This window comes from Candidatus Chloroploca asiatica (assembly GCF_002532075.1).
GTDB classification, from domain to species: domain Bacteria; phylum Chloroflexota; class Chloroflexia; order Chloroflexales; family Chloroflexaceae; genus Chloroploca; species Chloroploca asiatica.
This window is the reverse complement of sequence record NZ_LYXE01000009.1, coordinates 1-57,671: the sequence shown is the minus strand read 5'-3', so window position 1 is coordinate 57,671 and position 57,671 is coordinate 1. Positions and strand designations below refer to the sequence as shown.

Annotated in this window: 40 protein-coding genes (1 of these 40 running past the window's edge); 14 read left to right on the top strand and 26 right to left on the bottom strand. The window is 58.8% G+C overall.

Going from position 1 to position 57,671, the window contains the following annotated elements; all coding sequences use genetic code 11:
- A protein-coding gene (locus tag A9Q02_RS00570) for an ATP-binding protein (protein WP_097650396.1) crosses the window boundary here: on the bottom strand, positions 1-3,256 show its 5' portion. It extends 395 nt beyond the left edge of the window; only the first 3,256 of its 3,651 coding nucleotides appear in the window; it begins with the start codon at positions 3,254-3,256; its stop codon lies beyond the left edge, outside the window.
- 187 nt (positions 3,257-3,443) lie between these two features.
- Between A9Q02_RS00570 and A9Q02_RS00565 the strand changes: the two genes are divergently transcribed.
- Positions 3,444-6,623: a hypothetical protein gene (locus tag A9Q02_RS00565; RefSeq protein WP_097650395.1), complete on the top strand. Its 3,180-nt coding sequence runs from the start codon at positions 3,444-3,446 to the stop codon at positions 6,621-6,623.
- A 58-nt stretch (positions 6,624-6,681) separates the two neighbouring features.
- Here the strand turns inward: A9Q02_RS00565 and A9Q02_RS00560 are convergent, their stop codons facing one another.
- From A9Q02_RS00560 to A9Q02_RS00550, 3 genes are all read right to left on the bottom strand, one after another.
- Positions 6,682-7,341 carry a response regulator gene (locus A9Q02_RS00560; protein ID WP_097650394.1) on the bottom strand — a complete coding sequence of 220 codons (660 nt, stop codon included), beginning with the start codon at positions 7,339-7,341 and terminating at the stop codon, positions 6,682-6,684.
- A gap of 120 nt (positions 7,342-7,461) precedes the next feature.
- Positions 7,462-8,121 (bottom strand): hypothetical protein, encoded by a 660-nt coding sequence (locus A9Q02_RS00555; protein WP_097650393.1) that lies wholly within the window; start codon positions 8,119-8,121, stop codon positions 7,462-7,464.
- A 321-nt stretch (positions 8,122-8,442) separates the two neighbouring features.
- Positions 8,443-9,069 carry a xanthine phosphoribosyltransferase gene (locus tag A9Q02_RS00550; protein ID WP_245860155.1) on the bottom strand — a complete coding sequence of 209 codons (627 nt, stop codon included), beginning with the start codon at positions 9,067-9,069 and terminating at the stop codon, positions 8,443-8,445.
- 117 nt (positions 9,070-9,186) lie between these two features.
- Here A9Q02_RS00550 and A9Q02_RS00545 point away from each other — a divergent pair, with 117 nt between their 5' ends.
- From A9Q02_RS00545 to A9Q02_RS00535, 3 genes are read left to right on the top strand one after another with little or no spacing between them, the layout of a single operon-like run.
- Positions 9,187-10,614 (top strand): malic enzyme-like NAD(P)-binding protein, encoded by a 1,428-nt coding sequence (locus A9Q02_RS00545; RefSeq protein WP_097650392.1) that lies wholly within the window; start codon positions 9,187-9,189, stop codon positions 10,612-10,614.
- Positions 10,615-10,628: 14 nt separating this feature from the next.
- The gene (locus A9Q02_RS00540) at positions 10,629-11,843 is read left to right on the top strand and encodes an MFS transporter (RefSeq protein ID WP_216361420.1); all 1,215 of its coding nucleotides are present in this window, start codon (positions 10,629-10,631) and stop codon (positions 11,841-11,843) included.
- Positions 11,840-12,043 (top strand): hypothetical protein, encoded by a 204-nt coding sequence (locus tag A9Q02_RS00535; RefSeq protein WP_097650391.1) that lies wholly within the window; start codon positions 11,840-11,842, stop codon positions 12,041-12,043. Before A9Q02_RS00540 ends, A9Q02_RS00535 begins: the two co-directional genes overlap by 4 nt.
- On the opposite strand, the gene A9Q02_RS00530 is transcribed toward A9Q02_RS00535, so the two are convergent.
- Together A9Q02_RS00530 and A9Q02_RS00525 are read right to left on the bottom strand one after the other, a co-directional pair.
- Complete coding sequence (locus A9Q02_RS00530) at positions 12,040-13,839, bottom strand: ABC transporter ATP-binding protein (protein WP_097650390.1); 1,800 nt, start codon at positions 13,837-13,839, stop codon at positions 12,040-12,042. The genes A9Q02_RS00535 and A9Q02_RS00530 overlap by 4 nt on opposite strands.
- Before the next feature lie 22 nt (positions 13,840-13,861).
- Positions 13,862-15,655, bottom strand: a complete 1,794-nt coding sequence (locus A9Q02_RS00525) for an ABC transporter ATP-binding protein (RefSeq protein ID WP_097650389.1) — start codon at positions 15,653-15,655, stop codon at positions 13,862-13,864.
- Between the two features lie 404 nt (positions 15,656-16,059).
- On the opposite strand from A9Q02_RS00525, the gene pufB reads away from it, so the two are divergent.
- The 7 genes from pufB to A9Q02_RS00490 all read left to right on the top strand — a co-directional run bounded on the left by pufB (position 16,060) and on the right by A9Q02_RS00490 (position 22,417).
- Positions 16,060-16,230 carry a light-harvesting antenna LH1, beta subunit gene (gene pufB / locus A9Q02_RS00520; RefSeq protein WP_097650388.1) on the top strand — a complete coding sequence of 57 codons (171 nt, stop codon included), beginning with the start codon at positions 16,060-16,062 and terminating at the stop codon, positions 16,228-16,230.
- 93 nt (positions 16,231-16,323) lie between these two features.
- Positions 16,324-16,509, top strand: coding sequence for a light-harvesting protein (locus tag A9Q02_RS23510; RefSeq protein ID WP_141508630.1), 186 nt, complete (start codon positions 16,324-16,326; stop codon positions 16,507-16,509).
- Between the two features lie 320 nt (positions 16,510-16,829).
- On the top strand, positions 16,830-18,074 hold the full coding sequence (gene puf2C, locus A9Q02_RS00510; protein ID WP_097650387.1) for a cytochrome c-554 Puf2C: 1,245 nt from the start codon (positions 16,830-16,832) through the stop codon (positions 18,072-18,074).
- Positions 18,075-18,221: 147 nt separating this feature from the next.
- Positions 18,222-19,172 (top strand): chlorophyll synthase ChlG, encoded by a 951-nt coding sequence (gene chlG / locus A9Q02_RS00505; RefSeq protein WP_097650386.1) that lies wholly within the window; start codon positions 18,222-18,224, stop codon positions 19,170-19,172.
- 24 nt (positions 19,173-19,196) lie between these two features.
- A complete protein-coding gene (locus A9Q02_RS00500) occupies positions 19,197-20,432 on the top strand; it encodes a geranylgeranyl diphosphate reductase (RefSeq protein WP_097650385.1) in 1,236 nt (411 codons plus the stop codon).
- Between the two features lie 343 nt (positions 20,433-20,775).
- A complete protein-coding gene (locus A9Q02_RS00495; RefSeq protein ID WP_097650384.1) occupies positions 20,776-21,465 on the top strand; it encodes a FadR/GntR family transcriptional regulator in 690 nt (229 codons plus the stop codon).
- 190 nt (positions 21,466-21,655) lie between these two features.
- Positions 21,656-22,417 carry a sulfite exporter TauE/SafE family protein gene (locus A9Q02_RS00490; RefSeq protein WP_097650383.1) on the top strand — a complete coding sequence of 254 codons (762 nt, stop codon included), beginning with the start codon at positions 21,656-21,658 and terminating at the stop codon, positions 22,415-22,417.
- Between the two features lie 73 nt (positions 22,418-22,490).
- On the opposite strand, the gene A9Q02_RS00485 is transcribed toward A9Q02_RS00490, so the two are convergent.
- From A9Q02_RS00485 to infC, 10 genes are all read right to left on the bottom strand, one after another.
- The gene (locus A9Q02_RS00485) at positions 22,491-23,318 is read right to left on the bottom strand and encodes a plastocyanin/azurin family copper-binding protein (RefSeq protein WP_097650382.1); all 828 of its coding nucleotides are present in this window, start codon (positions 23,316-23,318) and stop codon (positions 22,491-22,493) included.
- A 172-nt stretch (positions 23,319-23,490) separates the two neighbouring features.
- The gene (gene dnaB / locus A9Q02_RS23505; protein ID WP_141508626.1) at positions 23,491-25,488 is read right to left on the bottom strand and encodes a replicative DNA helicase; all 1,998 of its coding nucleotides are present in this window, start codon (positions 25,486-25,488) and stop codon (positions 23,491-23,493) included.
- A gap of 163 nt (positions 25,489-25,651) precedes the next feature.
- Positions 25,652-26,134: a 50S ribosomal protein L9 gene (rplI, locus tag A9Q02_RS00475; protein ID WP_097650381.1), complete on the bottom strand. Its 483-nt coding sequence runs from the start codon at positions 26,132-26,134 to the stop codon at positions 25,652-25,654.
- 259 nt (positions 26,135-26,393) lie between these two features.
- Positions 26,394-27,125 carry a class I SAM-dependent methyltransferase gene (locus tag A9Q02_RS00470; RefSeq protein ID WP_097650380.1) on the bottom strand — a complete coding sequence of 244 codons (732 nt, stop codon included), beginning with the start codon at positions 27,123-27,125 and terminating at the stop codon, positions 26,394-26,396.
- A 15-nt stretch (positions 27,126-27,140) separates the two neighbouring features.
- The gene (locus A9Q02_RS00465) at positions 27,141-28,979 is read right to left on the bottom strand and encodes a hypothetical protein (RefSeq protein WP_172450454.1); all 1,839 of its coding nucleotides are present in this window, start codon (positions 28,977-28,979) and stop codon (positions 27,141-27,143) included.
- Positions 28,924-29,970 (bottom strand): phenylalanine--tRNA ligase subunit alpha, encoded by a 1,047-nt coding sequence (gene pheS / locus A9Q02_RS00460; protein WP_172450452.1) that lies wholly within the window; start codon positions 29,968-29,970, stop codon positions 28,924-28,926. The genes A9Q02_RS00465 and pheS overlap by 56 nt, the downstream gene beginning before the upstream one ends.
- 59 nt (positions 29,971-30,029) lie before the next feature.
- Positions 30,030-30,803: a TrmH family RNA methyltransferase gene (locus tag A9Q02_RS00455; protein WP_097650378.1), complete on the bottom strand. Its 774-nt coding sequence runs from the start codon at positions 30,801-30,803 to the stop codon at positions 30,030-30,032.
- A complete protein-coding gene (gene rplT, locus A9Q02_RS00450; protein WP_097650377.1) occupies positions 30,800-31,174 on the bottom strand; it encodes a 50S ribosomal protein L20 in 375 nt (124 codons plus the stop codon). Before rplT ends, A9Q02_RS00455 begins: the two co-directional genes overlap by 4 nt.
- Positions 31,175-31,249: 75 nt before the next feature.
- Positions 31,250-31,450 carry a large ribosomal subunit protein bL35 gene (locus A9Q02_RS00445; RefSeq protein ID WP_097650376.1) on the bottom strand — a complete coding sequence of 67 codons (201 nt, stop codon included), beginning with the start codon at positions 31,448-31,450 and terminating at the stop codon, positions 31,250-31,252.
- Between the two features lie 15 nt (positions 31,451-31,465).
- Entirely contained in the window at positions 31,466-32,203 is a 738-nt protein-coding gene (infC, locus tag A9Q02_RS25115) for a translation initiation factor IF-3 (protein ID WP_425430786.1), read from the bottom strand.
- A gap of 447 nt (positions 32,204-32,650) precedes the next feature.
- Between infC and A9Q02_RS00435 the strand changes: the two genes are divergently transcribed.
- Positions 32,651-33,871 carry a WD40 repeat domain-containing protein gene (locus tag A9Q02_RS00435; protein ID WP_141508624.1) on the top strand — a complete coding sequence of 407 codons (1,221 nt, stop codon included), beginning with the start codon at positions 32,651-32,653 and terminating at the stop codon, positions 33,869-33,871.
- Positions 33,872-34,025: 154 nt separating this feature from the next.
- Here A9Q02_RS00435 and rpoD read toward each other — a convergent pair whose 3' ends face one another.
- From rpoD to A9Q02_RS00405, 6 genes are all read right to left on the bottom strand, one after another.
- Positions 34,026-35,219, bottom strand: a complete 1,194-nt coding sequence (gene rpoD, locus A9Q02_RS00430; RefSeq protein WP_097650373.1) for an RNA polymerase sigma factor RpoD — start codon at positions 35,217-35,219, stop codon at positions 34,026-34,028.
- 184 nt (positions 35,220-35,403) lie between these two features.
- On the bottom strand, positions 35,404-37,128 hold the full coding sequence (gene ptsP, locus A9Q02_RS00425; protein ID WP_097650372.1) for a phosphoenolpyruvate--protein phosphotransferase: 1,725 nt from the start codon (positions 37,126-37,128) through the stop codon (positions 35,404-35,406).
- 108 nt (positions 37,129-37,236) lie between these two features.
- Complete coding sequence (gene dhaL, locus A9Q02_RS00420; RefSeq protein WP_245860138.1) at positions 37,237-37,866, bottom strand: dihydroxyacetone kinase subunit DhaL; 630 nt, start codon at positions 37,864-37,866, stop codon at positions 37,237-37,239.
- Positions 37,867-37,886: 20 nt separating this feature from the next.
- Positions 37,887-39,032 (bottom strand): acyl-CoA dehydrogenase, encoded by a 1,146-nt coding sequence (locus A9Q02_RS00415; protein ID WP_097650371.1) that lies wholly within the window; start codon positions 39,030-39,032, stop codon positions 37,887-37,889.
- 96 nt (positions 39,033-39,128) lie between these two features.
- Positions 39,129-40,274: a carboxylate-amine ligase gene (locus tag A9Q02_RS00410; RefSeq protein WP_097650370.1), complete on the bottom strand. Its 1,146-nt coding sequence runs from the start codon at positions 40,272-40,274 to the stop codon at positions 39,129-39,131.
- Positions 40,275-40,354: 80 nt separating this feature from the next.
- Positions 40,355-42,262: a vWA domain-containing protein gene (locus tag A9Q02_RS00405; protein ID WP_097650369.1), complete on the bottom strand. Its 1,908-nt coding sequence runs from the start codon at positions 42,260-42,262 to the stop codon at positions 40,355-40,357.
- Between the two features lie 189 nt (positions 42,263-42,451).
- Here A9Q02_RS00405 and hflX point away from each other — a divergent pair, with 189 nt between their 5' ends.
- Positions 42,452-43,798, top strand: a complete 1,347-nt coding sequence (gene hflX, locus A9Q02_RS00400; protein WP_097650368.1) for a GTPase HflX — start codon at positions 42,452-42,454, stop codon at positions 43,796-43,798.
- A gap of 87 nt (positions 43,799-43,885) precedes the next feature.
- Here hflX and A9Q02_RS00395 read toward each other — a convergent pair whose 3' ends face one another.
- Together A9Q02_RS00395 and A9Q02_RS00390 are read right to left on the bottom strand one after the other, a co-directional pair.
- Entirely contained in the window at positions 43,886-44,818 is a 933-nt protein-coding gene (locus A9Q02_RS00395) for a polysaccharide deacetylase family protein (RefSeq protein ID WP_097650367.1), read from the bottom strand.
- 28 nt (positions 44,819-44,846) lie between these two features.
- Entirely contained in the window at positions 44,847-46,157 is a 1,311-nt protein-coding gene (locus tag A9Q02_RS00390; RefSeq protein WP_097650366.1) for a bifunctional folylpolyglutamate synthase/dihydrofolate synthase, read from the bottom strand.
- A 266-nt stretch (positions 46,158-46,423) separates the two neighbouring features.
- On the opposite strand from A9Q02_RS00390, the gene A9Q02_RS00385 reads away from it, so the two are divergent.
- Positions 46,424-48,388 carry a hypothetical protein gene (locus A9Q02_RS00385; protein WP_097650365.1) on the top strand — a complete coding sequence of 655 codons (1,965 nt, stop codon included), beginning with the start codon at positions 46,424-46,426 and terminating at the stop codon, positions 48,386-48,388.
- 59 nt (positions 48,389-48,447) lie between these two features.
- Here the strand turns inward: A9Q02_RS00385 and A9Q02_RS00380 are convergent, their stop codons facing one another.
- Complete coding sequence (locus A9Q02_RS00380) at positions 48,448-51,246, bottom strand: delta-60 repeat domain-containing protein (RefSeq protein WP_141508622.1); 2,799 nt, start codon at positions 51,244-51,246, stop codon at positions 48,448-48,450.
- Between the two features lie 86 nt (positions 51,247-51,332).
- On the bottom strand, positions 51,333-57,656 hold the full coding sequence (locus A9Q02_RS00375) for an RHS repeat-associated core domain-containing protein (protein WP_216361419.1): 6,324 nt from the start codon (positions 57,654-57,656) through the stop codon (positions 51,333-51,335).
- Positions 57,657-57,671: the final 15 nt, after the last annotated feature.

Here is a 57,671-nt window from a genome sequence, read left to right as displayed (position 1 = left end):
AGAGTTGTTCCCAGGCTGTCTGGTAGAAGCGGGCGGCTTCACCGGTCTCGCCAAGCAATTCGGCGGTCAGCCCCAGGTAATAGCGTGGATCGACCAGGGTCTGCACGCGCGCCTCAAGTGCTGCTGTGCTTGCGGCCAGGTGAGCGTGCGCCTGGGCAAAATGCCCCTGGCGGGCAGCCGCGAGCGCGGCGATGGCGGTGATTAGGGCCTGATAGAAGCGTACTCCCATGTGCCTATAGATACGTTCGGCATGGGCCACTGAAGCCTCAGCCAGGGCAAAATCGCCGACTTCCAGGCCGATCAAGGCTTGCCAGAGCTCGATTTCGCCGGCGACACGACGATCATCGCCGGTACGATTGCTTGCGCGGGCGATCGCTAGATGATCACGGGCACAGGCAAACTCCTGAGTTGCCAGCGCAAGCATAGCCTGGCGGCAATGGGTCAACGCCGCATTGCCCCCGCGCTCGTGCCAGAGGGCTATGGCCTGGCTCAGCAAGCTCTTGGCGCGGTCGAACGCCCCAACGAGGATCATCAATTCGGCTAGATTCTCGAGGTCAGGTGGGTCAACGGCAGCATTGCGGGCGCAACTAGCGATCACCTGTTCGTACCCACAAATGGCCTCGGCCAACTTGCCTTCAGCCTGATCCAGTGCGGCCAGGTTGGCACTCGCCACCAACCCGGGCATGACCAACCCGTGCGTGTCACAAAAGGCTTTGACCTGGTTGTAGCCGACGCGTGCAGTCCCAAAATCACCGGCGAAATGGTGATAGACAGCGAGATTGCCGAGAGCGGCAACTTCATCTTCGATTGAGCCGCACGCCGCAGCCAGATCACGTGCGATCTTCAGATGGGCGATGCCTTCGTGCAACATCTCGAGGCGCTGGGCCACTTTGCCATATTGAAAATGCAGCCGCACCAGTTGCTCTGGGGTGGCGTCGTTGCTCAACTGGTCAAGGGCTGTACGGATTTTTGTGAGAGCAGCCTGGTTCGCGCCAAGGGTGAGCAGATATTCTATCTCGGCAAGGGTCAATTGCAGCCGGAACGGCCCTCGTGCTGGCAGATAGCCGTTGAGGGTTGCGATCACCGCCGCTTGTTCTTCGGCCTGTTCAGGTGGATGCCAGTTCCAGACCTGGAGTTGTTCAAAGAGCAGTTCGATATGGTACTCGGTATGAAGGGCCGACGTCAGATTACTCTGCGCCAGTGCGTCGAGCGCGTGTTTGATCAGGCGGAGGGCGACACGATAATCGCCGCGTCGCCGCGCCTCTTTGCTGGCGGTGATGAGCAGCGGTAGTGCTGCTTCCCACGATTCTGCGGCAAGGGCGTGCAAGGCGCGGCGCAAGGGCGACGGACGAATATGTTTGTCGGGTAAGGCCAGCAGACGGTCATGATAGGTGCGTCGTGATGTTGCGTCGAGCCGCTCGCGGGCAGCCTGGGCGATCAGGGCATGCGCATATGTGTAGCCCGAGGGACACTGGCGGACGATATGGCGCTGAACCATGCGTTGGGCCTGTTCGATGATGCTTGGCGCAGACCAGTCGGTCAGTTGTACCAGCGCTTCAACGCTCAGCGGTTCATGCTGCAGGGCCATCAAGGTGAGCAAGGTGAGCTCGCGTTCAGTGAGGCTATCGAGCCTGAGGCCGACGGTATGGGCAAGATCCGGCACTGGCTCGAGCTCGAACAGGCCCCCGTCAAGCATCCAGCGCCCATCACGCTCACGGCGAAGCAACCCATCTTCGAGCAACCAAGTCACCACCTCGCGCAGAAAGAGCGGGTGGCCTCCGGTGAAAGATACGATCTGTTCTACGGCGGCATCTGTCCACGGTCCCAGGGTCTCTTCAAGCAGCATGCGACACGCTGCCCCATTCAGGGAGGCAAGCTCGAGGCAACGTCCTGTGGCAAGCGTACCGAGGCGTTGCAAGGCTGCCCAGCGCCCGCCTTCTTCGCGTGCTGATGGACGGTAACTCACGATCAGCATCAACGGGCACCTGGTCTGCATGGTGGCGAGCCGCGACAACAGGGCCAGATCCGCCTCGCTCGCCTCGTGCATGCCATCCAGGATGAGGAGGAGCGGTGTATGGCTGGTTAAACCTTCGAGCAGGCGCACGATGGTTGCGTAATATGACTCAGCGGAGAGTTCAGCGTGACGTGTGCTTTGGGAAGCGAGTCTGCACGCATCGTCAGGAGGAAAGAGCGCTATTACATGGTGATACCAGGCTGCTGGGAGGATGGCGGCCAGGTGTTCGTAGTGCAATGGGGTGAGTAATGATGCCAGGGCTTGTTCGAGGGTGCTACGGGTGGGATCGGTGGTTGCCCGTGCGACCTGCCAATTACGCCAGTGGGCATCACCAGCCACATAGTCAAGCAGGTAACTCTTGCCTATGCCGGCCATCCCTTCGAGCAAAATCAGCGTTGCGTGAGAACTGGCTTGGTCCATCCAATTCAAGATGTGCCGACGTTCATCGTCACGCCCCACAAGCGGTAACGTGGTCGGGAGCGTGGTTGGGGTTGGCCGTAGTGCTGGAGTGGTCTGGCGGATGAGGTACCGATAGGCCTGTTCGGTCTCGGGCCGTGGGGTAAAGCCAAATTCACGCTGGAGATGCTGGCACCATTGTTCATACTGCCTGATCGCCTCGCTGCGCGACCCGAGGGCTTCAAAGACATGCAGCAAACTGACCTCGGCGACCTCGCGCAGGGGATCGAGTTGCAGCAACCGTAAGAGCAGATCCCGTGCTGACGTGAGTTGGCCTGCCTGGAGATCAACGGAAGCACACTGCTCTAAGCGGTTGAGTAAGCGTAAATGCAGCGTTTCGCGGGCAGGCAAGACCCATTCGTGATCGAGTTCAGGACAGAAGATCGGTTCGGGGCAGGCGAGCAGCAAGGAGCGCTCGACTTGATCGACAGGTTGGCGTAACAGGTGCTCGAAAGCGAGAAGATCACAATCATCTTGTGGTGCAAGGGTTAGCGCAAGGGTTGTGGGGGTTGTTTGCAGCCGTGCCGCAGGCAACAGGCGGCGTAACAGGTAGATCGTATCAGAGAGGCGGCGTCGGGCCACAAGATCTGGCAAATCAGGATCAAGTTGCCCCACCAGATAGCTACGGTCAACCGCCCGACCGTGGTGCAGCAAGAGATAGGCGAGCAGGGCGTGGGCGCGTGAACGAGGTGGTAGGGCAAGCGTCGTTGCCCCGAGCATGACGCGAAATGGCCCAAGCATCCAGAGTGAGAGTGGGGATGAAGATGTGTCATCGTGTGGCTGCATGTGTCTTGCCCATGCATGTTATATATGTACATGCAAGCCTTATTATACCATGTTGCAGCCAGAACGAGAGCCATACGAGAGTGAAGTTCTATAATGAACCCGTACGCAATCTACTGTTCCCGGCAAGGAAGCTGTTTGCATCGCTGCCCTTCCCCTCCTTGCCATCTATGCTCGAGGGAGGTGCCTGATGTTACGCCCCCAACGCTTCCATGTGTTGATCGCTTGCGGTCTTATGGTGATGCTCGTCTTTGGTTTCTGGCCGCAGGTCCAACCCCCTGTGGCCCGGGCTCAGGCCTTTGCTACGACCATTACGGTAAATAGTACGACTGATCCTGATCTCAGTATGTCGGCGACCTGTGTAACGGCGAGTCCGTGTACGCTACGTCGGGCGATTGTCCAGGCACGGGCATCAGCCACGCCGCGTCCTGTTTTGATCAATTTCGATCTGCCCGCCAATGAGGCGAATACCGGCGATGCCGCTGGAACCTGGACGATTGTACTGAGCGAAGGTGTCGGTGCGAACCTGCGTGATCTCGCAGGTGGGCAAGTGACGATTGATGCATCGGAGCAACCAGGTGGGCGGGCGGTTGGCCCCAGGGTCTTTATTCGTGGCTCGACCCAGGCCGACCGTTTTGTGATCAACGGGAATGAGAACCGGTTGATTGGGCTGGGTTTTCAGTATTACAGCGTCATCTTCAACGGCAGTAATAATGGCGTCAGCGATGTCTGGAGTGGCCTGCGCGAGAATGGTCAGGAGATCTTCTTTGTGCGTGGTGATCCAACCGTTGATAGCCGGGCGAGTTTTGAGGATGCAACCGCTAGTACTGGTAACACCTACAATAACGTCATTGTGACGGGATCACGCACGGTCGCCATTGCGATGCGGGGCAGCAATGGCACGATCGAGGGGAGCCTTTTTGGTACCCGTGCCGATGGGACGGTGCCGACAATTGCTGCTGATCGCAAGTGCCGCCCCAATGCCCGGTACAACAACTGGTTTGGTGGCGCGGGCATTGCGTTGTTCGGCAGTGGTCATGTCGTCCGCGATAACCGGTTTGTCGGGTTGCTCTGGGCCAGCAACGATCCCCTGAACACGCCGCCAACGGCCATTGATATTGATAAAGGCGGCAATCTCATCGAGAATAACATTATCGGGATTGATGCTGCTGTCCAGAAATTTGGTACCTGTGGCGATGCCATCCGCCTGACCAACCAGGGTAATGTCATTCGCGGCAATACCATCTATGGCGCCGGTACTCGCAACGACGATGTCAACAAGATTACCGAAGGTGAACAGCCACAAACAGGCGCGATTGGCTTGAGTGGCAGCGGTGTCTCGCTTGGGCCCAATCTGATCCGCAGCAACGTAGTCGAAGACTCGATTGCCCCAGTCTTCTTCTTTCCGAGTGTGACGGTCAATTACAGCTACTTCAACTCTGCGAAAGTGACGTCCATCGTGGGCCGCACCGTCTCGGGCACGTCGGGTGATCCAGGCGTGCCGCCGCCGCCAGCGCAGCCGGTGGATAGCACCTGCCCGAATTGTGTGATCGAACTCTTCCTCGACAACCGCGACGGCAACATCGAGACCCTGGAATCGCTTGGTACGGTCGCAGCTGATGCTGAAGGGAACTGGTCGTTTCCTGAGATCCTGCCGCCTGGTGGTCTCGGCCCGAACCAGGGCCTGCGTACGCAGAGCACAACCACGCTTGAAGGCACGATCCAGGGCTTTGGGGCTGGCACAAGCACACGCGTCTCGCGCAACCTTTACGGCCCTGATGGGGTGATCGCAACCCCGCCGCCACCGGTGCGGCCCGACGCTGATGCGCCAACCGAGTTCACCCCGGTGCAACCACGAGCGGTGCCTCCGCTGCCTACGTATGCCTTTGCAACCACAATCACCGTCAACAGCACGGCTGATCCTGATACAAGCTCGTCAACGAAGTGTACCGCCAACCCCTGTACCTTGCGGCGGGCAATTGCTCAGGCGCGTGAACTGCCCGCGAACGAACGCCCGGTCTTGATCAACTTCGACATACCGACGACCGATCCGGGCTACAATGCTGCGCTGGAGGTGTGGCGCATTGATCTGAATAGCGCGGCCAGCAATGTTTTCCGGCGGTTGGAAGGGGGCCAAATCGTCATTGATGGCACGACGCAGCCCGGTGGGCGTGCGACTGGGCCAAAGATCTTTGTCAGGGGAACGAACACCCAGCAGATCCTGATTGTGGATAGTCGCGACAACATCATCCGTGGTCTGGGTTTGCAGGGCTTTGGTATTCAGGTCAATCTTGGTGGCAACTTTATCGAAGCGAACTGGCTCGGTCTCAACGAGGATGGCCAGAGCATCTATTACATCGGCGGCAACAATGCGATTGATAACAAAGCGACCATTCAGGATGCCGAAACGCCACCGGCCCAGGAAGGGGGCAATGTCTATCGCAACAATGTGGTGACCGGCTCACGGGCCAGTGGCATGACCATTCGTAGTGACGACAGTTGGGTGGTCGGCAATTATCTCGGCACCCGTCCCGACGGCACTATCCCTGCGCCACCAGAAGGCGAAACGATCTGTACCAACCCCAACTGGATCGCGGGGCAAGGCCTCAGCCTACTTGGTGGTCTGGGTACACAGGCTGGTGGCCCAACCGAAGCTGAACGTAACTACCTTGTTGGCCTAAGCATCCGCAGCACTGATCCGGCGTCAACCCAGCCCTTTGGTATCCAGATCGGCAGTGTCGGCAACTATCTTGTCCAGAACAACTACATCGGGCGCGACACGGCGGGCAACGATGTGGGCGTCTGTGGCGAAGGCATCCGCATGTCGGGCAACTTCAGCGTCCTCCGTGACAACTACATCGTCACCCCGCAGAACGCAGCGCTGAATCACCTGCCAAATGTTGTCGGGGCCAACGCCAATACCTACCAGGGCAACCTGATCGTCACCAGCCAACGGCCAATCGTCTTTGGCCCGATTGTGCCGAACGATCTCGCCTATTTCAATCCTGGCAAGATCACCAGCATTGAAGGAACAACGGTGCGTGGTACCTCAGGCGATCCGGGCATCCCGCCAGGGGGCGCACCGCCAGTTGATAGCAGCTGTCCCTTCTGCACCATCGAGATCTTTCTTGACAACACCGACAACCTGGTCGAGACGCTCGAGTCATTTGGCACAACGATGGCTGATGCCAATGGCAACTGGATCTTCACCCTGCCCCGTGCCCTGGAAGAAGGGGAGCGACTGCGTACGATGAGCACAACCAACAACTATGGTGTCATCAACCAGTACGAAGCAGGCACTAGCACCAAAGTCTCGGAACTTTACCCTCTCAACATCAACCGAGTCTTCCTACCCGTGACGCTACGGTAAACGTACGTATGGCCTGACCAAAGGCAGCAAAGCTGCCTTTGGTCAGGCCATATCTTGATCACCCCATCTGCGGTGGTGGAACCAAGCCCCGCTGCACCGCGACAATTGCCGCCTGGGTACGATTGCTCACCCCGAGTTTTTGAAAAATCTCGCTCAGGCGATTCCCCACGGTCTTTTCAGAGAGGCTGAGTTTCAAGGCGATCGCCCGGTTATCGTCGCCCTGGGCCACGAGGGCCAGGATATCACGTTCGCGCGGAGTCAACAGATCTGCGCCAGCGATGGCCGTTTCACCACGGCGCAGCAGATCGAGGACGCGTGCGGCGGCACTTCCAGCCAGCGAAGCCTCACCGCGGTGAACGAGGCGCACGGCCTCGATCAATTCATCGGAATCAGCGTCTTTCAGCAGATAGGCATTGGCCCCGGCGCGCAGCGCTTCGAGCACCGTGCGTTCATCGCGATGCATCGTGAGCACTATACTGCGGGTATGGGGGCTTACCTGGGTAATCTGGCGGGCTGCCTCGATCCCTGTCATCCCGGGCATCGAAATATCGAGTAGCGCAATATCGGGTCTTTGCTCACGCGCTGCTTCGACGGCCGCGATGCCGTCACTGACCTCAGCGACAACCTTGAAGCCCCCCTTGCGTTCAAGGAGCTCACGCAGGCCCTGGCGGAACATCGTATGATCATCAGCGATCAGGAGGGTGATCTTCTCTTGCATATCTCGGTGCCCTGGTATAGGTGTGAGCAACGCCGATCATAGTGTACACCAGTTTGTGTCTTTCAGGTGCAGGGCGTAGCCCTGCACCTGAAAGACACTAGCAGAGTTGCCTGTCAGTAGCTAGCGCTTGGCTTGCCATTCATTGAGCAGCATAGCTGCCTGTTCGCTCGTGAGCTCGGCTATGGTGACGTCAAAACGTCGCTGCAATTCTTCATCAAGCTTGAGTGATCGACTTGCGGCGACCTTCGCCAAGGCTTTCAGTTGGCGCTCGCTGGCAGGCTGGTCTGGATCTGAACTGCTGCTTGTAACGCCCCCGCTGACCATCCGAACGCGACTCTCGGCGATGTAGCGCCCACGTTCTTCCGCCAGTTTTTTCAGACCGTCAATAAAGAGTGAAGCCTGACCTTTTGTCATCGTCACCAGATCGACGGCTTGATCGGCTGCATGGGCTGCCAGTTGCTCGTTTGTCCAGGTCAGTTGGTCCTGCAACGTTGCAATATAATTGCGTTGTTTGTCACTGGCAGGAGCATCCGGATCGCGAACGGTCATTGGCCCTGGTAGCGTATGTGTTTCGCGCATCGTGGCGATCTGTTGTTCAAAGGACTCACGTTGGGCTTGATAGATGCGCCAGCCAAGCTCAACAGCCTGCTGCACATCACTGTCGGAAGCGTCAACCGGTAACGTGATTGACTCTTCGAGCGTCATAAAGTCTTCACCGAGCCGAATAGCTGCCCGATAGGTGCGGGTCACGGTGCGTGTGGGGTTCCCTGTACTTTCCATTGCTTGTCTCTTTGTTTTGCTTTGTGCTTACGTTGCCTTCGTTGCGGGCTAGGATCTATTATAGCACACTTGTTTTTATTTTGCAATGCTTTCGCGGCATAGCTCTAGGGCGATTGCATCATACGAAACCGGATAAAAAATACGCTCTCTGTGGCAGCATGTGCATGCAACCAGCGGCGCAAACGGCGGCACCCGGCAACAACGAGGCACCCGCAAGGGGTGCCCCTACAGGGCCGGGGGCCGGGCCCGGTGTACGGGCACCCCTTGCGGGTGCCCTGGTGGGGGTGCATGCACGGAAGATGCAATCGCCCTAGGCATAGCTCAGGTCATCGTAGCGACGCCGCGAACGATGACCTGCCCATGCTCGAGGCGTTCGACCTGCGCCAGGGCGGCCACAGGAATGCCGAGGGCCTCGATGCCTGCCCGTCCGTTCTGGAACAGTTTCTCGACCACAAAGCCTGCGGCTACCAGGCTTGCTCCGGCTTCACGAACCAACTCAGCCAGGGCCACTGCCGTTCGTCCATTCGCGAGAAAGTCATCGACCAGGGCAACCCTGGTGCCAATGGGCAGATAGCGCGCCGAAACGACGAGGCGGGTTGCGCCGCCTTTTGTTGGTGAAGGCACGATGCGTGAGAGGGCGGGAGCTTCAACCTCGGGTGAATATTTTTTCGCATAGACCAGCGGGCATCCCAGGGCCATCGCGGTCGCCAGCGCAGGGGCAATGCCACTCGCCTCGGCGGTCAAGATCAATTCAGGATGGAAGGGACGCAAACGCTCGGCCATTGCTTCGCCCATCGCCTGCATCAACTCGGGTTCGATCCGGTGATTCAAGAAGTGATCAATCTTCAGGATGCGGTCATTGACGACGGTTGCTTCAGCTATGATGCGCTCGACCAGTGGCAAGAAAGGCGCGACGAGCAGTTCTGATAGTGTTTCATCCTTATCAATCACACAATCCTCCGTTCTTCCCTGCGTTGCATACCAGTGCTATCTATGTTACCATAGCAGGAAGCGCCGTTGCCTGTCGCCAAGACAGGCTTTTTATATTCTCTTGCAGAGGTAGCTATGTCGGTGGGTGTTGCGTATACGTTGACGGTGCGTTGTCAAATTGACAATCGCCCTGGGATGCTCGGTCGGCTCACGACGCGCATTGGTGAAGTCGGTGGCGATATTGGCGCGATTGATATTGTTCGCGCCGAACGCAATGTGCTGGTGCGCGATATAACTGTACGGGTACAGGACGAGCAGCACGGTGAGACGTTGATCGAAGAGTTGAATGCGATTCCAGGCATTACCGTGCTTCAGGTAAGTGATCGCGTTTTTCTCGCCCACCTCGGCGGCAAGCTTGCGATGCAGAGCAAGGTGCCGCTCAAGAATCGCGATGATCTTTCCCTCGCTTATACTCCCGGTGTGGCCCGCGTCTGTCGGGCGATTGCCGATGATCCTGAAAAGGCGTTTTCACTCACCTGGAAGACGAATAGCGTCGCGGTGGTCAGTGATGGCAGTGCGATCCTCGGTCTGGGCAATCTTGGCCCCGAAGCCGCGATGCCGGTGATGGAAGGCAAAGCGATCCTGTTTAAGGAACTCGCCGATATTGATGCGGTTCCGATCTGCCTCCGTTCACAGCATCCCGAGTTGATTGTCCAGACGGTTGAACAGATTGCCGCGGGTTTTGGCGGGATTAACCTGGAAGATATTGCTGCTCCTAGTTGCTTTCTGGTGGAAGGTCGCCTCCACGAGAGCCTCAATATTCCGGTGATGCACGATGATCAGCACGGTACCGCCGTGGTGGTGCTCGCTGCACTGCGCAATGCCTTACGCCTTGTCGGCAAGGATCTGCGTGAGGTGCGGGCGGTGGTCAATGGTGTTGGTGCGGCTGGTACTGCGATTATTCGAGCGTTGCTCGAGGCTCATATCGGCGAGGTGACTGCCGTCGATCGCTATGGGATCCTCTGTGAAGGCGATGACCATGTGCAGACAACAATGCAGCGCATTATTGCGTCACAGACCAATCGCGAGCGTCGCCGTGGGACGCTTGTAGAGGCGATCCGTGGCGCTGATGTTTTTGTTGGGGTCTCGAAGGGCGGTGTGCTCACTCCTGAATTGGTGCGCAGCATGGCTCCCGATCCGATTGTCTTTGCTCTGGCGAATCCTGTGCCCGAAGGTGACCCCGAGATGCTCCGTGAATATGCACGGGTTGTCGCAACCGGTCGCTCGGATCAACCTAATCAGATCAATAATGTGCTCTCCTTTCCCGGAATTTTTCGCGGGGCACTCGATGTCAATGCTGCGAAGATGACCGTTGGCATGCGCCTCGCAGCGGCTGAGGCCCTTGCCAATGTAATTCCCGATGAAGAGATTAGCGAAGAATATATTGTCCCAAGTGTCTTTAATCGTGCGGTGGTGCCCACGATTGCAACCGCTGTTGCGCTCGCAGCAATCGAAGAAGGTGTGGCGCGGCGTGATCATTTGCCCTCGCGTGGCGGTGACTAACGCGGGAGGCGTGTGTGCCCAAACGATTGCCAAGCTGGGCGACCGCGACCCTTTACGGGACGTTGATTGTTGCTCTGAGTATGGGAGTTCGTCAGACCTTTGGTGTTTTTCTTATCCCGATAAGTGAAACGCTTGAAATCGGGCGTTCACAGGTTAGTTTTACCCTTGCTGTCCAGAATTTGATCTTTGGGCTCGGCCAGCCTTTTATCGGTGCTCTGGCTGATCGCCGTGGTGTGCGCCCGATCTTGATGCTCGGCGTGCTTCTCTATGCTCTTGGACTCTGGGGTGTTACCGTAGTCTCTAATGTCTGGGGGTTGTTATTTGCGCTCGGCTTGGTGGTTGGCCTCGCGCAGAGTATGACGACCTTTGTGGTGATCTTTAGTGCCCTTGGTGCGCTCGTGCCGACTCAGCGGCGTGGTCTGGCTTTTGGCCTCGTCACGGCTGGAGGTTCGCTGGGCATGTTCGCCTTTGTGCCTCTTGCGCAGATCCTGCTCAGCATGATGTCATGGCAGGGCGCTCTGGTGAGCCTTGCGCTGCTCATCCTGCTGATCCTGCTCTTTGCCCTCGCGTTTCGTCGTCCGACTTCAGCGTCGAGCCAAGCTGTAACGTTGCCTTCTTCTTCGCTCAAGCCCGTTCTCGCGACCGCCTTCCGCCATCCAGGATATCTGTTGCTCAATCTGGGGTTTTTTGTCTGCGGTTTCCATGTGGCCTTCATTGCGATCCACTTCCCGGCTTACCTCGCTGATTATGCCGTTGCCCCATTTGTCGCAGCCAGCGCCCTTGCGGTGATTGGCCTGGCGAATGTGGTTGGTTCGTACCTCTTTGGGTCGCTCAGCGATCGCTTTGTCAAAAAACGGGTGTTGAGTGGGCTCTACTTTGCGCGAGCGGTCGTCTTTGTGCTCTTCCTGCTCGTGCCGGTTACCGGTACGTCGGCGCTCGTCTTTGGCTTTGCGATTGGCTTGCTCTGGCTTGGTACCGTGCCCCTCACCAGCGGCCTCGTGGCCCAATTATTTGGGGTGCGGTATCTCGGGACACTCTATGGCATCGTTTTCTTGAGTCATCAGGTCGGGGCGTTTCTCGGGGCCTGGCTCGGTGGTGCGGTCTATGATGTGACGGGATCGTATTTGCCGGTGTGGTATACCGCCCTCGCCTTGAGCCTCGTTGCGGCGTTTATTCATGTGATCCTTGATGACCGCCCCGTGCGAGGTCTGCAGGAGCAACGCGTATGACTGATGGTTCCGCAGTGCTGGGGGAAACAGAACTGCCTGCGTTTGCGCAGGCAGTTGAGGGGGATGGTTTGCTCACCTGGATCGCAGTTGTGGCCCTGGTGCTGCTCGCTTTCGGCGGCGTGATCCTCTGGGTCGTCTGGTTTGCCATGGCCCCAAGCATCCAACTCACCGATCCAACCTGGTTTTTCCTCTGTAGCTAGTGTCCAGCAACCCCGAGGCCCTGTTCGGCAAATTGCAATCGGTAGAGCCGGTGGTAGTAGCCACGTTGGGCCAGCAACTCGTCGTGTGTGCCATCCTCGACGACGCGCCCCTGGTGCAAGACGATAATCCGGTCAACATGGCGAATCGTGCTCAGGCGATGGGCAATAATGATGCTCGTGCGGCCATGCAGCATCCGTTCAAGCGCATCCTGGATCAGGGCTTCCGTTGCCGTGTCAACACTGCTGGTCGCCTCGTCAAGGATCAAGAGCACCTCGGGGTTGAAGGCCAGCGCGCGCGCAAAAGCGAGCAACTGCCGTTGGCCAAGGGAGAGATTGGCCCCGCGTTCACGGACTTCGTGCTCGTACCCTCTTGGAAGGCGCTCGATAAAGGTCGCTGCATTCACCATTTCAGCAGCCCAGCGCACACGTGCATCGTCGATGGCCGTACTATGCAGGCGAATGTTGCTGGCAATTGTCCCCGAAAAGCAGACCGGATCTTGCGGCACGGCGGCAATATGCTGTCGTAACTCGTGCTGGCGCAGATCACGCAGATCGACCCCATCAAGCGTAATGCGTCCGCCCTGGACATCATAAAAACGGGCCAGCAAGCCAACGAGGCTGCTCTTGCCGGCCCCGGTTGCTCCGACAATCGCCACGGCCTGACCGGCTGGAATGTGCAGGCTAATCCCCTTGAGCACCGGCTCAGCAGGGTCATACCCGAAAACGACGTTTTCCAGGCGAATTTCACCGCGGACAGGCAGGGGCAGGGTCACAGGCTGTTCAGGGTCACGCACCTCTTCGGTTGTATCAAGCACCCCGACCACGCGCTCGGCAGAAGCCATTGCGGCCTGCAAGATGGTATACCGCTCGGCGAGGTTGCGGATGGGCTGAAAGGCTCGTTCGGTATAGAGCACAAACGCTGCCAGCATACCGATCGACGCCCAGCCACTCATCACGCCATAGCCACCACCCCAGAGAACAGCTGCGGTACCAATCGCGGCCATCAGTTGAACTGTGGGCATAAAAATGGCAAAGATCAGCAAGGATCGCACGTTGGCCTGAAGGTAGGCTTCACTCAACCCACTGAAATGGCGTTGACTGGTCGCCTCGCGGCCAAAGAGTTGGGTCACGAGGACGCCACTGATCTGCTCGTTGAGAAACGCATTGATCGTTGCCAAGCGCTCGCGCACCAGGCGATATGTCGCCCGCATCATCCGCTGATAGATGGCAACAATCACCATCAGGACGGGCAGCGTCGCGAGACTGATCAAGGCCAGTCGCCAGTTCAAGAAGAACATAATGCCAATAATGCTTAACAGCGTTACCAGATCAGCCAGGATGAGCACCAACCCCTGGGTCAAGAACTCATTGAGCGCATCAACATCGTTGGTAATGCGGGTCAAGAGCCGTCCGACTGGGTTACGATCGTGGAAGCTCAAACTGAGCCGCTGGAGGTGCTGAAAGAGTTGCTTGCGCAAATCCATTACGACCGACTGGCCTGCGCTATTGATGATATAGTTGTGCGTATACCGCAGCGCAAAGTTGCTTACCAGCACCAGCACATACAGGGCGAAAATCGGCCAGAGCCCCTCGAGGCGCCCCTCGCTAATAGGCCCGTCAATGGCCTGCAAGACGAGTAAGGGTGGCACGATCTCGGTCAGTGCTGCCCCAAAGAGGAGGGCCAGGGCCAGGGCCAGTTGTCGCCAGTAGGGGACGACAAAGACCGCCATTCGGCGCATCAGTCGCCCATCATAGGCTTTCCCAAGGATCACATCATCATCAAAGCCACGTGCCATCACATTATCCTCACAACTGGGCTTATGCCGATAATTCCGCTTCGAGCAACTCGCGCCGATACATCGCTGCATACTGCCCGCCGAGCTTTAGCAACGCACTATGGTTGCCTTGCTCGATAATCTGTCCATCGTGCAACACCACAATCTGGTCAACCTCGCGTACCGTTGCAATGCGTTGCGCAATGATGACCGTCGTTCGTCCACGCATCACCTCGCGCAGCCCGGCGAGGATTTGCGCCGCCGTCTGTGTATCAACGCTACTCAACGCATCGTCGAGGATCAGCACCGGTGGATTGCGGAGGATTGCCCGTGCAAGCGAGACCCGTTGCTTTTGCCCGCCCGACAGGGTCACGCCACGTTCACCAACCATCGTATCGAGGCCATCGGGAAACTGGGCCAGATCGTTGGCGAGGCGTGACACCGTCACGGCGTGCTCAATGCGTGCATCCAGAGCCGCATCGTGCGCTGCTTCCACCCCAAAGGCCACATTTTCGCGCAATGGCACACTAAAAAGAAAGGTCTCTTGGGGCACATACCCAATCGCACGCCGCAGATCGCCCAGATCCAGCGTTCGGACATCGATACCATCAAGGAGCACCTGACCCTCATCGGGATCACGGACGCGTGACAAGAGATTGACGAGCGTTGTTTTGCCCACCCCGGTTGCCCCTACGATCGCCAACGAATGTCCTGCCGGAACGTGGATCGACAGATCGCGCAGCATCCACTCAGCGCGTCGTTCGGGGAACAGCGCTGTCGTTGCGTGATCGGCAGGTTCTTCATAGCGCAGCCCGACATGCCGAAACTCCAACTCACCGCGAGGGGCAGGCAAAGGACGCGCATCGGGTGGATTGACCACCGCTGGCTGATAGCGCAGCACCTCCATCAAGCGCCCCATCGAGGCTGAGGCCTGCTGATAGAGGGAAACCATCCAGCCGAGCATAATCATTGGGAAGGTCAGCAAGCCTAGATATGCATTAAACTGCACCAATTCACCGATGGTCAACTCACCCGCGACCACCAGACGCCCACCAACGAGCAGCACCAACGCGGCAACGATGCCAAGGCAGAGGGTCATCGCAGGCCAGAGCGCCCCGCTGAGCAGCACATAGCGGAGATTCAGTTCGCGATAGCGCTCATTCTCAGCGGCAAAGACCACGAGCTCGGCATCTTCCTGGGCATAGGCCTTGATGGTCCGAATCCCAGAGAAATGCTCTTGGACACGGGTCGAAATGACACCGAATTGATCTTGCACGTGGGTAAAGGCCGTCCGCATCCGCTTACCGAGCAGGACAAACACCACGGTTGTCACCGGCATAAGGAGCATCACAATCAAGGCCAGGGTCACATTCATCATCAACATCAGGACAGCGGCGGCCAGAAAGGTCAACACCGCCGTTGCGGTGCCATTGAGCCCGGGGCCGAGCAATTGACGGACGGCGCTGAGGTCATTGGTGGCACGGGCCATCAAATCGCCGGTATGATTGTGGCTAAAAAAAGCCTGATCGAGCCGCATATAGTGGGCAAAGAGTTGGGTACGCAGATCGTACTCGATACGATAGGACACCCCGGCAAGCATCATGCGTTGAATGAAGCGAAAGACACCGTCAGCAAGGGCAACGATGATGAGCATCACCCCATACCCGAGGATGCTTGTGAGTACCAATTGGCCTGTTGCCAGTTCATCAACGGCAAGGCGCAAGATATAGGGTCCAAGCGCACTCACCGAGGCAGCAAAGGCGGCACAAATCAAGCCTGCCAGCAACGACCAGCGGTAGCGCCTGAGATAAGGGATCAGATAACGAAGGTTGGACATAGGGCACCATTGATGAATAGTTGCTACACATTAACTTTCCGAAGCGAGACACCTGTTCGAGAAGATAGAGTGAGTATAACATTGCTCTAGGGGGTTGTAGTCAGTCGTAAGGCTGATGGAAAGCGGTGCAAAAGACCATGAAACTGGTTGATTTTTCTTAAAAGCAACGGATTGACATTTTTTCTTGACTCCTATATAATTTAGCTCAATGAGCCAAGCAACATCCTACTCTTCCAGACGTACTGGCAAACCGACCTCAGCACGGCTGGGATCACATTGTAGGAGTGCTTTGCTCCCAACCCCGACAAAGGGTATGGAAGGTGCGACGACCGCCGCCAGGCGCGCAAGTCGTACCTGGTGTGTTCGGCCCTGGCGCTCGTAGTTGAAGTATCGGAGGTCCGCTCATGCGTGACGATGACGATCTGGTTCCCCCCAAATGGCGGTCGTTGTTCAACAATCAGGACTGGCTGGTTCATGACATCATGGTCAAATCCTTCTGGGCATTCGGTGTCATCGCCGTGATTGCTCACACCCTGGTCTGGGTGTGGCGTCCGTGGCTCAACGCCGGTATCTAGCTCGGTCGGGTACAGGTGTGCGTGACGATGGTGGGCAATCGGCCCTGATTCAGATGCAGCCTCTCCCAAAACCTGTTAAGGAGTTGACTTATGATGCCTCCACGCAGTGCAGTTCGCACCAACATCGTGATTTTTACGATCCTCGGCTTTGTCGTGGCTTTGCTCATCCACTTCATTGTACTCAGTTCGGTTCGGTACAACTGGCTTGACAACCTTGCACCAGATGGTTCAGTGGTGCCTATGACCATGCTGCTCCAACTGTTCGCTATGTTCGGCTAGGTGCCGCTGGCGCTGGCGCGTCGCCAACTTACCGTGCGACACAAACGAAGCAACAGCCGCCAGCACACCATGCTGGTGGCTGTTGTCTTGTAAGCAATGCAGTTGCACTTTTTTTGCACATATTCCAAAATTTGACCTTCCGAAGTATCAGGTGTATACTGGCGCTACATTCATATGGTGTACCAGAGACCCTGCCACGGCTCACCCTGATGGGTTGAGCAACGCAATCGTTTGCTGTCCCTCTTAAAGTGCTGCACGTCGGAGCCGGCCCCGGAGCCTCGGCACCGCCGAGCTGCTGATCCGGAGTTGAGGAGACCCCTATGCAATCGCCAACTCGTCCGACTGATCGACAGGCGGCGATCTTCATTTCGGTGGCCGTAGGCATTATTGTCGCGGTTGTAACTACGGCAACGTTCTGGTGGATCTACAGCCTGACGCTTGGCCCCGAACGGGCAGCAGCGGCGCTGAACGCCAATGCCCCGTGGAGTCCGAGTGAGGGTATTAGAGCCATCACCGATGTCGCACCCAATATTCCGCCTGAAGGGCGTGAGCCCTGGCTTGGTAATCAGGCGTGGACGGAGGGTGTTCAGGCTGGACAAGCCTGGGTAGACGCTAACCCCAATACCGTCAATGTCCAGGTGCTTTCAGGCATGACCTCAGCGCAGATATGGACGTATATGCAGCAGTATGTCTCAGGTGGCCTGGGCGTCGGCTGTCAGTACTGCCATAATCTGGAGAACTTTGCCAGTGACGAGTACGTCGAGAAGATCTCGGCGCGCAACATGCTCTATCTGGTATCTGATGTCAACACCGAATTTATTGTTGATCTGCCCAACTGGCGTGGCAACTATGTCCAGTGTGCGACGTGTCACTACAACGAGCCCAACAATCTTGAGGCCGTTGGTACCCAGTTTATCAAGAGTGTGCCCGATATCCCGGTCGTGGTTGATCCCCTCGACGAGAATGGGATGCCCATCCTCGATCCGGCCCTGAAACCCGAAGAGATTCGTGGTCAGGTTGGTCTTCAGGATGCAGTGCTCTTCTACATTTACAACTATCAGATCTGGCGGCCGTTTGATCCCGCTGACGATGAGAGTGGCCGTGGTTCACTTGCCTTAACGCTTGATGGTGGGCGCACCCAGGATCAGGTGACGATCAACCAGAATGTGATGAATTACAATTCCTGGTCGCTGGGCCAAGGGTGTACCTATTGTCATAACTCGCGGAACTTTATCGCCTATGAGTTGGACGCGGCAAGCAACATCACCAACCCGGAAGCTGGTTATAACAAGCTGAAGGCAGCGCGGATGATGCAGTTGACAACGTGGCTTGCGTTCAATTGGACGATCAATGGGGCGATGCCGTACGATGCGGTGCCGACAGCATTAGAAGGTGGAGCTAGTCAGTTTTCATATCGCAACATTGATGGTGAGATATTTAACGTGCCAGGGTGCTATACTTGTCACAGGGGTGTCAACATTCCAACCGGATCGATCAATCAGGCGCAAATTCCGGCTGGTGATGCAGGAGTGGTTGTTCTCCCGCCCGTCCTTCGTGGCAATTAGCCGATCGGTTGAGTAGTTCGTGTGCGGGCTTGCTCACAGTCACACACGATCTTGTGAAAGCCACGAAGGGCACAAAGAAGCGGCACACTCAGGTTTGCCCCTCAACTTTGTGGCCTTCGTGGCTTTCAAGCTAGAAATGAGCTGTTCATGAGCGATCTCCGCAAAGGTTCTAGTCTGGCCCCTCCGCCTTCTTCTTCACCTATTCAGCCGTCGCTTACCCCCCGTGTTGCTGGCTTTCGTGGTACCCTCGGACGCTCGATCACGCTGATGAAGCCGGTCACCTGGTTTGCTCCCGCGTGGGCGTTTCTCTGTGGGGCTATCGCGAGTGGTGCGCTCTCCTGGTCAGCTGAGCCAATGTTCCTCTTGGCGCTTGGTATATTGATGGCGGGGCCTATCCTTTGCGGCCTATCGCAAGTTATTAATGACTATTGTGATCGCGATGTTGATGCGATTAATGAACCCCATCGCCTGATTCCTTCCGGCCAGGTCTCGTTGCGTCACGTCTACATTTTGACCCTGATCCTGACCTGGATCGGGACGAGTGTGGCGCTGTTGCTTGGTGGGGAAGTAGCCCTCTATGTCGGGCTTGGTTTGATCTGTGCCCTGGCCTATAGTCTCAAGCCGGTACGGGCCAAGCGCAATGGCTGGTTTGGCAATGCATTGGTCGGTATCTCGTACGAGGGCCTGGCCTGGATGGCTGGTCATGCGGCTTTTGCAGCGTTGACCACCCAGAGTTTCTTGATTGCAATGCTCTATTCGCTCGGTGCTCACGGTATTATGACGGTGAACGATTTCAAGAGCATGAATGGCGATACGCGAATGGGCCTTCGTTCGATCCCTGTGCAGTATGGCAAAGTTGTGGCTGCCCGTATGGTCGTGATTACAATGGGGGTCGCCCAGATCGGGGTGATTGCCCTGCTCTTCTTCTGGGGCCATCCTATCGCGGCCAGTGTCGTGCTGTTGTTGCTTGTTGCGCAGAGCATTCCGAATGTGCGCTTTATTCGTGATCCCGAGCATAACGAGGTCTTCTTTAACGCGACGGCGATTATGCTCTTTGTGTGGGGAATGATGGCGGCTGCGATCGGGTTGGCGGCGTAAGGCGAGGCTAGAAAGAACGATGGTATGGCACAGCGGGTGCTGATAGTTGGGGCGTCGGTGGGCGGGGCAACGGCGGCTATTACCCTCCGTAATCTGGGTATTGAGACAGTGTTGCTCGAGAAGGAACTGGTGAAGGCCAAACCATGTGGTGGGGCGGTTCCTCCGGCGGCGTTTCACGAGTTTGATCTCCCTCAGAGCCTGATTGACCGTAAGGTGAAGCAGTGCCTGATTGTTTCGCCTTCTGGTCAAGAGACACACGTCCCGGTGATGGGTAGTGTGCCTTCGGATGATGATTACGTGGCGATGGTGCGCCGCGAAGTTTTTGACGGCTTTCTCCGTGAGCGTGCGCAACAGCGTGGGGCCGAGCTGATCCACGGGCAACTCGTCGGGTTGCAGGTCGAGCCACATGGCGTGACGGCAACCTATCGCTCGATGAGCGATGGACGTGAGGCGAAACTGACGGCTGATGTGGTGATTGGGGCTGATGGTGCCTATTCGCCAACGGCGCGTATGCTCGGTTTGCCCAATCTTCCCCGTGCCGTTGCGATTCAAGAGCGCATTGCCTTGCCGCCAAGCAAGATGGCCCGCTGGGAAGAGACGGCCGATCTCTATCTTGGCCGTGAGGTCAGCCCCGATCTCTATGCGTGGGCGTTTCCGAAGTGTGACCATATTGCCGTCGGCATTGGTGCCGGGCCAGGCCACACGGCAAAGGCGAAACAGTTGCTGGCCAATCTCAAGGCGCGTCTCGGGCCAGCGCTTGATCATGGCCGTCTGATTTTGCGTGAGGCTCACGTGTTGCCGATGGAGCCGCGCAAGCAGATGGCGTTTGATCGGGCGATGTTGATTGGTGATGCAGCTGGCCTGGTGGTGCATACCTCGGGCGAGGGAATTTATTGGGCGATGAAGAGTGGTCAGATCGCGGCCCAGGTGCTTGCGCATGCCCTCGATACGCCCGATGCCGCCCATCTGCGCCTCTACGAGCAACTCTGGTGGCAACAGTATGGGACGATGTACACCTTCTTGCGCTGGTTACAGCGTTGGGGCTATGGCAACGAGCGCCAGATGGAGGTGTTTACCGAGATGTGTCGCAATATTGATGTGCAACGTCTGACCTTTGATAGCTATATGTACAAACAGATGACGCCCGGCCCGTGGCTTGCGCAGATGCGGATGACCTGGGATATCATCAATGCGCAGGCACGCAACTATGTGCGTCGCCGTACCCCACTACGTGAGCAGGAGACGTATGCCGTTGTCTAGGGGTTGAGGCTGTTGTTTCTTCGCTTGCATCAAAAACGCCAGCATTGCTGGCGTTTTTGATGCAAGCGAAGGGCTTGGGTCGCCCCACCTAGGGCGATTGCATCTTCCGTGTATGCACGCACCACGCCAGGGCACCCGCAAGGGGTGCCCGTACACCGGGTCCGGCCCCCGGCCTTGTAGGGGTACCCCTTGCGGGTGCCCTGATAGAGCGTCTTGTTGTATCCGGTTTCGTATGATGCAATCGCCCTGCCGTATGACCACAGCCGAGTTGACAGGATTGCGTTGAGATGATACACTTGCGGCTAAACATCAGATCATATGATGTTTGAAGGGAGTGAGAAGCATGGCGATCCAGCGGCGGCAACTGGTTGAGCAAGTCCTTGATCAGCTTCAGCAACAGATCAGCGCGGGCACCTATCCCCCAGGGAGTCGGTTGCCAACCGAGGCTCAGTTGATGGAAGAACTGGGTGTCGGGCGTTCGACGGTGCGTGAGGCGGTACGGGTACTGGCGCATAGTGGTGTCCTGGACGTACGGCAGGGTGATGGGACTTATGTACGGGCGCACCCCAGCGCGGGTGAGCCGTTGGCGCAGCGCTTGGCGCGGGCACATGCCCCTGACGTGCATGAAGTACGTCGTGCGCTCGAAGTCGAGATTGCCCGTTTGGCCGCGCTCCGGCGGACTGAGGTTGATATTGCGACCTTACGCCGCCTTGGGCAGCAACGGCGCACCGCACTGGCGAGCAATGATGGCGAAGCGGCGCTGGATGCCGATATTGCCCTGCATTGTGCATTGGCCGACGCCACGCACAATCCCGTCCTGGCCGACCTCTACCGGGCGTTTGCGACGACGCTTCGTGGTGCCCTAGCAGCCCTCTGGAGCGAGCGCTGGCCTGATGAGACGGTTGCTGATCAGCATGATACCCTGGTTGACGCCGTGATTGCCGGAAATCCGCACGCAGCGGCGGCTACCGTGGCGCACATTCTTGATCGCCACCAGGACCTGCTGGAGTGCGTCAGACCTCACAAGTCTTGAGGACCGGTGAGGTCTCAGGCGGGTTTTGTTGCTTAGATATGGCTTCAGAAGGGCCAGATCAGCTTTACACTCGACACGTAGTGCCGACTTCAGTCGGCTGAACTGGAAGCCGACTGAAGTCGGCACTCCTACTTCGATCCAGTTGACGTTAAAACATCAGATGATCTGACTTTTTAAGGAGAGACCTGACATGGAACTGTGGCACCTGGGGATTCTTTTTTTCGCGGCGCTGGTGGCGGGGGCAATCAACTCGGTGGCAGGTGGCGGGAGCTTTATCTCCTTTCCGGCCCTTTTGCTCGTTGGTGTGCCACCAATTACCGCGAATGCCACCAATGCAACGGCACTCTGGCCGGGGAGTGCGGCGAGTGTTGGGGCATACCGGTACGAACTAGGCCGCCAGGAAAAAGGCTTACTCTTGTTCAGTGTCTTGAGTCTCATTGGAGGGCTGGCTGGCGCGATGCTTTTATTGCGCACGCGTGAAGCTGTCTTTACCCAGATGATCCCATACTTGCTCTTACTGGCGACCCTTGTCTTTGCCTTTAGCCCGTGGCTCACGGCGCAGGCGCGGCGGATGAGTGCTTCAGCCGAGGGGACACGAAAGCAGCGCTTTGGTATCCTGGGCATTTATCTGAGCATTGCTGTGTATGGCGGATTTTTTGGTGCCGGGCTTGGCATTCTGACCTTGGCGGTACTCTCGCTGATGGGGCAAGAGAATATTCACGAGATGAATGCGCTCAAGACGTTGCAGGCAACGCTCATCAATGGCATTGCAGTGGCAGCCTTTATCCTGGCGGGGATTGTGGAGTGGCCGATTGCCCTGATTATGACCTTGGGGGCGATTATTGGTGGCTATGGTGGGGCCGCGATTGCGCGCAAGCTTGACCCGCTGCTGGTGCGGCGCTTGGTGATTGGCTTAAGTGTCAGTTTGACGATCTACTTTTTTGTGGCCTGACGGGGTAGCGAACTGATTTGCTCGCACCACAAGCCTACGAAACTGGCTTGTGGTGCGAGCAAGCAACAAGGGGCTATTCAACAATCAGAACGCCCTGCATCCCGGCGACATAATGACCGGGATAGGTGCAGATAAACTGATAGGTACCGGGGCCAGGAACCTCGAACGTGACGGTTACTTCTTCGCCTGGGTTGAGCATCTGGGTGGCTACCAGCACATCTGGGGTGTCAGGAGGAGGTACTGAGCCAAGGGCGTTGCGAAGGCGGCGATTCTGGGCCTCGGCAAGATCATTGATCGCCGCAGCACGAGCGGCATCGCCGTCAATCAAGACCCAGTTGTGCGGCACCACATCAGCGCGATTGACAAAGGTCAGCGTGACAATGCCATCGGCGACCCGCACTTCGTCCTCTGCAAAGATCAGTTCATCACCAGTTGCTGATGCGAGGGTGACCTGCTGGCCTGTGCCACTGGCGAGCGCCGGGCCAAACGGCTCGGTTGGGATGCCAGGTGCAGCGGCAGGTGGCGTGGTTGCAGCGGGGGCCTCGGTGGGCGCGGGGGCAGCCGGAGCCTCAGTGGGTGCGGGCGCCGCGGGGGCCTCGGTGGGTGCGGGGGCAGCCGGAGCCTCAGTAGCTACCGCTGCCGGTGGAGCAGTGGGCACACTTGCGGCAGGTGGTGTTGTCGGTTGGGCCTGCGTTGGTTGCCCACCTGCACCACTGAACGAAATCGCGACGATCAAACCGATGAACCCCAACAAGACAGTGATCGCAATCAAGACTTGCAACACGGGATCGATGAGTGGAGCGCCGTTGCGTCCTCCCCCGCCCCCGCCGCCACCACTGCTTCCGCCGCGACGGGGGCGCGGATTATTGGGCCGAAAATTGCCGGATGAACGCCAGCTCATAACCGTACCTCCTTGTACCAACCAAAAAAACTTCGTGACAATCTGAACAACGTCTAGTGTATCATAAAATAGTCAGAGTGGTGACAGGTCTAGTCTCGTCGCACAAGTCAGCCTAACTGACTTGTGCGACGAGGCAAATGAGGGACAGAGCAAAAGCTTGGTATCGGCCTGCTTAATACCCCTCAGGGGCGAGGTAGCGTTCGAGATTTTGGAAGCGGGTGGTACGGGCTTCGAAGCGCAGGGGAATGACACCGAGGGGCCCATTGCGATGCTTTGAGAGATGGATTTCGGCCAGGCCCTTTTTGTCGGTCTCTTTATCATAGAGCTCTTCGCGATAGATGAACATCACGATATCGGCATCTTGCTCGATGCTATTGCTGACCACCAGGTTATTGGCGACGAAGGAGTGATGTTCAGCGACGGTGAGATCATAGACCAGCGTGGCTCCCGCTGGTTCGATGCTGACAATTTCGTCCCAGGTGACGTCACCTGAGGCAAGAACTGTGAGCGCTTCAGACTGCAGGGTGGTTGCGATGCGCTGAGCCGACGAGCGGGCGAGCGGGCGTTTGAGCAACGAAGATGTGGCCTGGGGTGCCGCAAAGAGCGTCATATGCTCAAGCAACGCCTGGTGGCGCGGCGACAGACTGCTCGCGAGGCGGCTTTGCCAACCGGCAGCGGGGATCAGGTCATCAGGGGTTGGTGTTAGGCGCGGCAACTCAAGCGGATGGTGGGGTTGTGACCGCATGGTGGTCGGCAGGGCGAGGTGCTCGCCGGGATGGAGCAGATCGAGGCGACGCCAGCCATTGACGGTCATAAACTTGTGGTTGCCGGTCGCCCGGATCGTATGCCCTCGGCGAGTGGTGAGGCGATAGACGGGCTTGTGGCCGGTTGCGAAGGCATTGGTCACGGGACGAGGTTCGAGTTTCCAGGTAGCGGGATTGAGCGCGAGTACCCTGAAGCCAGTGTGGCCAACGAGGTGATCGATGCGACGCGACGTGCCCTCATCAGGCAAATAGACCAGGGTTTCACCGGCGAGACAGCCTGACTCGCGCAGGTCGCTGAGCATCGGGACGTGGCTTGTCCGGCCTTCCACAGCACGCGAGAGCTGTGAGAGGGCAATAATAGGCACATTGAGTTCGCGGGCGAGGGCTTTGAGGCCACGGCTAATCTCACTCACCTCTTGGACACGATTATCATTGCGGCGACCGGACATCAGCTGAAGATAATCAATCATCAGCATATTGCAGCCCGTCTCGGCGGCGAGGCGACGGGCCTTGGAGCGCACCTCGGTAATGCTGAGGCCGGGTGTATCTTCGATATAGATCGGCAAATCGGAGAGCACGCCCATGCCCTCGAACGCGAGGTTCAGCTCATCGGCGCGCAGATTGCCGGTACGGAGGCGCTGCATATCAATGCCCGTATGCATCGAGAGAATGCGTTGCACCAATTGATCGCGGCTCATCTCGAGGCTAAAGATGCCGACGGTTGCGCGTGACAGGAAGGCGATATTATAGGCAATCGAAAGGGAGAGCGAAGTTTTGCCGACCCCAGGGCGAGCGGCGAGAATAATCAAATCACTTGGTTGCAAGCCACCGGTAAGGGCATCGAGCTCGTGATAGCCGGTTGCGACGCCGGCGACCTCACCGCGGCGTTCCTGGAGGCGTTCGATCTGGGTAAAGAGCGTATTGACAATCTGGCCGATAGGAACGAAATCCTGGGTGCTCCGGCGTTGAGAGACAGTAAAGAGCTCGGCCTCGGCCTTATCGAGGGTAACATCGAGTTCTTCGCTCTCATCGTAGCCAAGGGCCGCAATTTTGCCACCGGTCTCAATGAGCCGACGGAGGATGGCCGTACGCTCAACATTGCGGGCATAGTACTCGATATGCACCGCTGTTGGCACTTCAGCGAGCAGTTCACCGAGGAACGCGATGCCACCGACGAGGTCGAGGCGTTCCTGGCGGCGCAACTCGGCGGCAACAGTGGCGAGATCGGGGGGCTCACGGCGGTTATAGCAAGCAAGCATAGCCTCATAGATGAGGGCGTGCTTTTCGAGATAAAAAAATTCAGCCGCAAGCCAAGCCGCGATGGCGATAATGGCATCGCGATCCAGCAAAATGGCACCAAGCGTTGCCCGTTCAGCCTGGAGGTCAAAAGGTACTGAGCGTTCCAAAGGTGGCCTCTTGGTTCTCCGCCATTCTTCCCCAACCTATCGACAGCTTATCCACATTGGGCCAAGAAAGACGATGTGCCACAGCGCATGCTGCGGCACATCCTCAAAGACGAAGATTTTTCTTCGCGGTCAGGGCTTCAAGCGTACTTCGTTCACCGACGACTTACACTGACTCGGTCGCAACTTCCTCGGCGGGCGCATCTTCGCCTGCGACGACAACCGTGACAGTCGGCTCGATGCCACTTGCGAGCCGGATCGGCACCGCAAAGGTTCCGACACGCTTGATTGGCTCTTCGAGCTCAATCTTGCGGCGGTCGAACTCGATCCCAAGTTCAGCGCCGAGCTTTTCGGCAATATCGGCACTGGTCACGGAACCATAGAGACGATTCTGCTCACCGACTTTCGCCGTGAAATGGAGGCTCAGGGCCGTAATCCGTGCGGCCAGCGCTTCGGCATCTTTGCGTGACGCTTCAGAGCGACGCTGCTGCGCGGCCAGGCGCTCTTCGGCCTGCTTGATCTGACCACGGGTAGCGAGCACGGCAAAACCCTTGGGAAGCAAATAGTTACGTCCAAAACCACCAGATACGTCTTTGAGTTCGCCGGTTTTGCCAAGATGTTCGACATCCTGTACCAGCAACACTTTCATTTTCGAACCCACAAAATCTCTCCTCGCATGACATGCATTGGACAAAACATCGGCTCATATCTTACCACGGAGCAAGGCTGTCGTCAATGAAGAGTGCGATGGGTTTTAGGGCTACGCTGAACATGGGGGAACCTGGTTCCCCCATGTTCAGCGTAGCCCTGGCAATGGGTTATGCTCCCCGCTGGATAGTTGATCGCGACAATCAGCGTCGGAGATGGGGCGGCACGGTCGGGGCACGGCGCCGCCGTGCCTGTACGGGTTAGCGGGTGGCGACGACGATGATGCGTGGTGAGGCGGCGGTGAGGGCGTGCAGGTTGATGCTGCCGTACCAGTTGATGGGGGTGAGGTTGGCCTGGCGGAGCATGTGGTCGAGTTCCGTGGCGGTGTAGATGCGAATGCGATGGATGCGTTCGTCTTCGTGGCCGTCGGGGTCGCGCCAGCGATCAATCGAGGTGAGGATGCCGCGCAGCGGGTCGAAATAGCGGCGGATCCAGACGACGGTGCCGTCATCCAACTCGTACCAGTCGGTCGGTTGGAACCCAGTGACGACCCGATCACGGTGGGCGAGTTCCATGATGAGACGTCCGCCTGGTTTGAGAGCGCGGGCGATGCCTTCCAGGACGGCCTGGTTTTCTTCTTCGCGGTCAAAATAGCCAAAGGCGGTGAACATGTTGATGACGGCGTCGAAGCATCCGCTGTAGGGGATGGCGCGCATGTCGCCCGCAACGAAGTCAACCTCGACGCCTGCTGCGATTGCATCGGTACGGGCGAGGTCAAGCAGCGGCTCTGAAGCATCGAGGCCAATGACGGTAAAGCCTGCGCGAGCGAGGTTGATGCTATGACGTCCTTGCCCGCAGGCGAGATCAAGCAGATCGGCGGGCGGCTCGGGGAGCAGATCGCGCAACATCAGTACCTCGGCCACGGTCTGCTCGGAGTTGAGCGCGTAGCGTTGGGGATAGGTTGCATCAAAGTAGTCGTTCCACCAGTTCATTGGAGGCTCCTTTGCTCAGGGAATGATTCCGAGCGTCACAACATCGCCAAGATAGGTGCCATCAAAGTTCCAGATATCCTGGCGGCGGTCGCTTTCTTCGGGTAAAACCAGGGCGATGCGCAAGCTGTAGGGGCCAGGTGGAAGGGTGGCGGGGAGGAAGAGCGTGTGGGTGTCGGCGATCCAATCCCCTGGGGTCCACAGCGGAAACGGCAGCGAGGCCTTGCGGGGTTGGCTGAGGCTGCTGGTGATAAGCCGCTCTTCTTGATCAAGCAGTTGTACGAGGACATGCCAGGGTTGGGGCACGCGGCCTTGGCTTTGCCAGGTGAGGGTCACGGGGAGCGTTGTGCCGGGGGTCAATGATTGTTCAAGCTTCCAGCCGCGGATCACGACGCCCTGTTCCCACGAGGCGGCAAAGCGTGCATAGACTGGTTGCCCAAGGGTAGCCTCGGCGGTACGCGGAGGAAGGGCGATCCAGGGATAGGCTGGCCGAATGATCTGGATCGGTGTGGCGAGGGCAAGAAGGAGCAAGCTTGACCAGATAGCGAGAGGCTTGATGCGGAGTTGTTGGAGGCCCACTGCGAGCAGGATGGCAAAGGCGGCGAGAGCCGGAAAGAGCATGCGGCCTTGCCAGGCCACGAGACCGGCAGTATAGGCAAAGGCAAGCGTCCACACGACGGCCATTATGCTGGCGAACAGCGGCCCAAGCAGACTAGAGCGGGGAAGATCGGTGTCCCGCGTGGTCATCAGACGGACGAGACCGACCAGGGCGGCCAGGCTTAGCCCGGCGTAGAGCCAGAGCATCCATGCAGGCGGGTGGAGGCTCATCCAGCCAAAGCGGGCCCAGAACGACGCAAAGAGTTGCCGTAACGCGCCCGACCAAGCTTCGGGATTGGTCCAGGCAAAAGGTTGGGTCGCGAATTTGGCCGTAAATGCACCGAGCGCAAAGGGATCGCCGTAGAGGTACAGATTGCGGAGGAACCACCAGCCAGCGACAAGCAGACTGGTTCCGCCCCAGGTGAGGGTGACCAGGAGAAAGCGCCGCAGATCGGCCCTGGCGACCCACCATCCTGCCCAGAGCAGCAGTGGCCCGAGGAGCAGCGCGCTCTGTTTGGTCAGGAGAGCGAGGCCAAAGAGGAGCCCGGCCACCAGTGCCCAGGGAAGGGCGCGGGTATGCCAGGGTCGCGGTGGTGCGCCTGGGGCGACCGAGGAGGCATAGGGCAGGGGAGGTAGTGACCACCAGAGCAAAGCTGCCCCAAGGGCTGCGAGCAAGGCATCGTTGGTGACGAGGGCCGTGGTGAAGAGGAATTGCGGATTGAAGGCAACGAGGGCAGCGACGAGGGGCGGCAGAAGCGGATCGACCTGGGCAAAAAGGCGTCGGGCGGCCAGATAAGCAAAGAGCACCGTCAGCATGCCCCAGAGCCCCGAGATAGCCCTGACGGCGTGCCAGGCGAGGGTCATGCCCTGCCATGGCCACAACTCACGGCTAGCGCGTTGGAAGGCCCCGGCCTCGTTGCCGCCGGCCCAGCGAAACTGCGGATTCGCGGTCAGGATAATGGACTGTTCAGCGGGGGGGAGCCAGGCGACAGCGGGCACCGCGAGCAGATAGGCCAGAGGCGGTTGATGGCCCTCACCGGGCACATCGGACGCCTCTGGCGGAAGTTGCTGGACAGGCAAGCGTTGCTGTTGGGCAAGAAAGAGCACATAGGCCAAATGCCCTGGCTCATCGGGACCCTCACCGAGGGGCACGGCCCAGTTATAGAGCAAGTGCAGAGCGGCAAAGATGACGAGCAGACCGTATCTACCCAAACTGCTCGACGAAGCGCGTATCGCCTGAGTAGAAGCCACGGATGTCATCAATTCCATACTTGAGCATGGCTATGCGTTCGGGTCCGAAACCGCCCGCGAAACCGCTGAATTCTTCGGGGTCATAGCCACCATTGCGGAGTACATTGGGATGCACCATGCCACAGCCACCGATCTCGAGCCAGCCGGCGTATTTGCAGACGCGGCAGCCCGTCCCACCGCAGAGGAAGCAACTGACGTCCATTTCAGCACTCGGCTCGGTGAACGGGAAGAAACTGGGGCGCAGACGGACTTTGGTACCGGGGCCATACATACGTTCAGCGAAATAGGCGAGGGTTCCCTTGAGATCGCCCATGGTAATATGGCGTCCGATGGCGAGAAACTCAAACTGATGGAACATCATCTCGCTGCGCACCGTCACCTGTTCATTGCGATAGACCTTGCCTGGCAGAAGGATGCGCAGGGGTTCGGGGGCGCGTTCACGCATCACCCGGATCTGACCGGGGGAAGTATGGGTACGGAGCAAGACCGATGGCGCACCATCGGGCAGATCGAGGTAAAAGGTATCCTGCATATCGCGTGCCGGATGGTCATCGGCAAAATTGAGCAGGCTAAAATTATACTCATCGAACTCAACTTCAGGGCTTTCGGTAACGAGGAAGCCCATCTCGCCAAAGATCTCTTGGACCTGGCCCAGAACCTGATTGGTGAGGTGGACATAACCAAGGGCAGGAGTGCGTCCTGGCATCGTGATATCAATGCGTTCAGCGGCAAGTTCAGCGGCCTGCGCAGCGAGCTTCAGGCGCGACTCGGCGGTGGCATAGGCTGTTTCGAGGTACTCGCGCAACTGATTGACACGGCGACCAAACTCGGGGCGCTGTTCAACGGGCAGGGTTCCGAGGCTCCGACTGATGCGGGTCAACGCACCGGACTTACCGGTATACTTGCTTTTCCACTCGGCGAGCGCAGCGAGATCGCCGACCGATTCCAGGGCTGTGGCTGCCTCTTGTTCAAGGCTTGCCAGCTCATTGCTCACCGTCATCACTAACTCCTTGTATGCGAGCCGAACCTGCATGAGCATGCCTGATCTATGGCTATTTGTCAACTACGCTGGCGCAAGGCCTCAAAGAGAATAATGCTGCCGGCGATAGCGGCATTGAGTGACTCGGCGTGGCCGACCATGGGGATCGTAATGCGCTGACTAGCAAGGGCCGCGGCTTCGGGGCTAAAGCCGTGGGCCTCATTGCCAATAATAAGAGCTGCCGGCTGGTGCCAATCGGCGGCGAAATAGGGCAGCGTAGCGTCGGCATCAGCGGCATAGACCGTAGGGAGCGCAGCCAGGGCCTCACCGATCGCCGGCCAGGAGAGATCAGCCTGGAGGGGAAGGCTACAATGGGCCCCCATAGCGGCACGGACGGCCTTGGGCTGAAAGGGATCGGCGCTACCGGGGGCACACATGACGAGCCCAACCCCGGCAGCCTCAGCGGAGCGGAGGAGGGTTCCGAGGTTCCCAGGGTCTTGGATGCCATCAAGGAGCAGGCGGAGCCCGGGGCGTGGGGGGAGTTCGGGGCGAGCGACGGCGGCCACCACGCCCTGGGGATGGCGCGTATCAGCGGCGGCAGCAACGACCTCGGGGGTAGCGGGAAAAGCCCCGTAGCGAGGGGCGAGATCTTGGAGCAAGCGGGCCCCTTCGGGGGTCGTAGCGAGTTGTTGGGGCGCATAGAGTGCGCGTTGGAGGTGTGCGCCTGAGGCAAGGGCGTGGGCAACGAGGCGAACGCCCTCAAGGAAGAGGGAGCGCTCGCTCCGGCGGACTCGAACTGAGTCGCGGAGCGAGCGCAGGAACTTGACGTGCGGATTAGTCGTACTTGAAATCACGCGCCCTGAGTGGTTGGCGTTGCGGTCTGCATTGCGACAGCGACCACATTGCTAAAGGCAGCGGGATCACGGACGGCCATATCAGCGAGCATCTTGCGGTCGATCGTAATCCCAGCCTGCTTCATCCCGGCCACCAGGCGACTATAGGTCGTACCATTGAGGCGCGCACCGGCATTGATGCGCTGGATCCAGAGACGGCGGAACTCACGTTTGCGACGGCGGCGGTCGCGGTAGGCATAGGCCAGGGCGTGCATAACCGCCTCGTGGGCCACCTTATAATGGCGACTCCGCGCACCACGAAACCCTTTTGCCTGATTGAGCAGCTTTTTGTGACGCTTATGCGTCATCATGCCACGCTTCACACGAGCCATACGAGACACCTCCAATGAACAGGCCGGCCAGGGGGTGGCGAGACGTCCCTGGACTACGCCCGACTAGATCTTACTTTATTTCAAACCATACGGAAGAGCGACCTTGAGATGCTCACGATTTGCGCGTGAGGTCGGCTGGTCTTTGCCCCATTTCTGCTGCGAGCGTTTAGGGCGATTGATCTTATTGCCACGCACACCCTTCTGCTGCAGCACCTTGCCACTGCCCGTCACCTTAAAGCGGCGCTTGGCCCCTTTATGGGTCTTCATCTTTGGCATACAAACACCCTCTCGTTATGAACGCCGATCTTCTTCTTCTTCGTCCTCATCATCCTCATCGAGGTCATCGTCGTCGAGATCATCGTCGTCGAAGTCCTCTTCGTCAAACTCATCATCGTCAAAGCCCTCGTCATCGAGGTCACCGTCGTCGAGGTCTTCGCCCTCGAGCAACTCGTCATCAACTTCGACCTCGACAGGCGCTTCACTCTGGCCTAGCTCATCAGTTTTGGTGTGAGCCTTCGACTGAGCAATTTTTGCCTTCTGGGCCTGCTGGGCGGCCTTGAGCACTTTGGCATTAGGTGCGACCAGCAACGAGAGCACGCGCCCTTCCATTAGGGGTTTCTGCTCGACAACCGCAATATCGCGCAACTGCTCGGCAACTGCCTCAAGCATTTTGCGCCCAATTTCCGGGTGAGCCATCTCACGCCCGCGGAAACGCACGTTAAACTTGACCTTGTCACCTGCAAGAAGAAACTTTTTGGCTTGATTCGCCTTGGTGGCAAGATCGTGGTCATCAGTCTTGGGCATCAAACGGATCTGTTTGAGCTCAGACTGTTTCTGGTTCTTGCGGGCCTCGCGTTCTTTCTTGCTCTGCTCATAGCGGAATTTGCCATAATCAAGCAGGCGACAAACGGGTGGCACCGCATTAGGTGCGACCTCAACCAGGTCAAAACCGCGTTCTTCAGCCATCATGATGGCCTCACGAACACTTACGATCCCGACCTGCGTGCCATTCTCGTCAATCAGGCGCACCTCACGTGCGCGGATGCGATTGTTGATCCGAAACCGTTCCCTAATGGCGTGACTCCTTCGTCTTCAGGGCAGATAGGTGGTGTTGAAGGGAGGGAATGCCTATTCACAGCGTAGAAACACCGCCTCGACATTTCATTGTCCGAGCGGTGCTTTTCTTCAACCCGAACCTGCCGACGATGACCAGCCTGCCCGGTCACTGTCATATTGAAAACCTATTATAACAGCGTGTAAGAGTGTCGTCAACCTTGTTCGTGCGGCTCACATGGCGATGACATCTTCCACCACCCGCTGATGGCTCACGAAAGAAACCTTTACCAGGCGTTATGAGACATTTTTTCTATGCTTATGCGCTAAAGCGTATGATAGAGGTAAACTCGTTAACGTGTGTTCAGGATCTCGAACTGGTGAGAAAACGTTATCGTTTGTGATGAAAGAGGAGTTTATGCGATGATGCACGACAATGAAGGTGAACGATCCAGGCGAATGTTGTGGCGTGTGGTCAGAGCTACGGGGCTTGTGCTTGGCATGCTCGTCCTTATGGCGGGTGGGTTGGTCTGGACAGCCGCTGATGCCCAGCAGGGCGCTGGTAACGCGCTCTCTTCGCTTGTCTTTACCAAGTTGCCTGATCCGGAGGTGTTGCCCCCCGGATCGGCGCTGGCGGTGGAGTTTAGCCACGATTCGACCTATCTGGCGGTTGGTGCGACGCATACGCTTGCGAATCAGCCGTTTCTGCTGATCTACAAGCGCAATGGTGATACCTTTACGAAGCTTGCTGGTCCCGAGGAGCAGCCGCCCGGACTTGTCTCCGATGTCGCCTTTAGTTTTGACTCAACCTACCTGGCGGTTGGTCATAGCAATGCTGAGCGCGATGGAACGTCGTTTCTGACGATCTACAAGCGCAATGGTGATACCTTTACGAAGTTGCCTGACCCTGCAGTGATGCCTCCACTTTCGGTGGTGGGGGTGGCGTTTAACTCTGATGCAACCTATCTTGCCGCTGCTCACCTGAACAGCCCCTACATCGCTATCTACAAGCGTACTGGTGATACGTTTGTCCGTCTGGCTAATCCGATTGGCCTCCCTACGGGCAATGGATATGCGGCTGCCTTTAGCCAGGACGATACGTTTCTTGCCGTTGGCAACTGGACATTCGATACACCCCCGCTTGTCCTCGGGCTCTATACCCAGGAAAATGACATCTTTACACGTCAGCCTCAGATCGCCTCGATGCCTCCCGGCCCCGTTCATGCGATTGCCTTTAGTCCTGATGATACGCACATGGTTGTCGGGCACGAGTCGGGGTCTGGGACTCCAGGGGGCATCTTTATCTACAAGCGTGAGGGCGATACGTTTACCCAGTTGCCTGGGCCTGATGTGGCGCCGCCTGGGCTTGGACGTGATGTTACGTTCAGTTCTGATGGGGCGTATCTCGCGGTTGCCCATACCAGCGGGGCCAGGGTGACGGTCTATAGCCGTAGTGGTGATACCTATACCAAGTTGCCCGATCCGGATGTGCCACCCCCAGGGGCCAATGGGTACGCAGTGACTTTCAGCGACGATGCGACCTATATGGTGGTGGGTCACAATGTCTTACCGCATATCACCATCTATAAGCTTGGTGAGCCGCAGCAGCCCGACCGTCTCTTCTTGCCAATGGTCATTCGTTAGCTGATCAGGGGTGCTAAGCCCCAAGACCTTGCAAAGAAGCTCACGCGAAGGCGCGAAGGCGCGAAGGGTTCGCTCATCTACGCGAAAACCTTTGCGCCTTTGCGCCTTTGCGCCTTTGCGTCAAACCAACCGCCTTCTTTGCAAGGTATTGAGCTTAGATCTGATCGAGGTAATCTTTGAGCAGTTTGCCGAGCCGTGGGTGACGTAGTTTGCGTAGGGCTTTGACTTCGATCTGGCGCACGCGCTCGCGGGTGACACCAAAGGCTTTGCCTACTTCTTCGAGCGTCCGTGGCTGCCCATCAGAGAGGCCATAGCGCAATTCAAGCACCCGTCGTTCGCGTTCGGTCAGTTGATCGAGCGCGGTGGCAATTTGTTGGCGAAGCATGCCGCTCGCGGCGGCATCGTCGGCGTCGAGCGCATGCGGGTCGGGAATGAAGTCGGCCAGGGTGCTGTCAGCCTCTTCGCCAACCGGGGTAGCCAGGGAGACCGGATCTTGCGCGGTACGCCGCAGCTCGCGCAGCTTGTCTTCGCTCATATTGAGGAAGTTCGCCAGTTCGGCGTCGGTTGGTTCACGCCCCAGGCTTTGCGTCAGTTGACGGCGGGCCGCCTGGATGCGATTGAGCGTTTCGCCCAGGTGAACGGGCAGCCGGACGAGCCGCGATTGATCGGCGAGGGCCCGTGAGAGAGCCTGTTTGATCCACCAGGTGGCATACGTCGAAAACTTGTAGCCTTTGTTGTGGTCAAACTTTTCGATCGCACGCAAGAGCCCCAGACTCCCTTCCTGAATCAAGTCAAGCAAGGGGAGGCCACGATCACGGTAGCGTTTGGCAATGCTGACGACGAGCCGTAAGTTGGCGGCGGCCATCTTCTGGCGGGCCTCGTTGCCGGCGGCTCGCTCACGCTCGAGTTGGACTGCTTCGGGCGACCCAGTGATCGCATCTTTCAGCTTGCGCTCGGCGATCTGGCCCTTCTCGATCTCTTGGGCAAGCTTCTTCTCTTGCTCGGCGGTGAGCAAGGGAACCTGGCCGATCTCGCGCAGATAGAGGCGCACACTATCACCGAGGAGCGCGTCAGAAAGACCTTCATCAAGGTCAATCGCTACGGCTCCGTTCGGCTCCTCTTCGGCAGTCTGATCATCAGCCGTATCATAAACAGGAACGCCGGCCTCGGCCAGGGTTGCCTGAGCTACTTCCATTGCTTCTGCTGCATCTTCCGATGCAGGCACGACCTGGAGCAACTCGTCGAGGGTGACAAACCCTCGCTGTTTGCCCTGGACAATCAGCGCCTGTATATCGGTCGGATTGAGGGGAGGCAATGGACGCGCAGCTTCGGGTTGCGGTTGAGTCATCACTCTTCCTTAAGTCGGTTGGGCCTACATGCTTATGCAGAGTCCATCCGAGGGGTACATATCTGGTCGTCAACCATATTCGGTGGGTTGCGATAACAAGATCAGGTTCGATTGGGCTTCACCACACACAAGGTCTATTTTAGCATATCGTGAGTCATCCTGGGGATGAACTGTGGGAGTGTTGTCAGGCGACTGTGTTGAGCAACGCTTGAACCGCTGCGGCATCGGGGGCTTCCAGGGCTTGGTGAGCCAGGGCCTGGGCGTCAGCATAACTGGTGGCACGGATGGCGGCACGAACGTGTGGGATCGACCCGGGCGAACAACTCAGTTCATCGACGCCAAGCCCAATGAGCAGGGCCGTTGCCTTTGGGTCGCCGCCAAGTTCACCACAGACGGCGACGTGACGTCCATGGCGGTGCGCTGCCGTGCAGGTCATCGCGATGAGTTGCAGCACAGACGGGTGCAGGGGTTGATAGAGCGTCGCCACGCGCTGGTTGCCCCGGTCACACGCGAGCGTGTACTGGGTCAGATCATTGGTGCCGATGCTAAAGAAGTCAACCTCACGGGCAAGCGCGTCGGCGGTCAGGGCCGCCGAGGGAACCTCGATCATCACGCCGAGTTCGACTTGCTGCGCATAGGCGAGCCCCTCGGCGTCGAGTTCGCGTCGTGCTCGGTCGAGCAACGCCCGTGCCTGTTGCACCTCGCTGACCGTGCTTACCATCGGCAGCATAATGCGTATCGTTGCATTGGCCCCGGCACGGAGCAACGCCCGCAATTGGGGGAGCAGCAGATCTGGTTCGCTTAGCCCGATGCGCAGGCCACGCCATCCCAGAAAGGGATTATCTTCGTGGGGGAGAGGAAAGGCGGGCAAATGTTTATCGCCCCCGACATCAAGGGTTCGCACCGTGATCGGCAAGCCGGGCAATTCAGCTGCAATGGCGGCATAGAGGGCAAGCTGTTCGGTCTCATCGGGCAGGGTCGTGCGTTCCAGGAAGAGCAGTTCGGTACGCAACAGGCCAATGCCTGCTGCACCCCAGGCGTGGGCGGATCTCGCTTCGGCGACGGTCGAGGCATTGGCTACGAGGGCAATGGCGTGGCCGTCACTGGTGATAGTTGGCAACGCTACGGCCTCACGCAGCGTCGCTTCTTGTTCGCGCAAGGCTGTCGCCTGCGCCCGCAGCGTTGCCAGTTCGGTTTCGTTGGGTGCGACATAGACCTGCCCGGTTGCTCCGTCGAGCGCGAGCAGCGTACCTGTCGCCACATTATGCAGCAACGTCTCGCCGAGCCCAACCACAGCCGGAATACCGAGACCACGTGCGAGGATCGAGGAGTGGGCGGTCAGCCCTCCACCAGCCAGCACAAGGCCCAATAGCCGCTCGTGGGGGACACTCATCAAATCGGAAGGGCCAAGATCCCGGCCCACGATCACAGCGGGTTCACTCAATTGCTCACCGAGGCTCTTGGTACCGGTAAGCGCTCGTTCGAGCAACCGGGCCACATCGCGCAAATCGACCGCACGCGCTCGCAAATAGTCGTCCCCGATCTCCTCAAGCAACTCGGCCTGGGCATTGGCGGCGAGCAGCACTGCATCAGGGGCGGGCAGACTATGCTCGGTGATAGCCTGATCGATCATCTCACGCAGCGAAGGGTCGTGCAACAACATGCGATGGGCGGCAAAGATATCTGCCTCTTCGGCTTTATTGGCCTGGCGCAACCTGGCTTCGTGCTCACCCAGGCTTGCATCGGCCTGGGCGAGCGCCTTGGCAAGGCGCACTTGTTCCTGAGCGACCGAAAACGTTGCGGTTGAAGATCCTGCCGTAGGCAAAGCTTCGGCAAGTTGATAGACAAGGGCCGGCCCAAGTGCGACACCGGGTGCAGCGGCAAGGCCGTGCAAAATCAGGGTAGACATACGAAAGCCACTCAATCCTAGTTAGGGCCAAGGCTGTCTTTTGGTTTGAGCAGGGTCTGAACCCTTGCCCACTTTGACAGACGATGGTCACAGCTACGTACCGCAGAGTCAGACAACCTCAGCCAGCGCCTGGATTAGCAACGCCGCCGAGGTTGCGCCGGGATCCTGGTGCCCAAGCGCACGTTCGCCGAGGTACGAGGCCCGTCCACGGCGGGCAATCAGAGGGATCGTTGCGGCGGCCCCCTGGTGCGCTGCCGCCGCAGCCCGTTGCAGCGCCTCTGCGAGCGACTGTTGCTCGGTCAGAGCCTGTGCATAGGCTTCAACGGCAGGGGCCAAGGCATCAACCATCGTTTTATCACCTGGAAGCGCCTTGCCCAGGGTTGCCACCCCGTCGAGAAACGCCTGGAGCATCGCAAGCACCTGGTATTCATCAAGGCTCTGGTAGCCTTCGTTGAGCTTGCCAGCCCGACGGAAGGCTGTCCCATAGAGGGGGCCGCTGGCTCCGCCTACGGTCGCAATCAACCGCATTCCTGCGGTCTTCAAGATTGTACCAGCATCGCCCCCGTGATGCTGGGCCAGTGACTCGACAATCGCGGTAAACCCACGATCAAGATTGACCCCATGATCCGCATCGCCAATCGCTGCATCAAGCCTGGTCAGATAGTCACGTTGTTCGTGAATCAGCGCTGCTGCATGCCGCAACCAGTTCCGCAACGTTTCAGTCGTAAGAGACATCATGATGATAGCGTTGCCTCAGTTCAGCGCAGACCGAGCACTGACTGGGCAATTACCCCGCGCAAAATCTCCGACGTCCCTTCGCCAATGGTCAGCAGGCGGGTATCACGATACATCCGCTCGACGGGGAATTCCTGGCTATAGCCATATCCGCCAAAGACCTGGATGGCATCGCGGCAGACCCGTTCTGAAACCTCAGAGGCATAGAGTTTGCTCACGGCTGCTTCGCGGGAAAAGGGGCGCTCTTGATCTTTGAGCCACGCTGCGTGGTAGATTGCGAGGCGGGCGGTCTGGAGGCCGACTTCCATATCGGCGATCAGATTCGCGACTGACTGATGCGCCCCGATTGGTTTGCCAAAGGTTTCACGCTCACGAGCGTAGCGTACGGCTGCCTCAAACGCCCCCTGGGCGAGCCCGACGGCCATTGCGCCAATGCCAATGCGCCCCCCGTCAAGCACCTGCAAAAACTGGGCAAAGCCGCGCCCGCGCGTACCGAGCAGGTTCTCTTTGGGGACGCGCACATCTTCAAGCATCACAGCGGTCGAGACCGAGCCACGCAGCCCCATTTTAGGCTCGTGTTTACCAAAGCTCAGCCCGGGCGTTCCTTGGGGGACAAGAATGGAGGAAATTCCGTGTTTGCCCCGGTCGGGATCAGTGACGGCGGTGACAATCAGATGGCCGGCTAGCGGGGCATTAGTGATCCACATCTTCTGCCCATTGATCACCCACTCGTTCCCCGCCAACACTGCGGTTGTCCTGGTTGCGCCGGCATCCGATCCTGCGTGAGGCTCGGTCAGCCCGAAGGCCCCGAGGTAATCGCCACGGGCCGCTGGAATAAGAAACTGCTGTTTCTGCTCTTCGGTGCCAAACATATAGATGGGAGCCGAACCGAGGCCCATATGGGCGGCATAGGCCAGTGCGGTTGAGCCACACACCCGCGCTACTTCTTCAATGGCGATTGCCGTGCTGACCGTATCAGCCCCGGCCCCGCCATACGCTTCGGGGAAGGGCAACCCCATCAGCCCGGTACGCGCCATCGCAGCAAAGGTCGCATGGGGGAATTCCCCCGTCTCATCAACGTGGCGCGCCCGGGGCGCAATCTCTTTCTCGGCGAACTCACGCATTGTGCGCCGAATCAATTCCTGCTCATCTGTGAGTGCAAAGTGCATTGTTCTCTCCTCTATGCGGGAGATCGCCTCCCTGGTGGAGATGGAGCACCCTAGGCCCCATCTCGGTGCATCGTTGTCTCTTCTATGCGGGAGGGTCTACCCTTGAGGCGTCAAGAGCTCAACCCCCTCCATGGTTTCGGCGACGAGATTATCAACCACCGCCCGCAGATCGTTGGTCTCGGCAAAGATGTGGAGTTGGCGGTCGGCACTCGAACCGCCCTCCGCGATCTTCAACAGATACTCAACCTCTTTGCGCGAACCGAGCATATCAACCACATCGTCAACGAGCTTGACGATCTCATGCACCAGCGCCTTGGTCTCAACCTCGGTTCGTTTGCCAAAGTCAATCATTTTGGTCTCGAGACCCCAGCGTTGCGCACGCCACTTATTTTCGTTGATCAACGCACGCCGATAGACGCGGAAGGTCGTATTCTCTTCGAACATGATATAAAACTTGACGATCAACGCCTGCATAACGGCCGCCAGGGCGAGGCACTCTTCGACGCGGGTCGCAATATCACAGACACGAAACTCGAGGGTGCCAAAGAAGGGGTGCGGGCGCAGATCCCACCAGATCTTCTTGCCATTATCAATACAGCCTGTATTGATCAAGAGTTGGATATAACGCTCGAATTCGCCAGCAGAATTAAAGCTCGGCGGCGTGCCGGTGCGTGGAAACCCGCTGAAGACAACACTCCGATACGATTTGAAGCCCGTATTACGGCCCATCCAGAAAGGTGACGACGTCGAGAGGGCGAGCAAATGGGGGCAGATATAGCGGGCCACATTCATCAATTCGATGGACGTCTCATTGCTTGGCATCCCAATATGGCAGTGCATGCCAAAAATGAGCAGTTGGAGGGCGGCATCCTGCATTTCACCAACCATCGCATCGTAGCGCTCGTGCTGGGTGATCTCTTGGGTCATCCACGAAGAAAACGGGTGCGTTCCTGCGGCGGCGATCTTCAGGCCGTGGCGGGCCGCTAGACCGGCAATCGTGCCGCGCAAATGGGTGATTTCGGCCCGGGCTTCGGTGATCGTGCGACACGGTTTGGTGCCAACCTCAACGATGCTCTGATGCATTTCGGGCTTGATCTGCTCACGCAAGATCGTCCGTCCTGGCTCGAGGATCTGGGTAATGTACGAGCGCAATTCGCGGGTATCGGGATCGATGATCTGATACTCTTCTTCGATACCCAGCGTAAACGCAAAGTCAGAGTCCATCGGATTATAGACGCTCAAGGCTTTCTCCTGACACGTAGCGGCCTATTGTCGTGCGCCTGGGGGCTTCTTTATTATACACACAAATAGGTGGATGAAGCTCACCCGGCCGAACGCCGTTCGCGCCAACGCTCACGCAGGTAGCTGAGCCCGTTGCGTTGATAGACGAGCCATTCGATGGTCAGGATGATCAGGGCGATCAGCGCGACCCAGCGCCAGAATTCTTGACGCCCATCGCGCTCGCGTGAGACGGTACTCTGCGCACCACTGGCCTGCGCGATGTTGAGGTCACGCTGGGGGGCAATGCGTGATTCGCTTGGCGCAAAGAGGTTGACCGCATACTGGCGTTGCGCAACCAGTTCGTTGCCCTGGAATTCTTCGACCAGATAGACGCCCAGGTTGCTGGTGGCGGCAAAAATGGCCTGCCCCCCCTGGATCTGGACATCGTTGTTGCGGCTGCTCAGAGTGCTGCCGTCGGGCAAGCGTACCCGTACTTCGGTGATCGTTTCGTCAACCTGAAAGGCGAGCGGTTGCCCAGGCAAGACCTGCGCACCTTCGGCCCCGCTGCCAGGGGCCAGGAAATCCATCAGGTTCGAGAGCAAGAGGGGGAAGGCAACCTGTAACGGAAGATCGGAATTGCGCAAGTCAAACGCAAGCACAGCGATACGGCGGCCTTCGCGCTCACCAACGATCAACAGCGGCGCACCATCGCTGTCAACCACGGTACGTGCCCAGTTCCCCGGGACAAGGCGTGCCGCCTTGAGAATGCTCACCTCGCTGAGACTTACGTTGCGCAGCAGTTCGTCACCCCCAACCGGGCGTACGACGGGAAATTCGATCTCGCCAGTGACCGAAAAATAGTCGGTTGAACGCAATGGCCCGATAAAGAGCAAGTTGCCTGCAGGAAGTTCTGGTGGCACAACACCATCAAGGATAGTCACGGGAACCTGCACGACCGACTCGGGGAAGACCGTGGTTGCGGCTGGCACCTCAGTTACCTCAACCCCACGCAGCAGACCGAGACCAGTTGCGAGGAAGCGATTGCCATCACTGACCAGGCGCACCTGAACGGTATCGCCCACGCTACTGACGGCAAATGCACGATCATCAGCGGCGAGCGCATCTTCACCGGCCAGATGCGCCTCGACGACCTGCACCTGTGCCGGAAGCTCAACGACAATGCTCTGATCGCGGCCAGGTTCGAGGGTCAGGCCATAGGCATTAAAGACCGCCCCGTCGAGATAGAGATCGAGGCGGCGATTGACGATGGTTTCGCCATAGTTGGTTGCCTGCACAAAGAGGGTCTGCCCGGCCAGGCTCGGCTGGAGATTGATCGCACTGAGCGCAACATTTTCGGTGCTGCGCCCAATTGGGAAATAGCTGACGCGGGCGGGGACGCGCAACTCGGCGGGCACGGTGACATTGCCATCCGAGATGATCGCCACCTCGCTATCGGCATCACGGGCCGCCAGGGCCGACGCGAGCGTCAAGGCCTGCCCAAGATCGGAGCCACCATTGTTGGTCAACTGAATTGCCTCGATCGCCTCGCGCAACTCGCGGCGGTCAGCCGTCGCTGCTGCCGGCACCTCCATCTCACCACCTGTCGCGATAATGGTTGCCCTCCCACCATCGGGCAACTGGTCAACCAGTTGGCGGGCGCGTTGCTTGGCGACTTCGAGGCGGTTTCGAACTTCATCGGTTGCGCCCATGCTGGCCGAGCGATCGAGAATAATGATCAGATTGGTGCCACTGATGCCCTGGGCGGCGACAAAAGGTCGTGCGAGCGCAAAGACCAGCAGCAGCATCAAGAGCAACTGGAGCAACAACAACAGATTGCGTCGCAGCTTTTGCCACGGTGCATTGGCCTCGACATCGCGCACCATCCGTCGCCACAGAAACGTCGACGAGACCGGCCGATCCTCGCGGCGCAACTTGAGCAGATACATCGCCACAATCAGTGGCCCAACGAGAGCAGCGCCGAGCAGCGCCAACGGAGCAAGCAATGACATAACGATGCCTCCTTACCTACACGATAGCAGCCCTTTTGCCTGTTCGTCAAGACCAAAAACCTACGCCCAAAGTCCCTTGTCGCTCGTACCAAGCAATGCTACAATCCATATACAGTGTCGTCAGACGCACGTTCGTGCGTGATTAATTGGGACGTAGGTGCGTCCTGAAGGGAGACGAACATAGAAGAGTTGCGTTCTCAGGATGGGAAGCGGTTGCATACGACGGCGACTCCACGGACACGAGCCTTGCTCGTTGGTGCCGAGGTCGCAAGTGCGCGTAGTCCGTGGACAGCGAAGGACTCGCTGGCTGAGTTGACCATGCTAGCCGAGACGGCTGGCCTTGAAGTGGTCGGAAGCCTCTTTCAGCGACTCGATCAACCCTTCCCTAAATTTTTTATTGGCCCTGGTAAAGTCAAAGAGGTTGCGGCCCTCTGTGAACAGCACGCTGCCGGTCTGGTGGTTTTTGATGATGAGTTGAGCCCTGGTCAGACCCGCAATCTTGAGCAGGAATTGCAGATTGGTGTCCTGGATCGCACTGCGTTGATCCTTGACATCTTTGCGCAGCATGCGCGTACCCACGAGGGGCGTCTGCAAGTCGAACTCGCCCAATATCAGTATCTATTGCCCCGCCTCCGGCGCCAGTGGACGCACCTCGAGCGTCAGGCCGGTACTGGCGGTGGCACCTCGGCGGGCGGTGTGGTTGGTCTGCGTGGGCCTGGTGAAACCCAGCTCGAGATCGACCGTCGTCTGATTGATCGGCGCATTGCCTGGCTCAAAGACCAGCTCGCTGATGTCCATCGTCACCGTGAACTCTATCGCAAACGCCGTCGCCAGAGTCAGGTTCCCGTGGTGGCGCTGGTAGGCTACACCAACGCAGGCAAGAGTACATTGCTCAATGCGTTATCGGGGGCGGATGTCTACGCAGCAGATCAGTTGTTTGCGACCCTTGATCCGACGACCCGCCAGCTTACTCTCCCTGGTGGTCAGACGATCTTGATGACGGATACCGTCGGTTTCATTCAAAAATTGCCGACCCAACTTATTGCGGCCTTTCGGGCCACGCTTGAGGAGATCAATGAAGCTGATATTCTTTTACATGTTGTCGATCTGACGCATCCCAATGCGCAGGAGCATGCTCAGACGGTCGAGCAGACGCTGGCTGAACTTGGGGTAGACAAGCGTCCGACCTTGACCGTGCTCAACAAAATTGATCGTATGGAGGGCGTCGGCCCCGATGATGTTGCTCAGGTTGTGGCCGATATGGGGCTGCCCAGTGATGTGGTGGCTGTGTCGGCGCAGCGTGGGTGGGGCCTAGAGCCCTTGGCGAGTCGCATCGAGCAGGCCCTTGGTGAGGCGATGGTTGCCCTTGATGTGCTCATTCCCTACCAGCGTAACGACCTTGTTTCGCTCTGGCATCGTCGTGGCGTCATCGAGCAGGAAGAGTATGCCGGTGACGGAACCCACATTCTCGGGCGCATCCCACGGGATCTTGCCGCGCAATTTGGGCCGTATCGTTCGGCACGTTCGACAAAGTAGAGGATGGCTGGGGTGCGTTGCTAACTATGCTAGCAGCGCACCCCAGGTGTAGCTGGTGGCAGGTGTGAGTGATCCTGTCAGCAAGCATTATGGCAGATAGGTCCTGATCATCTGTTCAAAACGGGCCTGACTGGTGTCCCCACTGATGCGCAGGCGTGGCAGGGCAAAGGGGTCGTGCTGGCTTGCATCGGCACGTGTCGTTGTTGCCGAGAGATAGCCCGCCTCACGGGTGACGGCCATGACGGTATCGTTGTAACGCCCTAGGGGATAGCAAAAACTGACGACCGGCTGGCCGAGCTCGGCCGCGAGCACGGCCCCCGAACGACCGATCTGGTCGCGCAGTTCATCAAGATGCATCCGGGTAAGATCGGGGTGGTTGACGCTGTGCGCCCCGATCTCCATCCCTGCATCGCGCAACGCCCGTAACTCTTCCCATCCCATATACCCCGGTCGCCCAATAAAATCACTGACGATATAAAACGTCGCTGTAGCGCCATAGGCCCCTAACCGTGGCAAGGCTTCGGTGTGGGCATCCAGATAACCATCGTCAAACGTAAGCGCCACCGCCCGGGCTGGACACGGGCCTTCGCCCCGGATGCAACGCGCGACATCCGCCATCGCGACGGTTTCGTAGCCGTTGCTGTGCAGCCAGGCTAACTGCGCATCGAATTGCTCAGGGGTCACCGACAGCCCAAAGCCGAGCGGGTCAACTGCGCGGTCGACATAACGTACATAATGATACATAAGAATCGGAACATACGGGCGCACCCCTTCAGGGGCCGGGGTGAAGGTATGGCGGGTTCGCACTTCACGACCAGCGGGGCCGGGTTGCATCAGGTCTGGCTGCATCACCAGATCGCCGGAAGCGGTTGCCCCACCCTGATCGGGTTGCGCATACCCACCCAGCCCGAGGACGGCCTCAGCCGGGGCGATCCGCACTGCAGGCTCACGCTCTGCCAGCAGAAGGAAGGCTGCGGTGAGAATGAGCCCTACGACCAGGATCAGAGTTGAAGCTTTCATAGAGAGTATAATAGCACATTTGTCTCTTTTAGTCAGCCACGGCCAGCCCCAAGGACTCGCGGGCGGCAGCGACGACAAAGAGTGAGCCAGTGACCAGAATAAGATCGTGAGGATTGGCGAGTTCGCGGGCCATCTGGAGTGCGGTTGCCACATCAGGTTTTACCAGCAGCGTGCCTTGTAAGTGTGGTGTTACGGCGGCCACCATGCGATCAAGATCCATCGCGCGCGTGTGTGCCGAGCGTGTCAGGATCACCGTGGTTGCAGGTGGCACCAGTTCGGCGGCGATGTCACTGATCGCTTTGTCGCGTGAGGTGCCAAAGACAAGGATCAGGCGTTCATAGGGCACGCTGGCCTTGAGCGACGCAATCAGTTTGTGCGCCGAGTCACCGTTGTGGGCACCGTCAATCAGCACCGGTGGCGTCCCTGGAAGCAGTTCAAAGCGACCGGGCCAGCGAACCTCAGCCAACCCGCGCCGCATCGCCTCGGCACCGATGGTGAAACCGGTGTCTTCGAGCAGCAACGCAATCCCGAGCGCGAGGCGCGCATTTTCGTTTTGAAAGAGGCCCTGGAGCGCAGGTTCTGGCGCTATCGGGTAGGCCATGGGCGTTCCTGACGCTTGTACCGGCATGAGTCCTGTTGGTTCGGCCTGCCACAGGGGGGCCTGGCATAGCGTTGCTTCATTCATGAGCACATGCATGACTTCATCAGCCTGGGGCACAGTCACAACAGGCACCCCGGATTTGATAATGCCAGCCTTGTTCCAGGCAATCTCGGCGAGGCTCGTCCCCAGGATGGCCATATGGTCGTAGCTGATCGAGCTAATGCCTGCAACGATGGGTGTCACCACATTCACGGCGTCGAACCGCCCCCCCAGACCAATTTCTAGTACGGCAAGGTTGATCGATTGGTTGGCAAAATAGTGCAAGGCGAGCAAGAGGCTCAGATCGAAGGTTGTTGGCCGTCCGTACGGTTCAGCATCAAAGCGATCAATCACGGGCTGGAGCGTCGCCACCAGGCTGATCAAATCAGCCTGGCTGATCAACGTACGGTCGATCTGGAACCGCTCACGGTACGAGTGCAGATGTGGCGACGTAAAGAGACCGGTGCGCCATCTGGCTGCGCGAACGATTGCTTCAACCAGGGCGGCCGTACTTCCCTTGCCTTTCGTCCCCGCAATGACGACGGAACGGAACGAGTGGTGGGGATTGCCGGCATCGGCCAGCAGTGTACGCATCCGCAACAGATTCCGGTTCGCTTCTTCATCAGTTGTCGCCCCTTTGCGGGTCGGATCAATGAAGCTATAAATATAATCCAGGGCTTCCTGGTAGGTTGTTCGCATATATTTTGTGTTGCGCTCCTTGCTGGCGCTCTAAAAACCATGCTTGTGCTGGCGAAAACAGCTAGCGCAGCGAGCTGTTTTCGCCAGCACAAGTGAGATTCTTGGGGGCCACAGGCCCCCAAACCTCTCCCTGCGGACGTAGGGGGAGAGAGACATCCCTTGCACCGCAAGTATAGGTGAGAGTGGTACGCAGGTCAATGCAACGTGCCCGCTCAAACCTATGGTACGATAGTTGCATCCTCATAATGTGTTATGGAGAAAGACCAATGCGTTTGATACGGCATTCTGTTTTCCTTGTGCTTCTAGTTGTGTTGTTGGCCTGGCCTGCTTCTTCGGCGCTGGCGCAGCAGCCACCGCAGCCGATCTGTTTTCCAGGCGTACCAGGCATTGATCATTGCATTGATCCGGTGTTTACCGCCTATTGGCAACGCAATGGTGGCCTGCCTGTCTTTGGCTATCCGCTCGGCCCGCTTCAGCAGGTCGAGATCGAAGGCCGCGTTTTGCAGGTGCAGTGGTTTGAGCGTAATCGGCTCGAGTTGCACCCGCAGAATCCACCTGCCTACCGCGTCTTGCTCGGACGCATGGGCGCTGAACGCTTGCAGATCCTTGGCCGTGAGGCCCCGGCTCCTTCCGCTGCGACCCCTCAGCCAGGTTGTCGCTGGTTTGAAACGACCCGCCAGAATGTCTGCGACCAGGCCGCGGGTCTCGGTTTCAAGCGCTACTGGGAGACGCAGGGGTTGCGGATTCCTGGCTTGAGTGCTTACGAGCAATCGCTCGCGCTCTTCGGTCTTCCCCTGACGGCGGCCCAGTTGGAGCCTGCCGCCAATGGGGAACTGATCCTGACCCAGTGGTTCGAGCGCGCCCGCTTTGAGTGGCATCCGAATAATCCTGACCAGTTCAAGGTGCTGCTTGGCCTGCTCGGCAATGAGTTGCGGGCCGATGCGAACTTTGTTGCACGACCTTTTGATCCCCGTGGGGGGCGGACGCCCATTGGGGTCGAGATTAACCGCACTGCGGTGACCGGGCTTGCTGCCCGCCTCAACGAGTTGCGCCCTGACTGGGTGCGCTATAACGGCATTCTCTGGTCTGAGGTTGAGCCGGTCGCGGGGCAACGCAATTGGGCGGCGCTCGATCGGGTGTTGAGTGAAATCGCCTTGATCAGCGCGAGTGGCGCTGCGCCGATGGTGATTGTGCGTGGTACCCCGCCATGGGCGCAGGCGGTGCCTGGCTCGGCGTGTGGCCCGGTGGCCGCCCAACAATTGCCGGCGTTCGCCAGTTTTATGGGTGAACTCGTGACCCGCCTGAGCGGGCCTCCCTATAATGTCAAACATTGGGAATTTGGCAATGAACCCGATGTTGATACCGCTCTGGTACCTGGTGATTCGCAGTTTGGTTGCTGGGGCGATGCTAGCGATGCCGCCGGCTATGGTGGTGCCCGGTATGCCGCGATGCTCCAGGCGGTCTATCCGGCGATCAAACGGGCCGATCCGCAGGCTCAGGTTATCTTTGGGGGGCTGTTGCTCGACTGCGATCCTTCGTTTGATGCATCGTGTCAGCCGGGGCGTTTCCTGGCAGGGGTTTTGGCGGCGGGTGGGGGTGCATATTTCGATATCCTAGCCTATCACGCCTATACCTTCTGGAGCGAGCAGCGCAGCGATTTTGACCTGAATCTGCCCAAGTGGGCTCACCGCAATGGCCCGTTGCTCGGTCGGCTCGATTTTGTGCGTTCGACGATGGCCGCCTATGGGGTGAGCAAGCCGGTCATGATGAATGAGGGCGGTCTGCTCTGCCTCGGGGCGAATCAGCCCTGTGCCGCTATGGGGTTACATAATGACCAGGCGAGTTATGTTGTCCGGATGTATACCCGCAGCTGGGCCTCGGATCTAGTCAATAGTGTCTGGTATACCTTGAATGGGCCGGGTTGGCGCGATGGCGGCCTGCTCGATCGCAGCCGTCAACCGCGTCCAGCCTTTGTCGCGATGCGTTTCCTGCGCGAACGACTCGACGGCGCAACGTACCTGCGGCCCTTGAGCACCGGCAATCTTGAGGGCTATGCCTTTGCGACCCCGACCCGCGAGTACCGTATCTATTGGACCAATAGTTCGACGCCGGCCCCAGTTGCCCTTCCCCCTGGCTTTATCGCTGCCTATGGGCCGACCGGTAATCCACTTGCGGTCGGGCGTGAACTGGTCGTTGGCTTTGAGCCAGTTATCATTGAAATAAATCGATGATTTAATTACAAAAAAAGACCAGCATATGCTGGTCTTTTTTTATGGCGAGATTGTCACTCTTACCGTTGGACAAACGGTAGATAGACCTGATGGCTCTCGCCGAGCACGGCAAAGAGCGAGAGGTGGCTGATGGTTGCGGTGAGTCGGGTGCCATCCTCGCTGACGCTGCTCGTGATGCCATCCTGGGTCCAGGTACTCCTCGCCTCATCCCAGCGCCATAAGCCGCAGGTCGCTGGAATCAGCGCCCCCACTTCCAGCGGCTCTATCGTCAGTGTAAAGGCTTGTCCGGGGGCGGGTTGCGTTGGCATGCTACTGCTCGTGGCAACAGCAGTGAGCATGAAGGCATAGCCACTGCCGCGCAGCCCTCCGGTGGCGGGAAGATTTGTTGCGGGCAGTGGCGTGTGGGTGAAGGTCACCGTCTCGGTAAACGTACCCGACGGGAAGAAATAGGTCATGCCCTTGTCAGGGATCGTCAGGGTTGCTTCACGCTCTGGCTCAAGCGTTGTTGCGGCGCTTTCCTGGAAGATGTAGCCCCCGAGCGATAGGCGCGGCAAGCCTTCAATTTCAGGAAACATCCCGCCGACAAGCAGACGGTTATCACTGGTCAGTGCAAGATCATAGATCCCTGTTCCAAAGCCAGAGGAGTTGGTGACACCGACGCCAAAGGCCGGGTTGCGTTGACCGTTGGGTTGCAACTGGAAGAGATGATTGTAGATCTGCGTGGGTGTTGCAATCTGAAGCGTGCCGCCAACCATGATTGAGTCATCACTCAGGGTGTGCAAGGCTCGCACCGCACCTCCAGCGTTGCCAAAGGGATTGCCAAAGGTTGGATCGAGCGCCCCATCCGTACCTAGCCGCACGAGGCTGCGCAGGTTGTCTTCGCCTGAGCGCACAAACGCATTGCTCCCCACCAGCACTTGCGCTCCCTGAAGGGCCAGGGCATAGGCTTCTGGCGGCGAAAACCGCGGATTGAGGGTTTCAAAGATCGGTGGGACAAAGGTGGGGTCAAGGGTGCCATCGGCGTTGAGCCGGACAATCGTACTCCGTGCTTCGCCCGCAAAGCTGCTAAACTTGCCGGCAATCAGCAACTGACCATTCGACAACTCGAGCAGCGCATTGATGCGCCCTGGCATGCCATCGGGCTCAGTTCCACTGCCTGGTGCGCTGTCAGTTGCGAACGAGTCATCAAGCGTCCCATCTGCGAGCAGGCGGAAGAGCCCGCCCCAACCCCCGACGAGGATCCGTCCATTTGTATCAAGGAAGAGCGTCGGAAACGGTAGGCCATATCTGGGGAAGGGTAACAGCGCACCTCGTTGATCCACCAGAACTAGCGTCTGACCAACTAAATTCTGATCGGTATAATTATCGGTAAAATTACCGCCAAGCAGATAGCTCCCGTCAGCCAGGGCGATTGCCGAGGAGACCTGGTTGCTGCTGCGGCGGAAAGGCGGCACGAAGGTGGTGTCAAGTTCTCCCTCGGCACTCACTCTGGCGGCGGCTAATTGGGGTATTCCATTGACTAGGCTAAACGCCCCGACGACGAGTGACCCACCGTTTGCCAGGGGCACAATGCTTTGTACCTGCCCAGCTTTGGCAACGATAGCCTCAAAATTCCAGTCCATCTGTAACGTAGGTGAAAAAAGGGCTAGACTATGGCGATAGGTGATAGGGCTAGGGTCATCGCCAAACTTTTCAAACTTGACCAGGTTGCGAAAGAGTCCGCCGGCAACGATGTTTCCATCAGGACGTTGGGCTAGGGCGAGAACCTCTGTTGGTTGCCCATCGAAGGTAACGACCTCGGAAAGGCTTCCGTCGTTATTGATCCGAGCGATGCGCGCATCATGATAGAGCGGCCTGCCCCCAAAGATAATGCTTGAGAACCAACCCCCGAGTATAAGTGAGTTGTCGGCAAGGGCGAGAATGCTCTTGACCTCGTAGAACATCCCCGGGTTCAGGTCGTCCAGCGTTCCGTCAGGTTGCACCCGCGCCAGCGCAAAGCGGGTGACGTCATTGACCGCATTGAAGGCCCCACCAAAGACGATCTTGCCATTGGGCTGCACGGCGATCGCATAGACAGTATCGTTTGCATTGACGGCAAAGGTTGCGTCCCGCGTTCCATCGTTCTCCAGGCGGGCAATGCGTGAGGCTGCTGCCCCGTTGAAGTTCCTGAACATACCTCCCATCAGGATTTTGCCATCGGCCTGCTGAGCCAGGGCATGCACTGAACCATCAGTCCCTTCCCCGATCTCAAAACTTGGATCGAGACTGCCATCAGCATTGAGACGGGCAAGATTCTGTCGATCCTCTCCCGCTACTTGCGTGAATTCGCCGCCAACCACAAGCTTGCCGTCTGGTTGCAGAAGCATGCTATAAAGCGGACCATTCACTTGGGCTGTAAAGCTCTCATCAACTCGTCCATCGGTCTCAAGGCGTACCAGATGATGCCGAAACTGGTTATCGTTGCCCAAGATATTGAAGGTGCCACCCACAAGCAGTGTGCCGTCAGCCAGCAGGGCGAGCGTGCGAAACAGTGGGGTGCCCATAATTAATGGGGTTGTCAGCCGAAACGACTGATCGAGCGTCCCGTCAGGGTTCAGGCGCGCGAGACCCTGCCGTGCTTCGCCATTCACCGTCTGAAACGAGCCGGCAAGAATGATCTTTTGATCTGGTTGTACCACCACCGCCTCGACCGTTCCCTCCACCTCGAAACGGGGGGCAAAGGTGGGATCAAGCTGGGGTAGTTGGTTCATCTGGTTCAGATGGGCCGTATCTTCCTGACTTTGAACGGCCTGGAGACTGGTCGTGCCCTGCAGCAACATGGCACTTACCATACATAAGGTGAGGATCAAACGCTTCACAATCGACCTCCAAATTCTTGCTTGGTGTGACCAACGAGGCCAGCTATGCTGGCCTCGTTGGTCACACCAAGCAAGTTTCTTTCCCTTTATCGAACAGTCAGCGGTAAATAGACCATGTAGCGACTCTGCACTGCGACGGTGGTGCTCGCCTCGGCCTGGGCGGGCTTGTTTTCGCGGTGGCCGACGTTGTCGGTCGCGACCACGTAGAAGTTGTAGGTCTGGCCGTTTTGTCCATTGAACGCCGCGGCCGTGGCGGGCGTGTTCGTCAACCAGGGTGTCCAGGCCCCGCTGTTCTCTTGTACATAGACATCGTACGTGCCCACGCCCGAGCCGTTCGCGTCGTCGGCCCCCTGCCAGGTGACGGTGAACGGGGTGGTCGAGGTGACGGCGGGCAGCGCGGTGACGCTGCTGGTTGGCGCCAGGCGGTCGAAGGTGACCAGGGCTTCCTTGGTCGGGTCGGTGCCTTTGCTCTTATCCATTGGGTCAACCTGGTTGGTATCAATCTCCAGGCTGAAGTCGAACTGGATCGTTGCGATGTTGCGGATCGCCGTCCCGCTCGGCAAGCCGGGTTGCGGACGAATGGTGTAGGCGACAAAGCCGCGCCCGCGTCCGGTCTCCGGGTCGGTCTCGGGGGGCAGGAAGCCCTTGTCGACCGTCGGCGGTAGGTTGGTCACGGGGTCAATAGAGGTGAAGTTGACGTTCAGTTGGCCGTCTTCGAGCCAGGCGTCGATATGCACCTCAAGCGTAAAGTCGTACTCGTCGTCGGTATAGGTGTAGTCAACGACGGTCTGGAACTCCTGGCGTCCGGGGGGCACCTGAAGCATGACCTCGCCAAAGCCGAGCTCGGTCAGTTCGAGGGTGCTCCAGTCCAGGTCAGTCGAGAGCGGGTCACGAATGGTGACGACCTGGGCCGGGGCGGTGGCCTCAGGATAGTTCTCGAAGTCGATGCGGTAGGTCACGAGCGTATCGGCGCGGACGAAGTTGCCCGTTCCAAAGCCCGCGACACTGATCTTCTCGTTGGGGTCTTGCGAACCCGCCGAGCCGCCGGCCCCACTGGTGCCACTGCCCGCCGGTGGGTTGGGTGGCGGAATCGGGTCGCGGTTGGGCGCACAGAACTCTGGTGCGATCCATTGGGCACCAGTTAACGCAATATCGCCAAGACCAACGCTGGTCGGGCTGATGATCATCGCGCCGACGTCAGCCGCTTTGTCGACGCCACCAGAGACGCTCTCCCCTCCTGCAATTGTCACGATGGCTCCGGGCAGGCCTTTCTCTAGCGCATTGCTGATCGCATCATCCGCCATCCGAACTTCTTCCGATAAGGTGAAGACTCGCTCCCCAATGCCCATTCCGACATGGTAGCTGGTTTGCATCACGCCACGTCCCAGATCGTAAATGCCCGAGCCAAGCAAGCCGAGGCCGGCCCATCCAGCGAGGCCGCCCGATTTCATAATCAGCGTGGCGCCTGCGCCCATCTTGCCAAAGCTGCCAGCGACGTTCAAGCTCCCTTGTACCACACCGCAGATGCGGCGAAGACCGGTTGGATCAAAGGCGTCAACCGGCGCATTGGCGACATAGGCATACAGATTAGGATCGCCCGCCATGATGCCGAGCGGATCCATCGCGGTGAAGCGTCCCAGCGCCGGGTCATATTGACGTATGCGCACGGCCGTTAAGCCATGCGTGTCGGCCATCACCCCGAAGGCTCCCATAAATTCAAATGGGTTGGCGATGGTCGCGGTGCGCAGTATCGTTTCGCCAAAGGGCCGGTAGGCGTAGGCGTTCTGCACGACCCCGGCTGCCCCGGTCATCTCGCTGACATTGCCTAGCGGGTCAGACGTGTAGTAGCTCGCTCCGTCGGTGGCCGACCAGTGCTGGATGAGGCCGTCACTGTGGACATAGCGCGCCAGTTGGTCGCCGTTCGCGGCGTAGACCCCCACGAGATTGCCCATGCCGATCGGGTCAAGCATGAAGTGGGTCACGGCTCCGTTCTCGTCTGCGTCGACCCGGTTGCCAAAGGCGTCATAGGTGTAGGTCCAGGTATCGCCGCCACGGGCTACCCCCACCAGTCGGTTTTCGTCGTTGTAGGTGTAGACCGTGACGCCACCAGGGCCTTCTTCGCGGATCAGGTTGCCGTCGAGGTCATACGTGTAGGTCTGGTCGCCAACGGTGATGTACTGGTTCAGGTTGTTGGCCACGTACGCTTCTTCCACCCCGTTGATCGTGGTGCGTACCCGGTTGCCGACCGCGTCGTACTCGTAGCGCAGATCCTGGTTGGCAATCGCTGGGTCGGTCGAGGTCAGCGTCGCACGCAAGAGTTGGCCCGCATCATCATACGTGTAGCTCCACTGCCCATAATGGGTCGCCATCGTGACCCGCCGCCCGCGCCGGTCGTAGGTGTAGACAAAGCGCGAAAGTTCGCTCGCGTCTGGCTTCGTATTGACCAGACTCTGGAGCCGTCCAACGGCATCGTAGGTGTAGGTGCTGACGACGCCGTTGCCCATGGTCTTCTGCGCCAGACGACCAAGCGTATCGTAGCTGTAGGTGACCAGATCGTCCGTCGCATCAGCTACTCGGCTGAGGCGCCCCGCCGTGTCGTAGGTGTAGCTCAGCACGTAACCGAGCTGGTCGGTGCTGGTAGCCCGTCGGCCCATCGCGTCGTACGTAAAGCTGAGCCAGCGGTCGTGGGGGTAGTCGATCCGGGTCAGATAGTCATGCTCATTGTAGCTGTAGGTTGTTGTCCCTGCGGCATCAACGGTCTCGATCAGGTTGCCACGCTGATCATAGCGATACGTGACCGTACTCGTATCGGCGTAGGTCTTCTGCGTATTCCGGCCTGCGGCATCGTAGGTGTACGCGATGGTATTGCCACGACGATTCTGCCAGGTCAAGGGGTTGCCCTGGTTGTCATAACTCCATGTTTCGCGGCTCGCGTCAGCGTAGGTCATCGCGGTGAGGTTGCCACGGGCATCGTAGCCGTAGGCCGTCTGGTTACCCGCTGCGTCCGTGACGCTCGCCAGTCGGTTAAAGGTACGCTCGTAAGCAAAGCGCGTCGTCCGCCTGAGGGCATCCGTGGTTGCGGTCAGGTTGCCGTTGCGGTCGTAATTGAAGCTGCTGCTGACGCCCGCCGCGTCGGTGACGCTTACCACTTGGCCGATTTCATTGAAGGCCAGGAGGGTTGTTTCGCCCAGCGCGTTTTCCGTCTTGGCAACACGTCCCCAGAAGTCGAAGAAGAAGCGACTCGTCTGATTCAAGGCGTCCGTCATGCTGACGCGCCCACCAGCATAGGTGAAACTGAATTGCTCTTGCTGCGCATCACGATAGCTGCTGGCAAGCCGCCCCTGCGTATCATAGGTGAAGTGCCGTGTGACGCCATCCGGTTGCTCAATGCTGCTCAGCGCATGCTGCGCTGCCCCCGAGGTTTCGTACGTGAAGGTAATGACCCGGTCATCATAGGTCGTCAGCGTGGTGAGATACGGGCCACTGTATGCATAGGTGGTCGTGCGCCCATCCTGGTCGGTGATCGCCGCAAGTTGCCCAGATGCGTGGTAGGTCAAGTTCAACCGTCCACCCGCCGAATGGCTCAAGACCGTCATCTGCTCACCCGCATACGTGACCGTGATGCGGTTGCCGTTCCGATCCTCCAGGTATTGCAGTTTCCCGTCCCGGTAAAACTGGATCAGGCCATCCGCTTCGGTCAAGCGGAAACCGCCGTCAACTGCACGGAGACTCCCCCGATCTCCTGGCTGCGCAAGGTAGCGCCCGCTGTAGCGGCTGTCGGGCTGGAAGAGCCGTGGGGTGCCCGAGGGGGCTGTAATGATGACATTGCCCTCGGCATCGCTCGTCATCCGGTACTGCCAGTTGTGACTCCATCCGTAGCCAAGGGTGCCCTGCTCAAACCGACGCGAGATCTGCTGCAAGTATGTCCGCTCAAAGACCAGTGGCAGCCCCGGCGCGCCAACGGCGGCATCGACTCCTCTTGCCAGGACGCTGAGGGGGCTTAGTCCATCAGCCTGACGGAAACTGAAGGCTTGCAGGGTGGTGATGTCGTCAACCCGTTGCCCCAGCCGCGCCAGGTACTGCGCGTTCTGACTCAACATCATGACGTAGTCGCCCCAGGTGTCGCCGGCCAGCGTGGTGTAGTTCGCCCACAGCACGTCCCAGGCATCGGGTTGCACATAGTCAGGCCGCATGCCGTCCTTCAGGGCGGCCCAATCCACCGGGGTGGGGTCGTTGGCGTCGAGTACCTTCACTTCCCAGTCGAAGGGGGGATAGCGGAAGTCCCAGGGCTTTTGCCAGCCCGCATAGTAGATCGGGACGCGCCGGGTTTCGCCCGGTTGCAAGACCCCCGGGGTTTCGCCCGCGGCCAGGAATTGCACGTCGTTGGCGAAGCCCTGGGGCATCGCCGAGGTCCAGAAGCCGTCACTGAGTCGGTGCTGGTCGAGCGTGATGATCGCCCCCGGTTGCCCGTTCTGGGTCGCGGTGACCAGCAGCAGTGGCGCGGGCATCGGGGCGTCGCCGCTATTCGTGTATTCGACAAAGACCGTGGCTAACTGATGATAGCCAAACCGGGCAGGTAGGATGAGGTCGAGGTCGAGTTTGGCGGTGCCACCTTCAATGAGGGTGACGGCCGTCGGCAGCGTGGCCGTCTGTGCGTGGTGCGTTACCCGGACGCCATAGACGCCCGCTGGCACGGTGCCCGCCGGGAAGGTCGCCCGTGCGGCGGTGGAGCTGTCCACGTCAACGTCCTGCGCCTCATAGACCGTGCCGGTCGACCCGACGAGCGCGATCTCCAGCGGGCTCAGGAAGCCCGCCCCGGTGAGGGCGAGTTCGAGGTCGGCTTGGGTGCCTTGGCGCGCCGGGGCACTGCCGGTCAGGGCGAGCGCGGTGAGGTCATACTGGATCGTGTAGCTGCCATCGGTGGTCGCGTTGCCCGCGATCAGCAGGTACCACTGGCCCGCGGTGGCGGCCGGTACCACAAGCCGCTCGCCGCCACTGATGCGCTCATCATACGTGCCTCGCGTTGGCAACGCCCCAAAGCGGAGCAAGACCTCCAGGGTCGTGGGCACCCGGCTCGCATCAAGCACGAGATGCTGCCCGTCACCCGTGGCGTTCAGGCGATAGAAGTGTTCGACCCGTCCGGTCGGATAGGTTCCCGCCTGATCCACCCCCGCTTGCAGCGCGGGAACCTGGGCGGTAATCAGGGTGGCTTGCTCGTTGTTGAGCCGCCGCAGTTCCAACACCTGCCAGGTGTCATTGATGACAACGATCAGGTTGTAGCTGCCCTCCTCCAGGGTGGGCAGCGTCACGAGCAGCGTCTGCTCGTAGCTTTCTCCAGGGGCGAGGGTGCGATTGCTGGCGACGGAACCGAGCAGTTGATCGGTGCGGTCAAGCTGGGCGTCGGTCGAGAGATAGACCGCGTCTTGCCAGGTGGGGCCAGCGGCACCCTGACCGGTATTCTGGACGCGGTAGCTCAGGCTGGCTGGCTGGCCGACAGCGAGGGTGATTGGCACCGTCACCTGGGTGAGCACCAGGTCGGGCAGGTTGCCCGTATCTGGCACCACCGTAAAGGTCTGCAGATCCGGATACGGGTCGTCGCTGCCGTCGCTGGTCGCGGTATAGGTGACGGTGATTACCCCCGGATTGGGGAAGGCGATCAACCCCGGGGTGCGGGTCGCAAAGCTGCGGCCATCGCCAAAGGTCCAGCGATAGGTGGCCTGTGCATCATCCACGGTGGAACCACTAAAGCGCAGCCAGTCTCCGGCGACGAGGGTGCCATCGCGCCGTGGGGCGAGGATTTGCCCACTGCTCGGCGTCGTGCGCCACGGCGTAAAGAGGACGCCATCGCTCACGGTATCGCCCAGGCCGTCGGGATTGCTCGCGTGACGCGGGCCAGCGGCATCGCCCCACCAGGTACTGCGCGCATCCACGTCAGCCGAACTGACATTGCGCACGCCGAAATTGGTATTGCCCTCGATCAGATGATTGCTGACCACCAGCGTCTCGGCCTGGTTCTGCACCAGGATACCCGTCGCATTGTTCGTCAACTGATTGCGCACTAGCGTATGTGCCCCGGTGCTGCCATTCAAGCGCAGGCCATCGCCACCCGTAGCGCGAATGGTGCTGTGCTGGAGGGTGAGGTCACCGGTACCGGTTTTGAGCATACCCATACTATCCCAGTAACCGCCATAGGCGATGGTGACATGGGTCAGGGTTGCGTCACCCGCATTCCGCACATACAGGCCCCGCCACCAACCGCTGGCAGGTACCGTCGCTCCTTCATCATTGTTGGCATCCCCGCCAACGGTATCATCACGCCAGTCGGTGAAGAAGATCGGCGCCCCGGCGGTGCCCTCGGCGCGCAAGCTGCCGTCCACCCAGAGGCCGGAGTGTTGCGCAAACTTGACCACGGTATCGGGCAGGAT

What these genes read in the sequence shown, in the direction of transcription:
- A9Q02_RS00565 (WP_097650395.1), top strand. Translation starts at nt 3,444, where the DNA reads ATGTTACGCCCCCAACGCTTCCATGTGTTGATCGCTTGCGGTCTTATG.
- A9Q02_RS00560 (WP_097650394.1), bottom strand. Translation starts at nt 7,341, where the DNA reads ATGCAAGAGAAGATCACCCTCCTGATCGCTGATGATCATACGATGTTC.
- A9Q02_RS00555 (WP_097650393.1), bottom strand. Translation starts at nt 8,121, where the DNA reads ATGGAAAGTACAGGGAACCCCACACGCACCGTGACCCGCACCTATCGG.
- A9Q02_RS00545 (WP_097650392.1), top strand. Translation starts at nt 9,187, where the DNA reads ATGTCGGTGGGTGTTGCGTATACGTTGACGGTGCGTTGTCAAATTGAC.
- A9Q02_RS00535 (WP_097650391.1), top strand. Translation starts at nt 11,840, where the DNA reads ATGACTGATGGTTCCGCAGTGCTGGGGGAAACAGAACTGCCTGCGTTT.
- A9Q02_RS00530 (WP_097650390.1), bottom strand. Translation starts at nt 13,839, where the DNA reads ATGGCACGTGGCTTTGATGATGATGTGATCCTTGGGAAAGCCTATGAT.
- A9Q02_RS00525 (WP_097650389.1), bottom strand. Translation starts at nt 15,655, where the DNA reads ATGTCCAACCTTCGTTATCTGATCCCTTATCTCAGGCGCTACCGCTGG.
- pufB (WP_097650388.1), top strand. Translation starts at nt 16,060, where the DNA reads ATGCGTGACGATGACGATCTGGTTCCCCCCAAATGGCGGTCGTTGTTC.
- A9Q02_RS23510 (WP_141508630.1), top strand. Translation starts at nt 16,324, where the DNA reads ATGCCTCCACGCAGTGCAGTTCGCACCAACATCGTGATTTTTACGATC.
- puf2C (WP_097650387.1), top strand. Translation starts at nt 16,830, where the DNA reads ATGCAATCGCCAACTCGTCCGACTGATCGACAGGCGGCGATCTTCATT.
- chlG (WP_097650386.1), top strand. Translation starts at nt 18,222, where the DNA reads ATGAGCGATCTCCGCAAAGGTTCTAGTCTGGCCCCTCCGCCTTCTTCT.
- A9Q02_RS00500 (WP_097650385.1), top strand. Translation starts at nt 19,197, where the DNA reads ATGGCACAGCGGGTGCTGATAGTTGGGGCGTCGGTGGGCGGGGCAACG.
- A9Q02_RS00495 (WP_097650384.1), top strand. Translation starts at nt 20,776, where the DNA reads ATGGCGATCCAGCGGCGGCAACTGGTTGAGCAAGTCCTTGATCAGCTT.
- A9Q02_RS00490 (WP_097650383.1), top strand. Translation starts at nt 21,656, where the DNA reads ATGGAACTGTGGCACCTGGGGATTCTTTTTTTCGCGGCGCTGGTGGCG.
- A9Q02_RS00485 (WP_097650382.1), bottom strand. Translation starts at nt 23,318, where the DNA reads ATGAGCTGGCGTTCATCCGGCAATTTTCGGCCCAATAATCCGCGCCCC.
- rplI (WP_097650381.1), bottom strand. Translation starts at nt 26,134, where the DNA reads ATGAAAGTGTTGCTGGTACAGGATGTCGAACATCTTGGCAAAACCGGC.
- A9Q02_RS00470 (WP_097650380.1), bottom strand. Translation starts at nt 27,125, where the DNA reads ATGAACTGGTGGAACGACTACTTTGATGCAACCTATCCCCAACGCTAC.
- A9Q02_RS00465 (WP_172450454.1), bottom strand. Translation starts at nt 28,979, where the DNA reads ATGACATCCGTGGCTTCTACTCAGGCGATACGCGCTTCGTCGAGCAGT.
- pheS (WP_172450452.1), bottom strand. Translation starts at nt 29,970, where the DNA reads ATGACGGTGAGCAATGAGCTGGCAAGCCTTGAACAAGAGGCAGCCACA.
- rplT (WP_097650377.1), bottom strand. Translation starts at nt 31,174, where the DNA reads ATGGCTCGTGTGAAGCGTGGCATGATGACGCATAAGCGTCACAAAAAG.
- A9Q02_RS00445 (WP_097650376.1), bottom strand. Translation starts at nt 31,450, where the DNA reads ATGCCAAAGATGAAGACCCATAAAGGGGCCAAGCGCCGCTTTAAGGTG.
- A9Q02_RS00435 (WP_141508624.1), top strand. Translation starts at nt 32,651, where the DNA reads ATGATGCACGACAATGAAGGTGAACGATCCAGGCGAATGTTGTGGCGT.
- rpoD (WP_097650373.1), bottom strand. Translation starts at nt 35,219, where the DNA reads ATGACTCAACCGCAACCCGAAGCTGCGCGTCCATTGCCTCCCCTCAAT.
- ptsP (WP_097650372.1), bottom strand. Translation starts at nt 37,128, where the DNA reads ATGTCTACCCTGATTTTGCACGGCCTTGCCGCTGCACCCGGTGTCGCA.
- dhaL (WP_245860138.1), bottom strand. Translation starts at nt 37,866, where the DNA reads ATGATGTCTCTTACGACTGAAACGTTGCGGAACTGGTTGCGGCATGCA.
- A9Q02_RS00415 (WP_097650371.1), bottom strand. Translation starts at nt 39,032, where the DNA reads ATGCACTTTGCACTCACAGATGAGCAGGAATTGATTCGGCGCACAATG.
- A9Q02_RS00405 (WP_097650369.1), bottom strand. Translation starts at nt 42,262, where the DNA reads ATGTCATTGCTTGCTCCGTTGGCGCTGCTCGGCGCTGCTCTCGTTGGG.
- A9Q02_RS00395 (WP_097650367.1), bottom strand. Translation starts at nt 44,818, where the DNA reads ATGAAAGCTTCAACTCTGATCCTGGTCGTAGGGCTCATTCTCACCGCA.
- A9Q02_RS00390 (WP_097650366.1), bottom strand. Translation starts at nt 46,157, where the DNA reads ATGCGAACAACCTACCAGGAAGCCCTGGATTATATTTATAGCTTCATT.
- A9Q02_RS00385 (WP_097650365.1), top strand. Translation starts at nt 46,424, where the DNA reads ATGCGTTTGATACGGCATTCTGTTTTCCTTGTGCTTCTAGTTGTGTTG.